The following is a 57671-nucleotide window of genomic DNA, read 5'->3' as shown; positions in this document are numbered from 1 at the left end:
CTACGGATTTGCCTATAAAAGATATAGCTAGGTGCTTTAACGAACTATTCCGTCAGTTCGCGGCGCTTTCATCACTCCGTCACCCCATCACAGCAATAAGAAGTACGGGAATATTAACCCGTTGGCCATCGACTGTCCCTTTCGGGTTCGCCTTAGGTCCAGACTAACCCACAGCTGATTAGCATAGCTGTGGAAACCTTAGTTTTTCGGTGTGCGGGTTTCTCGCCCGCATTATCGTTACTTATGCCTACATTTTCTTTTCTGACCGGTCCAGCACCCCTTACGGAATACCTTCTGCCCTGTCAGAATGCTCCCCTACCACTTGCAAATACATGCAAATCCATAGCTTCGGTAATATGCTTATGCCCGATTATTATCCATGCTCGTCCGCTCGACTAGTGAGCTGTTACGCACTCTTTAAATGAATGGCTGCTTCCAAGCCAACATCCTAGCTGTCTGGGCAGACAAACCTCGTTCTTTCAACTTAGCATATATTTGGGGACCTTAGCTGATGGTCTGGGTTCTTTCCCTCTCGGACTTGGACCTTAGCACCCAAGCCCTCACTGCATAGAAACATTATATAGCATTCGGAGTTTGTCAGGAATTGGTAGGCGGTGAAGCCCCCGCATCCAATCAGTAGCTCTACCTCTATATAACTTATTTATGCGCTGCACCTAAATGCATTTCGGGGAGTACGAGCTATTTCCGAGTTTGATTGGCCTTTCACCCCTACCCACAGGTCATCCGAAGACTTTTCAACGTCAACCGGTTCGGTCCTCCACTGTGTGTTACCACAGCTTCAACCTGCCCATGGGTAGATCACACGGTTTCGCGTCTAACACTACTGACTAAAGCGCCCTATTCAGACTCGCTTTCGCTGCGGATCCATGGCTTAACCACTTATCCTTGCCAGCAGCGTTAACTCGTAGGCTCATTATGCAAAAGGCACGCCGTCACCCCACTAAAGGGCTCCGACCGCTTGTAGGCGCATGGTTTCAGGATCTATTTCACTCCGTTATTCACGGTTCTTTTCACCTTTCCCTCACGGTACTGGTTCACTATCGGTCTCTCAGGAGTATTTAGCCTTAGCGGATGGTCCCGCCGAATTCAGACAGGGTTTCACGTGCCCCGCCCTACTCAGGATACCGCTATCCATTACATTTGTTGCCCGTACGGGGCTGTCACCCTCTATGGCGCTCCTTTCCAGAAGCTTCCGGTTCCTTATGCATGAAATATCGCGGTCCTACAACCCCACAACTGCCGTAACAGCTCTGGTTTGGGCTAATCCGCGTTCGCTCGCCACTACTTACGGAATCACTTTTGTTTTCTTCTCCTCCGCCTACTTAGATGTTTCAGTTCAGCGGGTTTGCCCACCTATCGGTGTGCTATATCTTCAATATAGCGGGTTGCCCCATTCGGGTATCTGCGGATCAGTCGGTGTGTGCCCGTCCCCGCAGCTTTTCGCAGCTTATCACGCCCTTCATCGCCTCTGAGAGCCTAGGCATTCCCCATGCGCCCTTATTTTGCTTATTGCACCAATCATAAAATCATTTATGACCGTTTTTCTTTGTTTTTATTATCGCTAATAAAAACGCTTTCTACTTTCTTATTATTTTCTTATCCCAATATGTCAATGAACTTTCTTATGCTTTAGGCTTAAAGCAGTATGCTTTAGGCTTTCTCAGCTTACGGCCTACAGCTTATAGCTTATAGCCCTTGGTGGAGAATAACGGAGTCGAACCGTTGACCTCCTGCGTGCAAGGCAGGCGCTCTAGCCAGCTGAGCTAATCCCCCATTTTCAATTTTAGATTTTTGAATTCAGATTTTAGATTTCTTATTCTTCTCTAATTTCTTTTGGCGAATCCCAGCATCCAGAATTTCCTTCTCTTTAAGCTTTAAAAAGTAGTCCCGGGCAGACTCGAACTGCCGACCCCTACATTATCAGTGTAGTACTCTAACCAGCTGAGCTACGAGACTCTGTTTTTTTTTTACTTAAAAGTTTATTTCTTTAAATTAACAGCAAGAGTAATGCAATTTCAAGATCCAAAACCTACAGTCTTGGCATCTCATTTCCCAAACGTGCCTTTCGGCTAACATTTCAGGCTCTAGAAAGGAGGTGTTCCAGCCGCACCTTCCGGTACGGCTACCTTGTTACGACTTAGCCCTAGTTACCAGTTTTACCCTAGGCAGCTCCTTGCGGTCACCGACTTCAGGCACCCCCAGCTTCCATGGCTTGACGGGCGGTGTGTACAAGGCCCGGGAACGTATTCACCGGATCATGGCTGATATCCGATTACTAGCGATTCCAGCTTCACGGAGTCGAGTTGCAGACTCCGATCCGAACTGTGACCGGCTTTATAGATTCGCTCCCCCTCGCGAGGTGGCTGCTCTCTGTACCGGCCATTGTAGCACGTGTGTAGCCCAAGGCGTAAGGGCCGTGATGATTTGACGTCATCCCCACCTTCCTCACAGTTTGCACTGGCAGTCTTGTTAGAGTTCCCGACATCACTCGCTGGCAACTAACAACAGGGGTTGCGCTCGTTATAGGACTTAACCTGACACCTCACGGCACGAGCTGACGACAACCATGCAGCACCTTGTAAACTGTCTTGCGAAAGATCTGTTTCCAAATCGGTCAGTCTGCATTTAAGCCTTGGTAAGGTTCCTCGCGTATCATCGAATTAAACCACATGCTCCACCGCTTGTGCGGGCCCCCGTCAATTCCTTTGAGTTTCAAACTTGCGTTCGTACTCCCCAGGTGGGATACTTATCACTTTCGCTTAGCCACTGATGTTGCCACCAACAGCTAGTATCCATCGTTTACGGCGTGGACTACCAGGGTATCTAATCCTGTTCGCTACCCACGCTTTCGTCCATCAGCGTCAATCCACCGGTAGTAACCTGCCTTCGCAATTGGTATTCCATGTAATCTCTAAGCATTTCACCGCTACACTACATATTCTAGTTACTTCCCAGTAATTCAAGTCCAGCAGTATCAATGGCCGTTCCACCGTTGAGCGATGGGCTTTCACCACTGACTTACAAGACCGCCTACAGACCCTTTAAACCCAATGATTCCGGATAACGCTTGGATCCTCCGTATTACCGCGGCTGCTGGCACGGAGTTAGCCGATCCTTATTCTTACGGTACCGTCAAGCTCCTACACGTAGGAGTGTTTCTTCCCGTACAAAAGCAGTTTACAATCCATAGGACCGTCATCCTGCACGCGGCATGGCTGGTTCAGACTTGCGTCCATTGACCAATATTCCTCACTGCTGCCTCCCGTAGGAGTCTGGTCCGTGTCTCAGTACCAGTGTGGGGGATCTCCCTCTCAGGACCCCTACCCATCGTAGCCTTGGTAAGCCGTTACCTTACCAACTAGCTAATGGGACGCATGCTCATCTTCCACCGTTGTGACTTTAATCATATCCCGATGCCGGAACATGATGCTATGAGGTATTAATCCAAATTTCTCTGGGCTATCCCTCTGTGGAAGGCAGATTGCATACGCGTTACGCACCCGTGCGCCGGTCTCTGCCGATAAATCGGCATACCCCTCGACTTGCATGTGTTAAGCCTGCCGCTAGCGTTCATCCTGAGCCAGGATCAAACTCTTCATCGTATATTTTAATATTATATTATCGATGCCTCTTCTATCGGTTCTTTTCGAATCTCTCGATTCCATTACTCTTATTCTTTTGTTGTCTTATCTTTAAGATAAGACGGCTGTCAATTCAATATGTCTACGAACGTTGTTTCTTCTGTATTCCACTTGTGTTTCAAAGCGGGTGCAAAACTAAAAATTCTTTTTGTTTCCTGCAAGAAAAATTTAAAAAATTTTTGAAGCTTTTTTTCGCCTCACTTTTCCAATTCCCCTTCCGATCTTTCAATGGACTTTCCGCGTTTTGCGGGGTGCAAATGTAAAAAGCTTTTTCTTTTCCCGCAAGCTTTTTCCAATCTTTTTTTTCGAAAATTTCTTTTCGCTGATCTTCTGAAGCTGCCGGAATTTCTAAGAGCGTTTTTCGCTGTTGCGGGTGCAAAAGTAGCGCCTTTTTCCGCTTTTCCAACTCTTTTCAACGATTATTTTAAATCTTTTTTCCGCTTTTTTCCTAACCTTCTCATAACACGGAGTTTACACTCTGGATATTTTTCATAGCGCGTAAGGTTTTTCTTGGAATGGCTGGCATTTTCTTATTTTGCCATACTTCCCGGCATCAGTTTTTATCGGATTTTCAGCATTTGGCGCCTTTTTCAAAAGTTTTTTCATGATTTCGAAATCTTCCATTTCCCCAAACGCCTCTCCTGAAACCGCATTCTTAGCCCCGATAGGAGCGGAAATCCTTTTTGGGCCGGGGTTCGGCCCAAAAAGATTGCAGCGCATAGCGGGAAACAGCTCCTGAAAAAACCTAATTTCAAAAACTGCCCTTATATATGTCGAGCATAAGACGCACTGCAGTGCGTCTCTACAGAAAAACGGGAATTTGATTGCGAACATACCTATACAAATAAACCCGACAGGTTTTGAAAACCTGTCGGGTTGTAACCGAGATTTACTCTTATATATATAAGTATAACTTATAAACTATATTATATGTATTATTCATTCAAAGCGTCTATTACGTCTTTGGTAATTTGAATGCTTTTTAGTTTTGCTTGGTGATCGAAGATTGGACTTGTTACCATGAGCTCGTCGATTCGAGCATAGTCAACAAATTTTTTCAAATCGGTTACTAATTGTTCTTTATTGCCTGTAAAGGTTCCTGCTGTCATTTGGTTTACATGGAACCGTTCTGCTTCATTCATGATATCGTCTAAAGATTGAACTGGCGGCTGCAATCCTTTACGATCATTTCTAATTAGGTTTAAAAACATTTGATACAAACTTGTTGAAAGCAATTCTGCTTCTTCATTGGTGTCTGCGGCAATGATATTGACACAAGCCATTGTTTTTGGTTTGTCTAAATACTCTGATGGCTGGAAATTTTCTCTGTAAAATTCGAATGCCTGAATCATTAGTTTTGGCGCAAAGTGCCCGGCAAAAGAGTAAGGCAAGCCATAAGCTGCTGCCAAAGCTGCACTGTCCATACTTGAACCGAGAATCCAAATTGGGACATTTAACCCCTCAGCAGGGAATGCGCGCACTTTTCCTGTGGCGTTTTCTGATGAAAAGTATTCCTGAAGCTTACTTACGTTTTGCGGAAATCGCTGTGCTTGCTCAAAAAAATCTTTTCGAATCGCTTCTGCAGTTGGCTGATCTGTTCCTGGCGCTCTTCCTAAACCTAAATCAATTCGGTTAGGATAAAGAGTTTCTAGTGTTCCAAATTGTTCTGCCACTACTAGAGGCGAATGATTTGGAAGCATGATTCCCCCAGAACCTACACGTATATTTTCAGTTTGACTTGCCACATAACCAATTAAAACCACGGTTGCCGTACTTGCAACGTGTGCCATATTATGGTGTTCTGCCAACCAGATTCTCTTGTATCCTAGTTTATCGGCTAATTGTGCTATGTCTTTTGTTTTTTGAAATGTTTCTGTTGCATTACTATCTTGAGTGATAATTGCAAGCTCTAATATTGAGACTGAAATTGGGTTTTTCATATAAATAAAGGCTAAAATGCAAAATTAACTCATTTATGCGAATGCCTTTTGTTTTCTAATGTTAATAGAATTATAATATTCTCAGACTATTTAGAATAACTATTTTTCAATAATTAATTATTGTTTTACGATAATTAATTATACATTTGCAATATCAATCTAATTTTTCACTTGTATGAAGACCACTCATATTGTTTCGAGAATATTATTTTATTTCACACGATTCTTAGCTGTTGTTTATTTTTTCTTGGCTGCTTATTCGGTGTTTACCTTATTAACAGGTTTATTTTTGACTTTTAAAGATAATGGCAAGTATTTTCAGGTATGTTATCCTTTTACTTCGCATCCATTAATGTTGGGCGATTACAACCTGCCGTATATTCTTTTTGATTTTCTGGCTCCATTGAGTCTTTATGGGCTTTTCTTTTTGCTAAGCAGCAATGTCTTTAAGGTTTTCTTTCAGCCAAAATTATTTACACAAAATGGAGTCCTGCATTTAAAACGATTTTATTTATCCAATTTATTAATTCCGAGCATCGTGATATTTTTTGCATTCTTCTTTGTTCCTTTAGATAATGAAGTGGCACTTTTTATCATACTGCACGGAATGCTTGGCGCTTTTGCTTATTTTTTAGCTGCCATTTTTAAACAAGGTTTAAACCTTCAAAACGAACAAGACTTATTTATATAACTATGCCAATAATTGTAAATGTTGATGTAATGCTTGCCAAACGCAAGATGCAGAGTAAAGAATTGGCAGAGAAATTAGATATAACGCCTGCTAATTTATCAATTCTAAAAACTGGAAAGGCAAAAGGTATCCGATTTGATACTCTTGAAGCTATTTGCAAAATCCTAGACTGTCAGCCTGGTGATATTTTAGAATATGTAAGCGAGTAGCTTCTTTTAAATCAAATTTTCTGAATCTAAAAATCGGCTTTTGAGGCCGACAGGACTTTTATTGCCTAAAAAATTTCAAATCATCATTTATATAATCATCAAAAATCAATCAAAAAATGAACAGTTTATCAATCAAAAATCTCAGCAAAACGTATGAGAACGGCACACAGGCGATTACTAATTTATCGCTTGAAATTTCAAACGGAATGTTTGGATTATTGGGGCCGAATGGAGCGGGAAAATCAACATTAATGCGAACAATTGCCGCTTTGCAAGAACCAACGTCGGGAATTATCGAGTTTAACGGAACCAATATTCTCGAAAATCCAATGTTTATTAGGAAGAATCTAGGGTATCTTCCGCAGGAATTTGGTGTTTACCCGAAGATTTCAGCTTATCGCTTATTGGATCATTTGGCGATTCTAAAAGGAATTGTCAATAAAAAGGAACGACACGACCAGATTTTGCATTTGTTGCAGCAAACCAATTTATTACAGCACAAAGACAAGGCGGTTCATTCTTTTTCGGGCGGAATGCGTCAGCGCTTTGGGATTGCTCAGGCTTTGCTGGGAAATCCGAAAATTATTATTGTGGATGAACCTACTGCTGGACTTGATCCTGAAGAACGAAACCGATTCAATAATCTTTTAAGTGAAATTGGCGAGAGCATTATTGTGGTTCTATCAACGCATATTGTCGAAGATGTTCGCGATCTGTGCACCAAAATGGCAATTATTTCTAATGGCAAATTAATTCTGGAAGGAAATCCAAATGAAGCTGTAGATTCTTTGAAAGAAAAAATTTGGACAAAGACGATTCATAAAAATGAATTGAAAGAGCATCAGGAGCATTTTACTATTATTTCTTCTCATTTGAATTCAGGCAAAATCAATATTCATGTTTTCTCTGAACAGCAGCCTGATTCTGGTTTTGAATTGGCTTCTCCAGATTTAAATGATGTTTACTTTTCTATTCTATCTCAAAATCAATTAAAAAAATAACGTTATGCTTTCTAAATTAATTCAATTTGAATGGCATAACAATACCAGAAACTGGACTTTTTATGCCACTTTTATTATTTATCTGATTCTTGGCTTTTTTGTGAGCGCTTTTGCAAACTTTTCGTTTTCGGGAGCTTATAAAAACAGTCCGTTTGTCCTGACTTATGCCATTGGGCTTATTTCTTTGTTGACCATTTTTTCGACAACACTTCAAACGGCGCAGAGTTTTTTAAAAGAATATGAAACCAAGTTTGATGCAATACTCTTCTCTACTCCTCTTTCTAAGCTTCATTATTTGGGAAGTAAATTTATCGCGGCTTTTGCAATTGCTGCCTCTTCTTTTGGAATGTTTATTATCGGAATGATTATAGGGCATCAAATGTCATGGATTGCGAAAAGCGAAATTGGTCCTTTTGAAATTCTAAATTACTTGTGGCCGTATCTTGTCATCGTTGTTCCAAATATTTTTCTATGCCTTTCAATTCTTGCAACGCTGGCCTGGCTTACGCGAAGTAAACTTTTTATGTATGTTGGCGGTTTATTTATCTACATATTATATATAGCGGGTTCGATTTTTTCTAATTCGCCATTGTTTGCAAATGCTTCTCCGTCTTCCGCAAAAGCGATGTCTTTGGCCGCAAAGATCGATCCGTTTGGTTTGGCCGCTTTTTTGGAACAAACGAGATATTGGACGTCTATTGAAAAAAACACTCAGCTGATTTCTCTTTCAGGCAACTTTTTATTCAATCGAATCTTATGGATTTGCATTTCTTTCCTTCTCGTTTTTGTTTCGTACAAACTGTTTTCATTTCGAAAAACAAAAACTAAAAAAGTAAAGCCGATTAAAGCCAGTTCAAAAGAGGTAAAAGTGTTTTCTGCCAAAACTCCAGAACAGCAATTTAAAACCTCCAGACATAATTGGGCGGTTTTTAAAAGCAATTTGAAAATGGATATTTATTTGGTTTTAAAGGGAATTCCGTTTTTATTGATTGCAATTCTATTTTCGGGATTACTAATGATTGAGATTTCAGATGAAATTGATGGAGGAATCCGATTGGCAGAAAAAATTACGGATACCGCCTTGATGATTTCTACAATTATGGATCGTCTGCCTTTTATTTTAATTCTAATTGTTCTTTTTTATAGCAGTGAACTATTGAATCGAAGTCAAAATTCAAGATTTGAAATGCTCGAAAATACCGCGCCTTATTCTCAATTTACCGTTTTGATGTCAAAATTGACGACGCTTTTTATGATTCCTATAATATTAATTGGAATTAGCATTTTGATTGGAATTGGCTTTCAAATCGGACACGCAAATGCGCCTATTGAAACCAGTCTTTATATTTGGATGTTTTATTTTATTGGATTTCCATTATTGCTGATTTCGATTTTAGTGATTTCAATTCAAACTTTCATCAAAAATAAATATTTAGGTTTGGCCGTTTCGGCTTTTACGGCACTTCTTTTTTGTACAGGAATTGGAGAACAATTGGGAATTTCACATCCTTTATTTCGATTTGGAGATTCTTTTAAAAGAGAGTACTTTGATTTGAATGGCTTTGGAAGTTATACTTTTCCGTTTCATATCTCGATGCTATACAATCTTGGTCTGGCTTTGATACTGCTAACTTTGACTGAAATTTTATGGCAACGAAATGCCGCAATAGTAAAAACCTTTCGCAGAAATTCATTTCATGCTGCTCAAAAAATAACTTTTGGTTTTGAAATTATTCTTTTTATTGGTTTTGGAAGCTATATTTTTTATAAAACCAATATTGAATATCCTTATTTGACTAAAGACGGCCAGAACAATTGGAGCGAACAATATGAGCGCCATTTTAAAAAATACGCAGATCTTGCACAACCAACAATTATTTCAGTAAAAAGTAAAGTCGATTTGTTTCCCGAAGAGAATCGTTACGAAGTTAAAGGCACTTATGAATTAGTGAATAATGCTGAAAAACCAATTGATAGTTTACTCCTATATATAGATCGAAATTCGAAACTGACTTCTGTCGAAATTAAAAATGCCAAAAATCTCGATGATGCCTCTAAATTTCAGCATTATTGGTACCGATTAGAAAAACCTTTGCAACCTCATCAGAAGATAAAAATGAGTTTTTCTTTTAAATCGACTTGGTCGCCATTTAAAGGCCACACAGCCTTTAATTCTATTATTGACAATGGCTCGTTTATGCGAATAAGCCGTTATTACCCTCTTTTTGGCTATCAGGACTCTAATGAAATCAGTAGTGAAAAAGAGCGGGCAAAAAGACATCTGAAACCACAGCAACCGCTCAAAAAGCTTGAAGATAAATCGAAAATCACGAATGATTTTATTGACTATGAGGCTATAGTTTCTACTTCGAAAAACCAAACGGCAATTGGAATTGGAGATTTAATTGGAAATTGGAAAAAAAACGATCGCAATTATTTTCATTATAAATCTAACGGGAAGACCCCGTTTCGATTTGCTTTTTCATCTGCCAAATATCAAATTCAAAAAACAATTTATGAAGGCATTTCGATTGAGGTTTATTACGATAAAAAGCATTCTAGAAATGTTGCTAAATTGATTCAAAATGTTAAGAACACTTTGGATTACTGCCAAAACAATTTTGGAAAATATCCGTACAGCACCATTCGTTATGCCGAAGTTTCAGCTTTTGCAGATGGATTTGCGGCGACTTCATATCCGTCGACCGTTTTCATGAAAGAGAATTTTGGTTTTTACAGCAACCTAAACAATCGAGATAAAGAAGATATTATCAATCAGCTGACGGCTCATGAGTTGTCGCATGAATGGTGGGGTAATGCGCAAATCAGCCCTGAACAAAAAGAAGGAAGCTGGATTCTCACCGAGACTCTTGCACAATACACCGAATTAATGCTGTATGAAAAAGAACATGGCTTAGAAAAAGCTTTGGAAACGTTAAAAATTCATCTGGATTTGTATTTAAGCAGCCGAAGCTACGAACCTGAAACACCGCTATATAAAACGAATTACGAAACACCGCACTTGCCTTACGACAAGGGAATGCTGGTTATGCATCAATTGAGAATTTTAATTGGCGAAGAAAAAGTAAATCTGGCTTTGCATAATTTCTTGAGCCACTATAAATATCCTAATGCAATTCCAGATTCTGAAGATTTATTAAAAGAAATTTATTTGGTCGCTGATTCTAAACTTCACCCAAAACTGGATGAAATGTTTAAAAAAATTATCACCTATTCTTCTAAAATTTTAGAGGTTGAAAGCGCAAAAAAGAATGATTTTTACGAAGTTTCTTTTAAGGCTGATTCCAAAAAATATGCAGAAAATGCCACAGGAATTCGGAAACAAATTGATAATGACAAAACAATCGATATTGGAATTTATGATGAAGACGGAAAGCTGTTTCACCGTACGTTTCCAATCAAAAATAATAGGATTGAAGGCAAAATCAAAATCAAAAACAAACCTCAACGGGTTGTAATTGATCCATATTTAATGAATATTGACACTTTTATAAAGGATAATGAAAAGGAGATTGATTAGTTTTTTTGCCACTAATTCCACGAATTTCCACTAATTATTTTTGCCATAGATTAAAATGATTTTTTGCCTGTGTTAAAGTAAAACTCAAATTTAATCTGTGGCAATATTTTTTATTTTAATTGAATGAAAACCTGTTTATGAATTGTTTTCATCCAAATTTTAGCCGTTCTTGTGAAATTTAAAAATACATTTCTTTTCCAAAAAATATTATAAAGGGATTCTGTCCTCAAAAAAAATTTGTTCTGAATCCAAAAAGGGAACTGATTTTAAGCCTAAATTTGTACATCAAATACCAAACTCGGTTTTAGCTTATCTGCAAATGACACACAAAATTTTAATTATAGACGACGAAGAAAAACTGAGAAGTCTGTTGGCGCGCATTATAAAATCGGAAGGATTTGAAGTTTTTGAAGCCAAAGATTTAAAATCGGGTTTTAAGAAATTGGAACAAACCGAAATTGATGTCGTTTTCTGCGATGTGAAACTTCCTGACGGAAATGGTGTAGATTTTCTTCAAAACATAAAAAACAGTTTTCCTTTAACAGAAGTGATTTTGCTAACGGCTTTCGGAAATATTCCCGACGGCGTTCAAGCAATGAAAAATGGCGCTTTCGATTATATTGTAAAAGGCGATGATAATGATAAAATTATTCCGCTTCTTTATAAGGCTGTCGAAAAAGTTCATTTGCAGAAAAAAGTGCAGCAGCTTGAAAAGCGCATTAACGATAAATATTCTTTTAATACCATTATCGGAAAATCAAAAGGAATTGAACAGGTTATTGATCTTGCTCAAAAAGTAGCCAAAACCGACTCGACGGTTTTATTGACTGGCGAAACCGGAACGGGAAAAGAAGTTTTTGCGCAGGCGATTCACGAAAACAGCAATCGTGCAGGAAAATCTTTTGTGGCATTGAACTGCAGTACTTTTACGAAAGAAATTTTAGAAAGCGAACTTTTTGGTCATAAACAAGGCGCTTTTACGGGAGCTGTAAAAGATAAAAAGGGTTTTATTGAAGAAGCAAACGGCGGAACTCTATTCCTAGATGAAATTGGTGAAATGCCGATTGATCTTCAGGCGAAATTATTGCGTGTTTTAGAAACTTCAGAATATATTCCGGTTGGCGACACGACCCCTAAAAAATCAAATTTCAGATTAATTGCCGCTACAAATCGTGATTTAAAAACTGAAAGCGACAAACATCGTTTCCGTTCTGATTTATATTTCCGTTTGAATATTTTCGAAATTAAATTGCCTTCTTTACGAGAAAGGATTAAAGATATTCCGCTACTCGCTACTTATTATGTGAAGCAATTTTCAGAAAAAACGAATAAAAAAGCATTGCAGATTGCTGATGACTTTTTGCAAAAATTAGAAAATTATTCGTGGCCAGGAAATATTCGTGAGCTTAAAAATGTAATTGAAAGATCGGTTATTTTGAGCAATGGAGAGATTTTGACTTCGGATGTTTTGCCTTACGAACTACAGCATCAAACTGAAAATAATTCGAAACCAATGTCAGCTTTCTCGATGCAAAGCGTTGAAAAACTGCATATTCAAAAGGTCTTGAATTACACAAAAGGAAATAAGGCTGAAACGGCAAGATTATTAGAAATTGGGATTGCGACTTTGTACCGAAAAATCGAAGAATACAATATATAGTCATAATCCTGCAAGGTTTTGAAAACCTTGTAGGTTTAAATATTTTTGAAATACTTAAACTTTAATATAGAATACCTACAAGGTTTTGAAAACCTTGCAGGAAATGTAACAATCTTATCATTTCAATAAAAGCTTATCAAAATGATAGGCTTTTTTTATGCCTGCTTTTTGGCATAAAATTTCATTCCTTTTATTGATAGCACTTTAGACATAACTCTACTTTTTCGGAACATCTTTTGGCATAAAGAGGAAGAACATTAAAATTCATTCCAAATGAAAAATCAAGTCACCTCTATCTACAAACAAGCAGAACGTTTTGCTGAGATCACTAAAAAGAATATTATCTGCGGAAATATCGTGCGTGCTAAAAAGTGCCTCGCTCTTGCTGAACGTTTATTTATTAGCGGAAGCATCGAAACTAAAAATGCTATTTCTAACGTGTATGTTTTCTCCGTTTCGTCTTTTATGGAAATGCGCCACTGCAATATTTCACATCTTTTTCCACAAACGCTTAAAGCGGAATATATCAAACAGGTTAATGCGTCTGGCGTTTAACCAGTTAACTGTTTAACTATTTAATCGCTACACCAATCTAAAATCTATCCCGAAGCTTCGGGACTTAAATCTAAAATAAATCTTATGATTACTTTTCTTTTACTCGCATTGGCAGTTGTGCTGTTTGCGATTTGTTTTAAATCAGTTGAATTCTTTGAAAAAATATAAATCATGACTGCACTCTTTATTATTTCAATCGCCGTTTTCGTGTATTTGGTTTATGTATTAATCAGACCCGAAAAATTTTAAAAATGAAAAAGTCAAATTATAAAAATAAAAAGACATCGCTATTGTATGCGTGTGCTGTCTGGACATTGGCCTTTATTGTACTAATCCTGTTTTTATAAAATCTAAAAATTAAATAAATTCTAACAAATAAAATATGAACACAGAATTAATAGGTGTCATAGGCATTTTTATCCTTACCATTATTCTAGCTATTCCGGTAGGGAAATATATTGCTAAAGTTTTTACGGGAAATAAAACGCTTCTTGACCCGATTTTCAATCCAATTGAAAAACTTATTTTTAAAATCAGCGGTATCAATCCAGCTGAAGAAATGAACTGGAAACAACACTTAAAAGCTCTTTTAAGCGTAAACATGGTTTGGTTTTTTCTTTGCTTTTTTGTCTTATTATTTCAAGGTTCTTTATCCTTAAATCCAGACAACAACCCTTCTATGTCGCCTGATTTGGCTTTTAATACGGCCATTTCGTTTCTAGTCAATTGCGATTTACAGCATTATTCTGGCGAAAGCGGTGTTTCGTATTTATCGCAAATGGTTTTGATGTTTCTGCAATTCGTTTCGGCTGGTGTCGGAATCGCAGCCGCTGCAATGGTTTTTACCGCTATGCGCGAAAGAACCACAGACAAACTGGGAAATTTCTATAATTATTTCATAAAAAGCTGTACTCGTATTTTATTACCCCTATCGGCAATCGTTGCTATTGCATTAGTTTTCAGCGGAACTCCAATGACTTTTGAAGGAAAAGATGCCATTACAACTTTACAAGGCGATCATGTTGAAGTTTCACGAGGGCCGGCAGCTGCATTTATTGCGATTAAACATATTGGCACAAACGGAGGCGGATTCTTTGGAGCTAACTCAACTCATCCTTTAGAAAACCCAACGTATTTTACGAATGCAGTTGAGCTTTGGGCTCAAATGATTGTTCCGTTTTCGATGATTTTTGCTCTTGGATTTTTCCTTAACAAAATAAAATTCTCTTACATCATTTTTGGTGTCATGACCATTGGATTTTTACTTCTTGTAATTCCGACAATCTCCAGCGAAATCAACGGAAATCCTGCTATTGCAAAAATGGGAATCGCACAGACCACTGGAGCAATGGAAGGAAAAGAAGTTCGTTTTGGCCCTGCTATTTCAGGCTTCTGGAGTATTGCGACGACTGTAATTTCTACGGGTTCTGTAAACAGTATGCACGATAGCGCGATGCCAATTTCTGGTGCAATGCAATTACTCGCTATGATGGTTAATGCTTTTTATGGCGGATGTGGTGTAGGATACCTCAACTTCTACATTTTCATTATTCTGGCGGTTTTTATTTCTGGTTTAATGGTGGGGCGAACTCCTGAATTTTTAGGAAAGAAAATCGAAGCCCGCGAAGTAAAAATTGCTGCTTTTATTGCGATTCTTCACCCCTTATTGATTTTAGCGGGAACTGCTTTGGCTTCTTATTTTGCTGCACATGATACTGCAATGGGATACTGGTTCAGCGGAAACGCAACTGGCTGGTTAAATAATCCCGGCAATCACGGGTTCTCAGAAATGTTATACGAATATACTTCGAGCGCTGCCAACAACGGTTCTGGTTTTGAAGGTTTGGGAGATAATAATCCGTTTTGGAATATCACAACTGGAATTGTATTACTATTAAGCCGTTTTATTCCGATTATTGGTCCTTTAGCGATTGCAGGTTTGTTAGCCAATAAAAAATATATTCCGGAAAGTGCGGGAACCTTAAAAACCGACACGTCAATTTTTGGAATAATGATTTTTGCCGTGATTGCTATTATTGCTGCTTTATCTTTCTTTCCAGCATTGGCTTTAGGTCCGTTGGCGGAATTCTTTACACTAAAATAAAACTCATTTTTCAATGCTGAAAATATTTTAAACACATAGAAACATAGATTTTTCTTAACTAAAAAAGAAAATCAAAAGAAACTAGTTTCTAACACATAGCTATGTGTGTTGATCCAAGTGAAACGCCTTTACCACAAAGTAAAATCTATGTTTCTATGTGTTTAAAAAAGTCAACTAAATAATATAAAGAAATGACTACTACAAAATCCACATCATTGTTTGAAAGCAAACAGGTAAAAGAAGCCTTAGTGCAGTCTTTTGTGAAGCTGAATCCAAAAATGATGATCAAAAATCCGGTAATGTTTACCGTAGAAATAGGAACTGCCATTATGTTTGCTGTTTGTGTTTCCATATTAATGGGCGCAAGCGATCAGGGAAGTTTTATTTATAATTTCATTGTTTTTCTAATTTTGTTTGCAACACTTTTGTTTGCCAATTTCGCCGAAGCCATTGCCGAAGCCAGAGGAAAAGCGCAAGCCGACAGTTTAAGAAAAACACGCGAAGAAACTCCTGCAAGACAGATTCTGCCAAACGGAGAAATTAAAAATGTAAGTTCTTCGGCATTAAAAAGAGACGATATTTTCATTTGCGAAGCAGGCGATTTAATTGCTGCTGACGGAGAAATTATCGAAGGTCTGGCAACAATTGACGAAAGTGCCATTACCGGAGAAAGCGCTCCTGTGATTCGTGAAGCTGGCGGAGACAAATCTTCCGTTACAGGAGGGACAAAAGTATTATCTGATAAAATAAAAGTAAAGGTAACTTCTGAGCCTGGCGAAAGTTTCTTAGACAAAATGATTGCTTTGGTTGAAGGTGCAAGCCGTCAGAAAACACCAAACGAAATTGCTCTGACTATTTTGTTGGCTGCTTTTACTTTAATCTTCGTAATTGTGTGCGTTACGCTAAAACCATTTGCCGACTATGCCAACGCTCCTATTACAATTGCCGCTTTTATTGCGTTATTCGTTTGTTTGATTCCAACCACAATTGGAGGTTTGCTTTCTGCAATTGGTATTGCGGGAATGGACAGAGCGTTGCGTGCCAACGTGATTACAAAATCGGGGAAAGCGGTCGAAACTGCTGGAGATATTGACGTTTTACTTTTGGACAAAACGGGTACCATCACCATTGGAAATAGAAAAGCAACCAATTTTTATCCGACAAAAGGAATTTCTTTTGATGATTTTGTAAAATCGGCTGTTTTAAGTTCACTTGCAGATGATACTCCGGAAGGAAAAAGTATTCTCGAGTTGAGTGAAATAATAGATGTAAAAAGTGAGACGAAAGCCAGCTCTTTACAAACTACTTCTGACATCGCACACACCATCAAATTTACTGCTGAAACCAGAACTTCCGGAGTCGTATTAAAAGACGGAACTAACATTCGAAAAGGTGCACAAGATGCTGCAAGAAATATTGCAGAACAAGCCGGAAATGCTTTTCCTGAGGATACTGCTCAACAAGTCATCACGATTTCATCGAACGGAGGAACTCCTTTAGTAGTCATTAAAAACAATGAAATTCAAGGTGTAATCGAATTGCAAGATATCATCAAAACCGGAATGAAAGAACGTTTTGAGCGCTTGCGCAGAATGGGAATCAAAACGGTAATGGTTACAGGAGATAATCCGCTTACAGCTAAATTTATCGCTGAAAAAGCAGGTGTTGATGATTTTATTGCCGAAGCTAAGCCTGAGGATAAAATGAATTACATCAGAAAAGAACAGGCCGAAGGACGTTTGGTTGCCATGATGGGCGACGGAACAAATGACGCTCCTGCCCTTGCGCAAGCGAATGTTGGTGTTGCGATGAACAGCGGAACTCAAGCGGCGAAAGAAGCAGGAAACATGGTCGATCTTGATAATGACCCAACGAAACTAATCGAGATTGTCGAAATTGGAAAACAGCTTTTAATGACCCGCGGAACTTTGACGACTTTTTCAATTGCCAATGACGTTGCTAAATACTTTGCAATTGTTCCTGCGCTTTTTATTACTGCGATTCCAGCGTTGCAAGGTTTGAATATTATGCATTTGCACAGTCCTGAAAGTGCCATTTTATCGGCTGTAATTTTCAATGCGATTATCATTCCGATTTTGATTCCGCTTGCGCTGAAAGGAGTGGAATACCGCCCGATTGGAGCGAGCGCCATTTTAAAACGCAATCTTTTGATTTATGGCTTGGGCGGGCTGATTGTTCCTTTTATTGGAATTAAAGTAATTGATTTAGTTGTCGCACTTTTCATATAAAAATTAAACCTGACAGGTTTTTAAAACCTGTCAGGTTCACAAAAACTCAAATAAAAATATTGGTGATGACTTACTCACTTCTAAGAACAAAACTTAGAACCTCAGCATCTCAGAACCTTAGAACCTCAAACAAAAAAATGAAAACAATATTTTCTATACTAAAACTTACTGCGGTTACTTTAATCTTACTAGCAGTTATTTACCCTCTTGCGATTTACGGAATCGCACAAATTGCTCCTAATCAAGGAAAAGGAGAAACGATTTCGGTTAACGGAAAAGTAGTTGGTTATCAAAAAATTGGTCAGAAGTTCGACAAATCGAATTATTTCTGGGGAAGACCTTCAGCGGTTGATTATAATGCTGCCGGAAGTGCCGGAAGCAACAAAGGCCCAAGCAATGCTGAATATTTGGCTTTGGTTCAAAAAAGAATTGATACGCTTTTACTGGTTCACCCGTACTTGAAAAAATCTGATATTCCTGCTGATATGGTAACGGCTTCAGGAAGTGGTTTAGATCCGAATGTTTCTCCACAAGGCGCTTTGATTCAGGTGAAACGAATTGCCAAGGAAAGAAAATTAGCTGAAGCTAAAGTAAAAGCTTTGGTGGAGTCTAAAATTAATTCGGCTGTTGTTGGTCCTGAAACGGTTAATGTTTTGGAGTTGAATGTGGCTTTGGATCAATTAAAGTAGTACGTTTTTAAACCCGACAGGTTTTGAAAACCTGTCGGGTTTGGCAAAGGTTGACTTTGCAAATGTGGTTGCTTCGTTCCTCGCAATGACAAACTTTGGCGATAAAAACTAAACTTTAAAAATTAAATACCTAACAGGTTTTGAAAACCTGTTAGGATACTAAACGCCTTTTTTACCCCAAATGCCCTAGCCCCGATAGTAGTGGAAATCCTTTTGTGTCTCGTTTCTTTAACGAGACACAAAAGATTGAAACGGATAGCGGGAAATAGCTCCTAAAAAATCTACTTATAAATAATTTAATTAAGAGGACGATTGCTTCGTTCCTCGCAATGACATATGAAAAAAATAATACTTACTGCTTTAATCGCTTTTGGTTTTGGCAATTTACACGCACAGGAAGAATCTAAAAGTCCGTTTACGTTTTCTGGATATATAGACGCTTATTACAGTTATGATTTTGGGAAACCAGAGAATCATACAAAACCGGGCTTTTTTTATAATTATAATCGAAGCAATGAAGTAAACCTGAATTTAGGTTTGGCGAAAATGAATTATTCAAAAGGAAATGTCCGAGCGAATTTGGCACTGATGGCGGGAACTTATGCACAATATAATATGTCGGCTGAGCAGGATTTGCTGCAAAATGTTTATGAAGCCAATGTTGGCGTGAAGATTTCGCAAAAACACGATCTATGGATTGATGCGGGAATTATGCCTTCGCATATTGGTTTTGAAAGTGCAATCGGGAAAGATTGTGCCAATTTAACCCGAAGCATTTTGGCCGAGAATTCTCCTTATTACGAAGCGGGAGTTAAAATTGGCTATACAACTGATTCTGGAAAATGGTATTTGGCGGCAATGTATTTGAACGGCTGGCAGAGAATTCAGAAAATTGACGGCAATCAAACGCCTGCTTTTGGAACACAGGTTACCTACAAACCATCTGATCGGATTGTTTTGAACTGGAGCACTTATATTGGAAACGAACAGCCAGATATTGACAAAAAATGGCGTTACTTTAATAATTTCTACGGACAGTTTAAAGTGGCCGAAAAGGTAAATTTAACAACTGGATTTGATATTGGTTCGCAGCAATCGGCTAAAGGAAGTGAGAAATACGATGTTTGGTTCGCTCCTGTTCTGATTCTGCAGTACAAACCGACAGACAAAATTCAGCTTGCAGCGCGTGGTGAATATTATAGTGATGAAAAAGGGGTAATTATCGCAACTGAAACTCCAAACGGTTTCAAAACTTACGGATTTTCAGCTAACTTTGATTACTTAATCACTGATAATGTTATGTTTAGAATTGAAGCAAGAAACCTTTCGAGTAAAGATGAAATCTTCACAAGAAATAATCTGCCAACAGATACTAATACATTCGTCACAACTTCGTTGGCGATTTCTTTCTAAACATTAATTTTTTTTACCATTAAGAGATTAAGAGAATTAAGTTGTAGCACCTGACCTTAATCTAGAATAGAGAACATTAAGCTTAATGCTCTCTGGACAAAGAAAAACTTAACTTCCTAAATCTCTTAATGGTTAAACCAAAAAACATGGAAAACGAAAATAATAACGCACAGCATTTTCTGGATTTGATTCAGAAATCTCGGAAAGGGAAATTTAAAATCTACATTGGGATGAGCGCCGGTGTGGGCAAAACTTTTCGTATGCTTCAGGAAGCGCATTCGTTATTGAAAAACGGAATCGATGTCAAAATTGGCTACATCGAAACGCATATGCGGAAGGAAACCCATGAGTTATTGGCCGGTCTGCCGATTATTCCGAGGCGGACTATTTTTTATAAAGGAAAACAACTCGAAGAACTCGATGTTCAGGCAATCATCAACCTTAGACCAGAAGTGGTTATCGTTGATGAATTGGCGCATACCAATGTTGAAGGAAGCAAAAATGAAAAACGCTGGCAGGATGTTCTGGAGATTTTGGATGCTGGAATTAATGTGATTTCCGCAGTTAATATTCAGCATATTGAGAGTTTAAACGAAGATGTAAAACGGATTACCAATATTGATGTTCAGGAACGAATTCCCGACAACGTGCTGCGTCTGGCAGATGAAGTTGTCAATATCGATTTGACTTCGGAAGATTTGATTGCGCGTTTGAAGGAAGGAAAAATTTATACGGCAGATAAAATTCCGACCGCTTTGGCAAATTTCTTCAAATCAGAACAGATTCTTCAATTACGCGAATTGGCTTTGAAAGAAGTCGCCAGTCAGGTGGTTCGAAAAGTAGAAAGCGAAGTTCCAAACTTACACGCTTTACGGCACGAAAAATTGTTGGCTTGCATTAGCAGTAATGAAAAAACGGCCAAAATTATCATTAGAAAAGCGGCACGATTGGCAACTTATTACAACGGATCTTGGTATGTTTTGTATGTAGAAACACCAAAAGAAAGCAGTAATAGAATTGCACTCGACAAACAAAGACATTTAATTAATAACTTTAAACTCGCTGTGCAATTGGGAGCGGAAGTTATTAAAGTTGAAAATTCGAATATTACGGATGCTATTTTGAAAACGGTAGAAGAAAAACAAATTACAACTGTATGTATCGGGAAACCGCATTTTAATTTGTTTAAAGTAATTTTGTCTACAACAATTTTTAGACGTTTGCTGAACAAATTGTCTTTGTCAAACGTAGATCTTGTTATTCTGTCTTGAAAAATTTTTAAACCATATAAGTTATATAAGTTCATTTAAACGAGGCTGCTTAATTTAACCTCAAAGGGCGCAAGGATTTACGCAAAGTTCGCTGGAATTTTTGCACGCAAAGTCGCAAGGGCGCAAAGTTTTGTCTCTAATCTTTGTGTGCTTTGCGAAACCTTTGCACCCTTTGCGGTTAAACTCCACGTCCGCAATTTAAATGAACTTATATAACTTATATGGTTCCCAAAAAAGAAATTAAATGTTTTTAAAAAATGAGAATTAAAACCAAATTGAATCTGGGTGTTGGATTGTTATTTTTAATGATCATCATTCTCTCGTTAGTGAGTGCTTATTCGGTTTTTCTGATTAAGCAGGACACTGAGAATATCCTGAAATCCAATTATAATACCCTGGAATATTCGCGAAATATGATTTTGGCTTTGGACGGAATGAAATCTGGGTCAAAAAAAACGATTCAGGATTTTGAGGAAAATCTCGAAAAGCAGACCCGAAATATTACAGAACCAGGTGAAAAACAAGCCACCGAAAAGCTGAAAGCCAGTTTTGTCCTTTTAGCAAAAAATAATACCGATGAAGCTGTAAAAACGCAGATTCGTCAGGATATTTTTGCGATTATGAAACTCAATCTGGACGCCATCAAACAGAAAAGCGACATTGCCAAACATTCGGCTGAAACGGCTAATTTATCAATTGCCATTGTAGGCTCTTTGTGCTTTTTGATTGCTTTTAATTTATTGGTTAATCTTCCAAATAATATTGCCAATCCGATTAAGGAATTAACGCTGAGTATCAAGGAAATTGCGAATAAAAATTATTCCGAACGTGTTCATTTTACAAGCCACAGCGAATTTGGAGATCTTGCGAAATCATTCAATACAATGGCGCAAAAACTCGAAGAATATCATGACAGCAATGTCTATAAACTTCTTTTTGAGAAAAAACGACTGGAAACGCTCATTAACAATATGAACGATCCTATTATTGGCTTGGACCATGAAGGAATTGTTTTATTTGTGAATGATGAAGCGCTGAAAATTATCGGTATGAAATCTGAGGATATTATCGGGAAACCTGCATCTGAATTGGCGGTTTCTAATGATTTGATTCGTTCTTTGATCCTGAAAGAAACTGAAATTCCGAAAAAACAGCCTCTCAAAATTTTTGCTCACGGAAAAGAAAGTTATTTTGAAAAAGAAATTCACAATATTACCATAACACCAACGGGCGAAGAAAAAGAAATCAATATCGGAGATGTAATTATTTTGCGAAATATTACGCTTTTTAAAGAATTGGATTTTGCTAAAACGAATTTTATTGCCACCGTTTCGCACGAATTAAAAACGCCGATTGCATCTATAAAACTAAGTCTTCAATTGCTTGAAAATGAAAAAACTGGCGATATGAACGACGACCAGAAACAATTGGTTGAAAGTATAAAAGATGACAGTCAGCGTTTGCTGAAAATTACAGGCGAATTGCTGAATTTATCACAATTGGAAACGGGAAATATTCAGCTGAATATTGGCAAAAGCAATCCGCATGAAATTGTGAAATATGCTGTAGAAGCAGTAAAAATTCAGGCAGATCAAAAACAGATTCAGTTAGTTGTTGATGCCGATGAAAACCTGAAAAATGTAAAAGCCGATGCAGAAAAAACCGGCTGGGTTTTAATTAATTATTTATCGAATGCGATTCGGTATTCGTCTGAAAAAAGCACAATTCTCATTAAACTAAAACAAGAAAACAATCAAATGGTTTTTCAAGTTATTGACACTGGAAAAGGAATTGACACAAGATACAAAGACAGAGTTTTCGATAAATATTTTCAGGTTCCGGGAAGCCAAAAATCGGGAACAGGATTAGGTTTGGCGATCAGCAAAGAATTTATTGAGGCTCAAAACGGAAGCGTTGGCGTAGAAAGCAATCTGGGATTGGGGAGCACGTTTTGGTTTTCGTTGAAGGTCTAAAATTTTCATTCTGACTATCTAAAAAAAATAAAACAATTCTTATAAAATATCAAAAAATATAATATCTTTATAATTGAATTTTGTCATTAATTAATATTCACTTAAGGTTCAATTAAGTACAAAATACTGAGGTCCAACATTCGTTAATATTGCAAAATATAAAAACAACTGAAAATGTTTTACAAAGCGATTCTCCCCATATTTCTATTCGTTTTTTTTTCTGCGAATGCACAGCAAAATGATTCGATTACAAAAATTGACAGTACATCCAATCATTTAAAATTCAGTTACAAACAATTAATTATTCCGTCAGTTTTAATTGGCTATGGCGTTATTGGTCTAGAAAGTGATCAACTTCTGAGTTTCAACTCTCAAATTAAAAAAGAAGTGACTGAAGACATTGATGAGAAAATCACAATTGATGACTTTTCGCAATACGCGCCTGCAGTATCTGTTTATGCTTTGAATGCCTTTGGTGTTAAGGGTAAAAATAATATGCGCGATCGTTCAGTCATATTGGTTACTTCATACGCCATTATGGCGACAACGGTTTTGAGTTTAAAATCAATCGTACATGAAGAAAGGCCTGACGGAAGTTCGAATAACTCATTTCCTTCTGGACATACTGCAACGGCATTTATGGGTGCCGAATTTTTATATCAAGAATATAAAGACAAATCGATTTGGTACGGAATTGCAGGTTACGCCGTTGCAACCGGAACCGGACTTTTCAGAATTTACAACAACCGCCATTGGCTGACAGATGTTGCTGCTGGTGCTGGAATTGGGATTTTGAGTACCAAAATTGCGTATTGGATCAATCCGTATATCACTAAAAAGTTATTCAAGTCAGATTCTGAAAATAAATCGACTTCTATGATTATGCCTTTTTATAACGGCCAGCAATATGGTTTGGGATTTGCAAAAGTTTTTTAGATTTTTTTGCCATAGATTTCACAGATTAAAAAGATTTTTCTTTGTGGTAATTTATTCGCCACGAATTCACGAATTTTGATTTAAAATAATTCGTGAATTCGTGGCGGAAAAATTTTAGGCATTCGAAGTATTGTTCTTAATCTCTCTAACTTCCCTTTTCAGTTCTAAAAGCAAATCTTTCATTTCGCCAGTTTCCGTCGTTTCTTGTTTTTTATCAGATCGGCCAATGTTGCATTCATATTCCCAAATCTCCAGAATATCAGACGCTTTCACTTCATAATTCGGGTAAAAGCTGTTATCTGATTCTAAAACCAAAGCGTTCTTTTTATTTTTATTCAGGCGCTTATAAACCATTCCTTCATTTTTGGTAATCAGAATATAGGTTTTTCCGTCCATCACCTCTCCCAGCTTTTCTACATAACGGCCAATAATAATCGAACCGTCTTCGTGCGGAGGCATCGAATCTCCCTCAACAGGAAATCCGCGATGTTTTCCAGGGCCTAAAAACGGAAGGGTAATCTGCTGTAAACTTTCAATATATTCCGGATCAGCATATCCGTTGAGGTAACCTGCTTTTGCTTTTTGAGATACAATTTCGATATAATTTTCTCCAAAACTATCTACTTGAATGGGTAAAATAAGTCGGTTACCTTCCAGTTTTATCAAATTTTGCACATCAATTTTACGTATATCGACAGATAATATCAAGTCAATACTCATATGAAAATATAATGCAATTTTCTTTAAAATGTCATACGGCGCTTCCGAAGTTCCATCTTCGTATTTTACGTATCTACCTCTGGTAATGCTAAGGCTTTCAGCTAATTTCTCCTGCGATATTTTATGCTTAACCCTTAATGCTCTGATGTTGTCTGAAAATAAGGACATAATTAATTTGTTATAATTTGGAACAGCAAATATACCAAAAATGTTCTAATCTGTACTAATTTTGCTCTGTACAAAGAATTATTTTTTTGATGTGATTACGAAACTAAGCAATATAAATACCACTAAATCAATTGAACTATACTCTCCAGATATAAGTTCGGAAGTAAAACTGCCTTTTTTTGACGTTGGTATCAGCGCTGGTTTTCCTTCGCCTGCTGATGATTTTATTGAATTGTCTATTGATCTCAACAAAGAATTAATCAAGCATAAATACACCACTTATTTTGCCAGAGTAAAAGGATATTCTATGAAAAATGTGGGCATCAATGACGGTGATTTATTGATTATTGATAAAAGTCTAGAACCGCAGAATAATAGAATCGCTGTTTGTCAGATCGATGGGGAATTTACCGTAAAACGCATCAGAATAGAGAAAGAGATTATCTGGCTTATTGCCGAAAATGAAGATTATCAACCTATAAAAGTGACTTCAGAAAATAATTTTGTGATCTGGGGAATTGTAACGCATAGTATCAAAACTTTTTGAATTTAATGTCACGCTGAGCAAAGTCGAAGCGCTTTATAGCATACATGGTCTTCGACTTTACTCAGACTGACAAAATAGAACAAAAAATACATTTAGAAATGTTTGCTTTAGTCGATTGTAATAATTTTTATGCTTCTTGCCAAAGAGTATTTGAACCGCATTTAAGAGGAAAACCTATCGTTATCCTTTCTAACAATGATGGCTGTGTTATTTCACGTTCTGATGAAGCTAAAGCTCTGGGTATACCAATGGCAATTCCTGCCTTTAAATACGAATCTATTTTTAAGGAAAAGAATATTTTTGTTTATTCTTCAAATTATCCGCTCTATGGAGATATGAGTAATCGGGTAATGAATCTCCTGCGAACTTATACGCCTGAAATTGAAATTTACAGTATAGACGAAGCTTTTTTAAAATTCTCGGGTTACGATTTATTTGATCTGAATACACTTGGATTAAAAATACGCAAAGAGGTCACACAAGGAACAGGTATTCCCGTAAGTGTAGGTTTTGCACCTACCAAAGCCTTAGCCAAAATGGCGAATAAAATTGCTCGAAAATTTGCTGATCGCACACAAAATGTTTATTGCATCGATTCTGAAGAAAAAAGAATCAAAGCCTTAAAATGGGCTAAAATTGAAGATGTTTGGGGAATTGGGAGAAAACACGCGAAAAGACTTAAAGCAAAAAAAATTAATACAGCTTATGAATTTACCCAACTTCCAGATGCTTGGGTAAGAAAAGAAATGTCTGTAGTCGGGCTTAGATTAAAACATGAATTGGAAGGGAAACCGACTTTAGAATTAGAGGAAGCATCAGACCGAAAAATGATTGCTACAACTAGATCTTTCGAAAAAAGATATACTACTTATGAAGAAATATCAGAGCGAATTAGCACATTTACAGCTTCTTGTGCCGAAAAATTAAGGAGACAAAATTGTCATTGCAATATGGTAACCGTTTTTATACAGACTAGTTTTATAAAAAACGAAGAATCTCATTATTCAAGAAGCATTACAATTACAACAGATTTTCCAACCAATTCTACGATAGAACTTAATGCAGCAGCTCAAAAAGGGTTTAAAGCTATTTTTAAAAAAGGTTATCGCTATAAAAAAGCAGGTGTAATTGTAATGGGCTTAACACCAAATAACGAAACACAGCTTAATTTATTTAACACTTCAAACCCTAAACATGAGCCTTTAATGAAAGTAATTGATGAAATGAATCGGAGCTATGGCAACAATAAAATTAAATTCGGCGTACAGTCTTTAGGCCGACAATGGAAAATGAAACAGGACAGATTATCTCCCAAATTCTCTACTCTCCTTAAAGATATTATCACAGTCAAAACTTAATTGAACAACAGAAATAGAACATTTTACGTTATATAAAGATGAAAAATACGGAATATGCTATAGTCGATATTGAAACCACAGGCGGAAATGCCAGCGGTAGCCGCATTACAGAAATTGCGATCATTATTCATGATGGCAAAAATGTGCTGGATCGTTATGAAACACTTGTTAATCCTCAACAGGACATCCCTCCTTCTATTTTTGGATTAACAGGCATTAATAACGAAATGGTAGCCAATGCGCCAATCTTTGATGATATTTCAGAAAAAGTTCTCGAAATGCTTACAGACCGTATTTTCGTGGCGCACAATGTCAATTTCGATTATTCATTCGTTCATCATCAACTGGAACAATCTGGTTTTAAATGGTCTGCTAAAAAATTGTGCACCGTTCGCGCAGCCAGAAAAATCAAGCCGGGATTGGGTTCTTATAGTTTAGGCAATCTTTGCAATTCTTTAAATATCAATTTAGAAAACAGACACCGCGCGGGCGGAGATGCAGATGCTACTGCACTGTTGTTTTCTCTTTTGCTGGAATGGGACGATGCTGGAGAAATCGAGAAAATGATCAAAAAAACGGCTCAAGATCAGCGCTTGCCACCTAACCTTCCGCCAGATGATTTTAATAATCTGCCAGACAAACCAGGCGTTTATTACTTTTATAATCAGGCAAAAAAAGTGATTTATGTTGGAAAAGCAATTAATTTAAAAAAACGCGTAACATCACATTTTACAGGTAATAATATCAATCCGCAAAGGCAGCATTTTTTAAGGGATATTCACGGAATTTCTTTTGAAGTCTGCGCTACAGAATTAATGGCGCTTCTTTTGGAGTGTACAGAAATCAAAAAGCTCTGGCCGACTTATAACAGGGCTTTAAAACGCTTTGAAGCAAAGTTTGGCATTTACCAATACGAGGCTAGAAACGGGTACAAATATTTAGCTATTGGAAAAGTAAGTAAGTTTCAGGTATGCATTCATGAATTTAGCAGTTTGCATGAAGGCATCAATTTACTTCGAAGTCTGGCTGAACGCTTTGAAATCGATCATCGTTTCTGCAAATATTCAAAATCAGAAGAGGGAGATTTTTTTTATAATAATAACGTGCAGAGTCTGCCCGATACTATAATGCATAACGCGCAAGTCGATAACGCTATTGATTATCTGTTAAACAACAGGCCAACTTTTGCTATTATCGATAAGGGAAAATCAAAAGAGGAACGCAGCTGCATATGGATTGAAAACGGACATTTTTATGGTATGGGATATCTTCCTTCGGATGTTTCGATTCATGAGCCTTCAGAAGTAAAAAATTATGTTACGCCTTATAAAAGCAACCAATATATAGAGCAATTGATTTTTTCTTACGCAGAAAAACATCCAAGAAAAGTGTTTTTTAAAAAGCATTTCTTAGTCTAAAATCGAATTAGAGAAAAATAGAGCTGTAAAAAATCAAAATTATGACACTATTTACCGACACCGAATTATTTACCACTGGGCACGGAGGTAAAAAAATATTTGATCTTCCGGATTGCGAACTAATTCTGATTGAAAATTTCTTCAGTAAAGAAGAATCAGATTCTTTTTATGAAAGAATACTTCGTAAAACGAAATGGAGAGAATATGAAATGGAAATTTATGACAAAACCTACACTGTACCCAGAATGATTGCCTGGTATGAGGATAAAGATAATGCAGGAGCCGATCCAAACGGACCTGACTGGACGTATGAATTGTTAAAAATTAGAAGCCGTGTTGAAAAAGAAACCCAGCTTGATTTTAACAGCCTTCTGTTAAATTTATACCGAAACGGAAAAGATGGCGTTGGCTGGCACAGCGATCGTGAAGACAATTCTGGCAAAGATCCAATTATAGCATCTGTCACTTTTGGAGAAACCCGAATGTTTAAACTTCGCCACAAATTTAGAAAAGATATTCCGCTGGTCGAAATACCGCTTCATCATGGCTCTTTCCTACTAATGGCGGGAACTACCAATAGTTTTTGGCAGCATCACGTACCCAAAACAGCGCGCAAAGTTTTGCCCCGAATAAATTTAACTTTTAGGCAAACGCAACGTAATGCGTAATGCATTCAGAACTAAAAACTAGCTGATTTATTAGCTCAATATTGACGAGGAAAATTCTGTCGAAAAAAGTTAAAATACTGATTGTATGAACGTTTTATTAGGCTGAACCTTCCTTTTTTACTATTTTTGCAACCTTTTAAAAAAATATAATACCGTAATGGCTTATTCAAACAACGATTTAGCGCGCTTCTTAGATGCGCAGAACAAACTTTATCTTACTGCTCTTTCTGAAATCGGAAAAGGGAAAAAAGAAACGCATTGGATGTGGTTTATTTTTCCTCAAATTAAAGGATTGGGTAAAAGCGATACTGCAAATCTATATGCCATTAACGATCTAAAAGAAGCAGCAGATTATTTGGAGCATCCTATTTTAGGAAAACATTTAATTGAAATTTCAGAATTATTATTAACTTTTAAAATGAAATCGGCAGATGGAATTTTTGGCGATTTAGATGCCCGAAAATTGCGTTCTTGCATGACTTTATTTTCTTTGGTAGAGAATGCAAATCCAATATTTCAGGAAATTCTGGAGGCTTTCTTTTCTGGAGAAACCGATCCGCTTACTTTGTCTATTATTAATTCAACTATAAAATCTGTTGATGAACCGGTTGAAATATAACCTGAGTTTACAGCGATTATCATTTAAAAGGCACTATTGATTAGTGTCTTTTTTTTGTTTATGATGCTACCCATTTGATAAAATTAAAACCATAAATTACTTATTTAAAAACAATTAGTATTAACTTGCATACTCTCAACCTCAAATCTAAACCAAATTATGACTGAAAAAATCAAAACTTTACAAATCATCCATCTTGGTGTTTGTGCAGGAACAATTATTGCGTATTTCATTATAGGAGACATTTCGTTAGAAACATTAAATATTCCTTCTATAGATTCAAATTCAATACTATATCTTATTATTCCAGTTCTTGCCTTTGTTACAAGCAGTATATTATTTAAAGCGCAATTAAAACAGATCGATCCGAAGCTAAAACTCGAAGACAAACTTCCAGTTTACCAAACGGCTTCTATTATGCGATGGGCAGTTCTTGAAGGCGCAGCTTTTTTAATATTAATCTTAAAGCCTGAATTCATCATATTCGGATTGCTTCTCATTGTATATCTCATTTTTTTAAGGCCAACAGAAGAAAGAATTACGAATGATTTATCCGACTATTAAACAATAAAAAAGCATCTTGAAAATCAAGATGCTTTTTTATTATGCTTCAACTGAAACTAAAATGTTACTCGCTTGGTTTGGTTAAATAATAAACTGGAATTCCAGTCAGCATAATTAATACTCCCCATCCACAAGTTGAAAATTTTGTAATTAATAGCGAAACACAAATTGCCGACGCCACGACAATATACAGCATTGGCAAAAATGGATAGCCAAATGCTTTATAGGGTCTTTCTGCATCTGGCATCTTTTTTCTCAGGATAAAAATTCCATAAATCGTCAAAATGTAAAAAATCAAAACAATGATAATTACAAAATCCAGCAAATCTCCATATTTTCCTGTCAGACACAAAGCCGAAGCCCAAATACATTGCGCCCAAAGTGCCCACGCAGGTACACTCGAACTATTTAAAACGGCCGCTTTTTTGAAAAACAATCCGTCTTTTGCCATCGTATAATATACCCTCGCACCCGCCATAATCAATCCGTTGTTGCAGGCAAAAGTCGAAATCATGATCATAATTGCAATAATTAGCGCTCCGATATTTCCAAAAATATAATCTGAAGCCACCACGGCAACACGGTCAAATTTTGCTGTTGCAATTTCGTCAAACGGAACTACAGCCAAATACATTAGATTTGTCACAACATAAAGAGAGGTCACTATAAAAGTTCCTAGAAACAAACTAAGGCCTACATTTCGTTTAGGGTTTTTAATTTCTCCTGCGATAAAAGTTACGCCATTCCAAGCATCACTAGAAAATAATGATCCTACCATTGCTGCCGAAATTCCAGAAATCAGAGCAGTTCCACTAATTGGCAGCCATGATCCGCTTTCTTTGTCAAATGTTCTTGTGCTCCAGCCATCTGCCCAGTTTGCATCCCAAATTGAAGCTTTCGCGGCAAGCGTTAATCCAAAAACAACTAATCCTAGCAGCGATAAAATTTTAATTATTGTTAAAACGGTTTGCAGAATTTTTCCATTTTTCACACCACGGCTATTAATGAAAGTCAGAATGATAATGGTTAAAATCGAAACCAGCTGAGCTGCATTCAGTTTAAAAGCCCCTAGTTCGTAAAGAATGTTTTCATCGCTTAACGGTTCATACAAATAAGCCGCAAATTTTGAAAAGGCTACCCCTACTGCCGCAATAGTTCCAGTTTGAATAACTGCAAAAAAACTCCAGCCGTATAAAAAGGCAATCAGCTTGTTGTAAGCTTCCTTCAGATAGACATATTGTCCTCCCGCTTTAGGAAACATTGCACTCAGTTCGCCGTAGCTAACTGCTGCGACAACAGTAATAAATCCAGACAAAAGCCAGATTAAGGTAAGCCACCCTGCCGAACCTACTTGTCTGGCAATATCGGCACTTACAATAAATATCCCGGATCCAATCATAGAGCCAACCACAAGCATGGTTCCGTCTAAGAGTCCGAGTTCTCTTTTAAAATGTTCTTGGTCGTTTTCTTGCATTTTTATTGGTTTAGGTTGGCTAAAGATATACTTTTTTTGGAAATCTTAATCTTTAAATTATAAATTCTATAAATTCTTAAAAAAGACCATATTTATCAAGATTTAGCCTAATTCTTTATTAAAAATCTTTTGGGCGTATCCCGCCGAAAAAGGCGGGTCGGGCTATCCACTCTATCTTTTATGGTGAACACCACCATAAAAGGATGCCGTTGCTATCCCTTACGCAAACAAGAAATGTTTTCAAAATAAATGAAAATGGCTTATATCATGATTTTGCAACCTTAGAATTTTTCCTTATTTTTAAGATAAAAACAATATTTATGACTTGGGATCCTAAAAAATACAACGAATTTAAAGAAGAACGCTCTAAACCTTTTGACGATCTAACAAGCCTTATTGTTGACCAACCAAATCTAAAAGTCATAGACCTCGGATGCGGAACAGGCGAGCTTACTCAAAAATTACATCAAAAACTGACGAATTCCTTTGTGCTTGGCATTGACAATTCTGCTGAAATGTTGGCAAAGGCTCCAACACAAGAAAAGCTTGAGTTTAAAGAAAAGACCATTTTAGAACAGATTGACGATGAAACCAAATGGGATTTAATTTTTTCAAACGCCGCACTGCAATGGATCGATAATCATAACGAACTTTTTCCAAAAATCATTTCCCGCTTAAATCCAGACGGACAATTGGCTGTTCAGATGCCGCAGCAAAATGAAAATATCCTTAATAAAATACTTTTTCAGTTGGTGCAGGAAGAGCCTTTTGCATCATATCTCAAAAATTGGACACGCCCTTCTCCAGTATTAACTTTGGATGAGTATGCTAAAATACTTTTTGAAAACGGAGGTAAAGATTTGGTTCTCTATGAAAAAGTTTATCCTTTGATTTCTAACAATAAAGATGATTTTTTCGATTTCATTTCCGGCTCTGCACTAACGGTTTATCAGGAAAGGCTGGAAGAAAAAGAATTTAAAGCATTAACAGCCGAATTTAAAAAAAGAATAAATGCTTATTTCCCTTCGGTACCATCTATTTATGCGTTTAGAAGATTGATTATTTATGCCAAATTTTAATCAATAAAATTGACCAAACTTAAAAAAAACACATCACTTTATTAAGAACAAAAAATTAAACAAAAATAATCTAAAGGGGAAATATTTTTGCACTTAAATTATTTTTATATAAAAATCATAAGATAAATTTTATTATATTTGAGAGAAGCATTTTAAAAAGTATTTGCAAAAGCAAAATCCATTAACAAGTGTTTAATGTTTTACGAAATTAATTTCCTTCATAATTATTTTCATCATACATTTAAACACGCAAAAGACACTTTATTATTAACCTACTAATTTTAAGATTATGTCTAAATTGCAAGCTTTAAAAAATTTTCGCTTCCCAAATGTCTTCATCCTTATTTTGATTGTTTTTATTTCGTGCGCATTGTTAATCTGCATCAATTTTTTTACTATCAAAATTTTATCTGCCAACAGAGCTTATGTAAATGGGGAATCACATTATTCAAAAGGACAAAAAGATGCATCCAGACATTTAATCACTTACTTATTTACAAAGAGTCCTGCGCAATGGAAATTGTATTTGGAAGAATTAAAAGTGCCACAAGGAGACGGCATTGCAAGAATCACCCTTTTAAAAGCTGGAGATAATCAAATTGCCAGAAAAGGATTTCTTACGGGCAGAAATAACGAAGACGATCTAGATGACATCATCTGGCTATTTGAAAATTTCAAAAACGTAAGCTTTTTATCTAAAGCGATAAATGAATGGGGACAAGGAGATAAATTAATTTTTGATCTCTTTGTTATTGGACAGCAGATTAATGCAAAAATTGAACACAATATATTAACTGCAAAAGATCAGGAAAAATATTTAAAAGATATTAGCGCAATTAGTGACCGATTAACGATTAATGAGCGGAATTTTTCAAATACATTAGGAGAAGGAACTCGAAAAATAAAGGATTTGCTAATTATCACAAACATTTTTTTCATTCTAGTTATCATCTGCAGCGTCTGCCTTTATTATTCTATAATGGTAAAAAGATTATTAGTATCAAAAAAAGAGATTGAGGTGAAAAATGAAAATCTCATTATCGTAAATCACGAATTGGATCGCTTTGTTTACAGCGCATCACACGATTTGAGATCACCTATCACCTCACTAAAAGGCCTCATCGAAATAACAGCACTGGAAGATGATGTGGAGCAGGTTCGAAATTATTTGCAGATGATGCATCAAAGCCTTGCCAGACAAGATCAGTTTATAAGCGATATTATTGATTATTCTAAAAACAAAAGAAAAGAAATAATCATGGAGCCCGTGAGTCTGAAAGAACTGTGCAATGAAGCCATTCTTCAATTAATGCATATTGAAAATGCAAACAGAATTAAATTTACGCAAGAGCTTTTGGTTGACCATATTGAAAGCGACGGTCTTCGTTTGAAAATCATCATCAACAACCTGCTTTCTAATGCCATAAAATATGCAGACTGCGCCAAACCAGAAATGTTTATTACAATAAAAACCTATTTTAGCGAGGGCGTAAATAAAATAGAGGTCGCAGATAATGGAATTGGAATTCATGACGATTATAAAGCCAATATTTTTGATATGTATTTTGGAACAAATAAAAACAAAGGCTCTGGACTAGGCTTATATATCGTAAAAGAAGCTGTTGAAAATATTAGAGGAGACATTTCTGTTTTTTCAGAAAGCAATGTTGGAAGTAAATTTATAGTAACAATACCAAATTCGTATGTCATATAAATCTCAATTTATAATTATAGAAGACAACTTGATTGATCAATTTGTCACTAAAAAGCTGTTGAAAAAAGGACTTGATATTAATCCTGTCTGTATAGCCAATAACGGAAAAGAAGGAATGAACTGGATTCTAAAAAACCAGCTTCAAAATCCATTGATCATTCTTTTGGATATTCAAATGCCTATTATGAATGGTTTTGAATTTCTAGAAGAGTTTGATAGATTGCCGGAAAATGTAAAAGAAAAAATTGAAATTTTTGTACTTTCTTCGACCTTAGATAGCGATGAAATCCAAAAAGTTAAAGAAAACAAATATGTATCTGACTTCTGGAATAAACCTTTCAGATTAGAAACATTAAAAAACGCTTTTCTTCAAGTTTAATTTAAAACACGATTTACTTGAGAGAAAGCTCTTGTGTAGTACGGCTCTTTTGTAGAAGAAATCATTACACCGCCATGAGTAGACGAATGTACAAATTTAATCTCTCCGTCAATATTCTCAACAACCATACCCACATGGTTTATATGGCGTCTACCGTTGGTTCTAAAGAAAATTAAATCGCCTTTTTGGGCCTCATCCGTAGCTACTTTTGTCCCAATTCGAGATTGTTCTATGGAACTCCTTGGCAGTTTAATATCAAAATTGCCAAAAGTACAAAACATTAATCCTGAACAGTCAAAACCTGCTTTTGTAGTTCCGCCCGATCTATATCTAGTTCCAATATTACCTACTGCGCTTGCTATAAGCTGATCTATTAACTCAGAATAGTTTCCTGTTCTCACAACAGTCGAATCTCTTTTTATTTCTGGAGTCGTTTCTGCTAATTGACTAGAAGCAGCATTCAGATCTCCTTGTATATTAGTTTCTTGTGAAGTTTTTACAGCCTGAATTGCATCTGCTTTTTCTTTTGGAACACGAATTTTCAATAAATATCCAACTGGCATTTTCTTTTTAACTGATGGATTCTGACGTTCTAACTCTGCTACTGTAATGCCGTATTCTTTAGAAATTCCATATTTTGTCTCTTTAGACTTAACTTCTCTTATAAGTTCCACATCTGTTGAAGCTATTTCTGAATTGACTGGAATTTCATTTTGCGAACTAATATTCGAGGCTACGTCATTTGAAGGAATATTTATTTGCTGTCCTATTTTTAAGCCTTCGGTCTCCAGCGATGGATTTGCCTTTTTTAATTCATCAACAGAAACATTATATTTTTTAGAAATTCCCCAAAGCGTTTCTTTCGAAGCTACTTCATGAGTACCAGAAGCAGCAATAGAAGGAGTATCATTTGCCGCAACCTCAATATTTTTAGTCTTTGCTTTAGCAGTATTTTTATTCTTGTTAGGAATTAAAAGTGTAGAATTAAGTTTCAATATTTTAGGAGCATTCGGATTTGCATCTGCAATATCTTTTACTTTCACTCCATATTTCTTAGCAATAACAGAAAGGTTTTCTCCTTGCGAAATTTTGTGCTTAATAAAATTATCCTGCGCAAAAGCTCCTACACTGAAAAAAAACAATACTATTATTAACCGATAAACCATACTCTATTATTAAAGTTTTGACACTTTTTTTACATTACACATTTATTTCAACTCAAAAAAGACAAATATATTGCCTAAAAAGCGAATTTAACTTTTTAAAGTAAAAAAACCTGTATTTTTAACAATTATTTTACCTCAATTTAACAGCCTCGGCATAAAAATTGAGCCAACTTTTTGAAAAGCAGTTTTTTACATATTGATCTATTTTTTAAAAGTTTTTTTAATTCTAAAACCAAAGAAATGACAAAAAAAATACTCGTAATTTTCATCCTACTTTTTCCATTGCTTTCTATTTCGCAAAACATAAAGGGCCTGGTATTATCAGCAAACGGCGAACCCATTAAAGACGCCAATGTATTTGCAACGTTAAATAAGATTGGAACTAAAACAAATCAAAATGGAGAATTTGTCTTAAACTTAAAAAAGAAATTAGAAAATGAAGAAGTATTAGAATTTTCACATATAGGCTATACCACATTGAGGTTATCTGTAACGTATTTTACTAGGCAAAATTTCAAAGTCCAACTAGAGGAAAGCATTGAAAATCTGTCCCCAGTAGTGGTGATTTCTACATTAAAATTAAAACCAAAACTAGCTTTCAATGTTTTAAAACCTCTAAAATATCCCGTTTTCGGATTCGGATCTTTCATAAAGGATGAAAAGATTTATGTGATGGGAGGAAATCCTTTTCCTGAAATAAACTGGCTGGAAAAACTTAGATCAGAAAAAGCCGATTTTACCCTAACAGATTACCTTGCCCAATCTCAATATACGCTAGACAAACCTCACTACAAAAGAAATCTCTCTATTTATGACATTACAACCAATACTTGGACGACTCCAATTTCAAAATTAAAATCACAAGGAAGAGCATATCATAATATGCATTATTATAATAACTCCATTTATATTTTAGGCGGAAAAAAAATGTATATCAATACAATAAGCGCCTGGGAATACCTGCAAGATCAAATAGAGGTTGTGGATATTGACAGCCTTACCAGCAAAATCGATTTTGCTAACCCGCATCAAGCTGTTAATTTTGCGTCGTTCACTTATAAGGACAATATTATTGTTTTAGGAGGTTCAGTACGATCAACAGAGGAAGGAAAAAAAGATTTCACCAGCAAAATGCATCTCTACGACATTACTACTGGCTATTGGCACGAACTAGGCGATATGCCGACTGCAAAAGAAACTACAGGAATTTTAGTCAATGATAAAATCTATCTAATTGGCGGCGATAACGGCAAACTATTATCCGAAATCGAGACTTTCGATTTGACAACCGGAAAATGGCAAATAGAAGGTCAAGCCTTTACAGAATTAGAAAGACCTGCTGTTGCGTATCATGATAATATGATCTATTTTTTTGAGGATAGAAAAATGTACACTTATGACTTAAAAAGCACCGTGCTAAAAGAATATGAAATAGACATCGAACTGAAGTTTTCTGCCATGCACTACTATAACAACAAACTTTATCTCTTTGGCGGGCTTTTTGAAAATAGTTATTCTAAAATACCCTCATCGAGACTATTCAGCATTGATTTAGAAGAATTTAAAAAGACAAAACCAAACAAAGCTAAAATCTTGTCGCAAGGCGCAACTGTTGCGAAAGCGAACTAAACTTGCAATAAAATAATTTAATAGATAATAAAAAACGCTCTATTTTCATAGAGCGTTTTTTATTTGATATAATTGACTAAAATATTAAGCTTTTCCAGCTGCAATCAAATTCAATGCAGAACCAGCTACAAACCAGCCAATCTGACCTTCGTTGTAAGTATGGTTTGCTAAGATAATATCTTTTGTGCCATCTGCATGAACAAATTCTAATGTCAATGGTTTGCCTGGCGCAAATTCTGTTAAATCTAAGAAGTTAATAGTATCATCTTCTTGGATTTTGTCATAGTCTGCTTCATTTGCAAATGTCAATCCTAAAAGACCTTGTTTTTTAAGATTTGTTTCGTGAATACGAGCGAAAGATTTCACTAATACTGCTTTAACTCCTAAGAAACGAGGCTCCATAGCAGCGTGCTCACGAGAAGAACCTTCTCCGTAATTATGATCTCCAACCACAATAGATGGAACTCCTGCCGCTTTGTATGCGCGGGCAACTGCAGGAACAGCATCGTATTCGCCAGTCAATTGATTTTTTACAGAGTTTGTTTTTTGATTGTAAGCATTTACAGCTCCAATAAGCATATTGTTAGAAATATTATCTAAGTGCCCACGGAAACGCAACCAAGGTCCAGCCATAGAAATATGGTCTGTAGTACATTTTCCGAATGCTTTGATTAATAATTTAGCACCTGTAATATTTTTCCCGTCCCAAGCATTAAAAGGAGCTAATAACTGTAAGCGCTCTGAGGTCGGATTAACAACTACCTGAACATTTGAGCCGTCTTCTGCCGGAGCCTGAAAACCTGGGTCTTCAGCATAGAAACCTTTAGCAGGAAGTTCGGCTCCAGTAGGCTCATCAAGCATTACTTCTTCGCCATCTTCATTGATTAATTTATCTGTTAATGGATTAAATCCTAAATCTCCTGCAATTGCCAAAGCTGTTACCAATTCTGGAGAACCTACGAATGCCAAAGTGTTTGGGTTACCGTCTGCACGTTTAGAGAAATTTCTATTGAAAGAATGCACAATAGTGTTTCTTTCTTCTTTTTCCGCCCCTTCTCTATCCCACATACCAATACATGGTCCGCAGGCATTTGCAAATACTGTTGCGTTGATTTTATTAAAAGTATCGATAAATCCGTCTCTTTCTATTGTAGAACGCACGACTTCAGAACCTGGAGTGATTGTAAATTTCGCTTTCGTTTTTAAATTTTTCGCAGCCACTTGTTTTGCTAAAGATGCAGCGCGAGAAATATCTTCGTAAGATGAGTTTGTACAAGAGCCAATCAAACCATACTGAACCTGTAACGGCCAATTGTTTTTGATAGCTTCTTCTTTCATTTTAGAAATCGGAGTAGCTAAATCTGGCGTAAAAGGACCGTTTAAGTGCGGTTCTAACGTAGATAAGTTGATTTCGATAACTTGATCGAAATATTTTTCAGGGTTAGCATATACTTCTGGATCTCCTGTTAAATAAGAAGCGATTTTATCTGCAGCATCAGCCACATCTGCTCTATTTGTAGAACGCAAATAACGGCTCATAGAATCATCGTAGCCAAAAGTTGAGGTTGTAGCTCCAATCTCAGCTCCCATATTACAAATCGTTCCTTTACCAGTACAAGACATCGCTTTTGCGCCTTCTCCAAAATATTCTACGATAGCGCCAGTACCACCTTTTACGGTCAAAATACCCGCAACTTTAAGAATAACATCTTTTGGAGCTGTCCAGCCAGATAATTTACCCGTTAACTTCACTCCGATAAGTTTAGGAAATTTAAGCTCCCAAGCCATTCCAGACATGACATCTACAGCATCTGCCCCACCAACACCAATAGCAACCATTCCTAACCCGCCTGCATTTACAGTATGAGAATCGGTACCAATCATCATTCCGCCAGGGAAAGCATAATTTTCAAGCACTACCTGGTGAATAATTCCAGCTCCTGGTTTCCAGAAACCGATTCCGTATTTATTAGAAACAGAAGACAAGAAGTCAAAAACCTCATTACTTTGTGTTTTTGCTCTAGCCAAATCGGTTACAGCGTCTACTTTTGCCTGAATCAGGTGGTCGCAGTGAACCGTTGTAGGAACTGCCACTTTAGATTTACCGGCGTGCATAAACTGTAATAGCGCCATTTGTGCAGTTGCATCCTGACAAGCTACTCGGTCTGGTGCAAAATCAACGTAATCAACCCCTCTTCCAAACGCCTTAGTAGGATTTCCTTCCCAAAGGTGATTGTATAAAATTTTCTCCGTTAAAGTAAGTGGACGACCAACAATCTCACGCGCTTTATCAACGCGACTTGACATATTTTCGTACACTTTTTTAATCATTTCGATATCAAAAGCCATAGATTTTTTGTTTTTATTATTCTTTTTTGAACATCACAAGATACAAAAAATAGCGCAATTATTACAAAAAAAGCCCGAGTTTTACGACTCGGGCTCTTAAAAAATATGATTAGATAATCTCTTTAGACTACATTACCAATTGCTTGTTAGAAGGAGCAAACTTAGTTAAGTTAATACCATCAACCGCAGCAGTGTATTCTTCCATTGTTGGAGTTCTACCTAAAATTGTAGAAAGAACAACAACTGGCGTAGAAGAAAGCAATGATTCTCCTTTTTTACCTTCTTTATCTTCTACAACTCTTCCTTGGAATAAACGAGTAGATGTTGCCATTACCGTATCTCCTTTAGCCGCTTTTTCTTGGTTACCCATACATAGGTTACATCCAGGGCGCTCTAAATACAACATATTTTCGTATTCTGTACGCGCCGCTGATTTTGGAGCATTATCATCAAACTCGAAACCTGAGTATTTCTGTAAAACTTCCCAGTCTCCTTCTGCTTTCAATTCATCTACGATGTTGTAAGTTGGAGGAGCCACTACAAGAGGAGCATTAAATTCAACTTTTCCATTTTGTGCCTCAACATTTTTCAACATTTGAGCCAAAATTTTCATATCTCCTTTGTGAACCATACAAGAACCAATAAATCCTAGATCTACTTTTTTCTCTCCACCATAGAAAGATAATGGTCTGATGGTATCGTGAGTATAACGTTTAGAAACATCTTTGTTATTTACATCTGGGTCAGCGATCATTGGCTCAGCAATTTGATCCAAATCAACTACAACTTCAGCATAGTATTTAGCATTTGCATCTGGAGTTAAAGCTGGTTTTTCGCCAGATTTAATTTCAGCAATTCTCTTATCAGCTTTGTTGATTAATCCTTGAAGAACTTGTCTGTCATTATCCATTCCTTTGTCGATCATGATTTGGATTCTGCCTTTAGCAATTTCCAATGATTCGATTAAAGTATCATCTTCTGAAATACAGATAGAAGCTTTAGCTTTCATCTCTGCAGTCCAGTCTGTAAATGTAAAGGCTTGGTCAGCAGTAAGAGTCCCGATGTGAACCTCGATAATTCTACCTTGGAATACGTTCTCTCCGTTGAATTTCTTAAGCATTTGAGCTTGTGTAGCGTGAACAACATCACGAAAATCCATATAACCTTTCATATCACCTACGAAAGTCACTTTTACAGATTCTGGGATTGGCATAGAAGCCTCACCAGTAGCAAGAGCAAGAGCAACAGTTCCTGAGTCAGCACCAAAAGCAACACCTTTAGACATTCTTGTATGAGAGTCACCACCAATAATGATTGCCCACTCGTCGATAGTAATGTCGTTAAGCACTTTATGGATTACGTCTGTCATTGAATGATAAACGCCTTTAGGGTCACGAGCTGTGATTAACCCGAAGTTGTTCATAAATTTCATCAATTTAGGAATGTTTGCCTGCGCTTTTTTGTCCCAAACTGAAGCTGTATGGCAACCTGACTGGTAAGCACCATCAACAATTGGAGAAATAACTGTAGCAGCCATAGACTCTAATTCCTGAGCTGTCATAAGACCTGTAGTATCTTGAGAACCAACAATATTAACCTCTACACGAACGTCTGATCCTGCGTGCAAAACTTTTCCTGGAGCAATACCAACAGCATTTTTGTTGAAGATTTTCTCTACCGCTGTTAAACCTTGCCCTTCATTAGAAATTTCTTTTGATGGAGCAAATACAGCAGGAGCTTCAATATCTAAAACTTTCGCTGCGAAAGTTTGAAGTTTTTTACCAAATACAATTGCATAAGATCCTCCAGCTCTAATGAATTCTTTCTTTTGAGGCGTGAATGATCTAGAAATATCAATTAATTCCTGATCCCCATTGTATAATTTTTTTGTTTGAGTATTAATCGTCAAAACAGTTCCTGTAGCAACAGAATATGCTTGCTCAAGAATTGGCTCATTATTTTCATTCAATACTGGCTTTCCATCTGCATCAACTTTTTTAACCCAGTTTTTAAGGTCAATTCCGATACCTCCCGTTACGTCTACTGTAGTAAGAAAAATTGGAGAAATACCATTTGTTCCTCCAACAATTGGAGCGATATTTACAAATGGAACGTATGGGCTTGCCTGTTTCCCTGTCCAAAGCGCAACGTTGTTTACTCCCGACATACGAGAAGAACCAACTCCCATTGTTCCTTTTTCAGCAATTAGCATCACACTTGCATCTGGGTGCTTAGCTTGTAACGCCTGAATTTCAGCTTGTGCCTCAGGCGTAATCATACATTTCCCGTGAAGCTCACGATCTGAACGTGAGTGAGCTTGGTTTCCTGGAGACAATAAATCTGTTGAGATATCACCTTCTCCAGCAATATAAGTAACAACCTTAATCTCTTCATCAACTTCTGGAAGTTTCGTGAAGAATTCAGCTTGCGCATAACTTTCAATAATTTCTCTAGCGATTGCATTACCACTTTTGAACGCTTCTTTCAAACGATCTGTATCTGCATCGTAAAGGAAAACTTGTGTTTTAAGAACATCAGCAGCCTGTTTAGCAATTGCAGCATCATTTCCTAAAGCCAAATCCAATAACACTTCAATTGAAGGCCCGCCCTTCATGTGTGATAACAATTCAAAAGCAAAAGCAGGCGTAATCTCTTTAACTACAGATTGACCTAAAATAATTTCTTTTAAAAACTTTGCTTTTTCACCAGCAGCACTTGTAGTACCCGGTAAAGTATTGTAAATAAAAAACTTAAGAGAATCTTCGCGGTATGCGTTATCAACATCTTTAATTTGAGCAATGATTTCGCTTAACAATTCAGCTCCATCGATTGGTTTAGGGTGTAACCCTTGATTTTTTCTTTCTTCAATTTCTTGAAGGTAATCCTGATAAATATTCATAATAAAAGCGGATTTATTTTTTTGAGGCAAATTTAAGCATTAAAGACGAAAATTAAAAAAAATATAATAGAACAAGCCTTTTCAAAAATTATTATTGCTAAAAAACGATTTTCACTGCTTGTTTTTGCCAAAAAATCAATTTTAAATTAAAATAATGAATTATTAATATTTAAAAATCTTTTCTTTAACAAAGTCGAAATTCGATGTTATAAAGTAAGTAGGTTTTTACCCCTATTTTCGCAAAGAATCTTTCTAAATAAACAATTATAACGTTATAGTTGATCTTTTTGACCTCTTTTGAATGTCATAGATCGATTTTTATAATCTAGACAAAAACAAAAAATCCCGATAAAAATTTATCGGGATTTAGTAAATATATTTTGCAGAAATTACATCAGCTTTTTAATGATTGTTTCTTCTGTAATTCCTTCAGCATCTGCTTTATAATTTTTAATAATTCTATGGCGAAGAATTCCTGTTGCCACCGCTTGGACATCTTCAATGTCTGGTGAAAATTTTCCGTTAAACGCGGCGTGTGCTTTTGCAGCTAAAATTAAATTTTGCGAAGCTCTTGGCCCTGCTCCCCAGTCCAAATAATTTTTCACAAAATCATTGGTCAAAGAATTATCTGGGCGTGTTTTGCTTACCAGCGTTACTGCATATTCTATAACATTATCTGCAACTGGAATTCTACGGATTAAGTGCTGAAAATCGATAATTTCCTGCGCATTAAACAACGGGTTTATTTCTGTTCTAACATCAGAAGTCGTTCGTTTTACTACCTGAACTTCTTCTTCAAAAGTTGGATATTCTAATTTAATAGCAAACATAAAACGGTCTAATTGCGCTTCTGGCAACGGATAAGTTCCTTCTTGCTCAATTGGGTTTTGAGTTGCTAAAACAAAATATGGCAAATCTAATTTATGGTGCTGACCCGCAATAGTTACTGATCTCTCCTGCATAGCTTCTAACAGTGCTGCCTGAGTTTTTGGAGGTGTTCTATTAATCTCATCAGCCAAAATTATATTAGAAAAAATTGGCCCTTTGATGAATTTAAAATTTCTATTTTCATCCAAAATTTCACTCCCTAAAATATCCGAAGGCATTAAATCTGGCGTAAACTGAATTCTTTTAAAATCTAACCCTAAAGCCTGAGACAAAGTATTTATCATTAAGGTTTTAGCCAAACCCGGAACTCCAATTAAAAGCGCGTGTCCTCCAGAAAATATACAAAGTAAAATTTGATCTACAACGGCGTCTTGCCCTACAATGATTTTCGCTATTTCTTTTTTTAATTCGTTTCTTTTTTGAACTAAATTGTGAATTGCTGTTACGTCAGACATTTATGAGTGTATTTAAAATTAAAAAGAGTTAATTCTATGAAATCATAAAACTAACTCTTTTTATTTATTTATTAAAACTTATTTTTTCAACCAGTTGTTCGCAAAAGTACAGTCTTTATACTCTCCAATGATTTTGATGTAAGTGTCTTTAATTTTAGTATCAAACCATTTTGCAATTGCGTTAATCTGCTTTTCTTTTAATGCTAATTCTTTAATTTTAGTATAATCTTTAGCATAGTCAGCAGTATGCTCATCAATTCTGTTTGTAACGGTAATCAGCTTATAGGTTTTCTTGCCTTTATCATCTGTATTTAAAAGTGGCTGAGAAACTTCATCTCCTTTTAAATTTGAAACTTGGCTATATAAGGTTGGATCCATTTTTGTCAACTCAAATCGAGTGTCTTGAGTTGTTGGGTTCACCAATGTCCCTCCATTTGTTCTAGTTTCTTTTTCGTCTGATTCTGTCCTAGCCGCTTCAGCAAAAGTAATTTCCTTATTAACAATTTTATTTCTAATATTGGTAATTCTCTCTTTTGCTTCTTTTAAAGCAGCTTCTGAAACGGTTGGAGCGATCAAAATATGACGCAATTCAACTTCTTGCCCTTTAATTTTTTCTACCATAATAATATGATAACCAAAAGTTGTCTCAAATGGCTCTGAAATTTCTCCAGCCTGCAAACTAAAAGCAACATCTTTAAATTCTTTTACAAAAGGCGTTTTTCTTGTCATTTTGTAATATCCTCCGTTTGGAGAAGAACCAGGATCCTGAGAATACAAAACTGCTTTGGTTGCAAAACTAGATCCCTCAAGAACATCTTTTCTTATAGCATTTAATCTATCAATTACTTTTTGCTTATCTTCTTTAGAAATTTTAGGTTCTACGACAATTTGCGCAACTTCCATTTCTGCTCCAAAAGTTGGCAATTCATCTTTTGGGATTTTCTTAAAGAAATTACGAACTTCTTCTGGAGTAATCTCAACATCTTTTACAATCTTATCTCTCATCTCAGAAGCCAGCTTTTGCTCCTTTAAGATGTCTGCAAAATAAGTTTTAAATTCTTCAACAGAGCTTTTTTTATAGTATTCAACTACTTTATTAATGTCACCTACTTGTTGCGTCATGTAGTTAAGACGCTCTTCCATCATGCTTCGAACTTCGGCATCACTCACAATAATACTATCCTGAATAGCTTGGTGAGCGTATAGTTTGTCTTCTAAAAGTTTACCAAGCATCTGGCATCTAGTAATGTCTTTTATAGATCCGCCTTGCGCAGTAATTTCTAAAAATCCTTTATCGATATCAGAGTCTAAAACAATATAATCTCCTACTGTAGCAATAATTCCATCTATTTTCAATTTTCCGCCAGAAGGAGTTTCAACTGGCTTTTGAGCAACAACATCAGGAATAATTTCTTGCGCTGTGATAATTGGAGTTAAAAAAAGAAAAAAACAAATTGTTAGTGCAAACTTGTAATCAATTGTTTTTAGCTGTAATTTTTTTAATAACATTATTTTAATTTTTATTTGAATGTAAAGTCTATTTTTAGATAATCCCTCTAAAATTAAGTATGTTCAACTTAAACATAAATAATTAAAGTATAGTTCTTTCGTAACTTATAACGAACAAAAATAACAATTCAATTACATAATCCAACTATCCAATATACTATTAACAAAAAATTATATTCCAACCCTCAAAATCTTCTGTTTAATTTTTCTAATACACGAAAGACAATTTTACAGCTGCTTTTAAAATTTGATTTTAAATGACAAATAAACATCTAATTACAAGCACTATAAAAAAAGTTCTCAACACTACAACGTTTTCGTGATAAACTATTTTCTTACAAATTAAAATTAAATCAAAAAACATTTACTTTAGATGCGTAATTATCAATTTAAGCTTTAAAAAATTACCAATAACACCTTTTTTTAGCTTAAAAACAATAATTACAAAACTCACTATTTAACTTAACCACAATCTACTATGAAAAAACCTATTTTAAAATTATGCCTTATAACGGCATTTACTGGACTGCTGTATTCTTGTTCTCAAAATGAAATCAGTGAATCTGATTCAAAAGCTGAAAGCCAAAATTTTAAAATTATTGATGTTACGCATCATGATGGAAAACCATTTAGCACAGGCACTTCAAGCTCTTCTCCAACTGGAAAATATGTTGACAATCCAGGCGGAGGCGTTATGATGCAAGCTTTTTATTGGGATGTTCCTTCGGGAGGAAATTGGTGGAACACCATAAGTAGCAAAGTTACTGCTTGGGGTAACGCTGGAATTGGCTCTATATGGCTTCCACCTGCATCAAAAGCACAAAACGGAGCTTTTTCGATGGGGTATGATCCAACAGATTACTTTGATTTTGGAGATTACAATCAGAATGGAAGTGTAGAAACCAGATTTGGATCAAAAACTGAATTGGTAAATTTAATTACAGCTGCTCACAACGAAAACATCAAAGTTTATGCAGATATCGTAATCAACCATAATAGCGGCGGACAGTCTGAGGCAAATCCTTTTACAGGAACAAATACGTGGACAAATTTTACAGGAGTTGCTTCTGGTAAATTCCCTCGCAACTATAATGATTTTTATAAAAACAGTTACGGAAATAATGACGAAGGCTCTTTTGGAGGTTTTCCTGATTTATGTCACACTGCGCCAAATGTTCAGAACTGGCTGTGGCTGCGTGCGGATGGTGTCGGGAAATATTATAAAAATACAATGAAATTTGATGGCTGGAGATTCGACTACGTAAAAGGTTTTGGCGCATGGGTTGTTAATGCATGGAATGCGAATGTTGGCGGGTTTTCTGTTGGAGAATTATGGGATTCGAATGTAAATGTCTTAAATGACTGGGCAAACAATGCAAACAGTTCTGTATTTGACTTTGCTTGCTACTACAAAATGAATGATGCTTTTGATGGTAACAATTTGGCTCTTTTGAATGATGACATGATGTGGAAACGCAATCCGTACAAAGCAGTAACTTTTGTAACCAATCATGATACCGATGAAATCTGGAACAAAATGTTGGCTTACTCCTATATATTAACTCATGAAGGCTATCCAACAATTTTCTACAGAGATTATGAAGAATGGCTAGACAAAAACAAATTGAACAATCTAATCTGGATTCACAATAATAAAGCGACTGGAACAACTTCTATCTTATATTCTGACAATGACGAATACGTGGCGAGAAGAAACGGTTACAACGGAAATCCTGGACTAGTAGTTTACATCAACAACTCAGATGTTTGGCAGGAAAGATGGATTCAGACCAATTGGGCCAATACTCAAATTAAAGATTTTACAGGAAACTCATCTTGGTATCCGACAACTCAAGCCGATAAATGGGTAAAAATACAATGTCCTCCAAAAGGATATTCAATTTGGTCAATTAATCAGTAATTTTAAAAATGACTATTTAAGGCTGTTGCAAAACAGCCTTATTTTTTTCTTTAAAATCCATTTAGAAATAAAGACTTCCAAATTTACGAACTGAATATTTTTATAAAGCCGTATTTAATAGTACTTTTGCAACCTATTTATACGAAATATGAGCTTTTTAAAAGAAATACAACGCAGAAGAACATTTGGAATCATCTCGCACCCCGATGCCGGTAAAACAACTTTAACTGAAAAATTACTGTTGTTTGGAGGGGCTATTCAGGAAGCAGGAGCTGTAAAAAACAACAAAATTAAAAAAGGAGCAACGAGTGACTTTATGGAAATCGAGCGTCAGAGAGGTATCTCGGTTTCGACTTCTGTGCTTGCTTTTAACTATAAAGATAAAAAAATCAATATCCTGGACACTCCTGGACACAAGGATTTTGCTGAGGATACCTTTAGAACTTTAACCGCTGTTGACAGTGTTATTGTTGTAATTGACGTTGCAAAAGGGGTTGAGGAACAAACAGAAAAATTAGTAGCTGTTTGTAGAATGCGTAACATTCCTATGATCGTTTTCATCAATAAATTAGACCGTGAGGGTAAAGATGCTTTCGATTTGATGGATGAAGTAGAACAAAAATTAGGCCTTAAAGTTACACCATTAAGTTTTCCTATCGGAATGGGTTATGATTTCCAAGGAATTTACAATCTATGGGAAGAAAATATTAATCTTTTTAGTGGGGACAGCCGTAAAAATATTGAAGAAACAATTGCTTTTTCTGATGTGCAAAACAATCCGGAATTAGATAAAATTGTGGGAGAAAAAGCGGCTAATAAACTTCGTGAAGAATTAGAATTGATCGATGAGGTTTACCCAAAATTTGAGCGTCAGGATTATTTGGATGGAAAAATCCAGCCAGTATTCTTTGGATCTGCTTTAAATAACTTTGGAGTTCGCGAATTGTTAGATTGCTTCATTACAATCGCACCATCTCCAAGAGCAAAAGATTCTGAAACACGAACAGTTGAACCTACAGAAGAAAAAATGTCGGGATTTGTTTTCAAAATCCACGCAAATATGGATCCTAAACACCGTGACCGTTTAGCTTTCATCAAAATTGTATCTGGAACTTTCGAAAGAAACAAACCATATTACCACGTTCGCCAAAAGAAAAATTTAAAATTCTCTAGTCCGAATGCCTTTTTTGCAGAAAAAAAAGAAATCGTTGATATTTCTTACCCTGGTGATATTGTTGGTTTACACGATACCGGAAACTTTAAAATTGGAGATACTTTAACCGAAGGCGAAATCATGAGCTTTAAAGGGATTCCGAGTTTCTCTCCAGAGCACTTTAGATACATTAACAACGCTGATCCAATGAAAGCAAAACAATTGGAAAAAGGTGTTGACCAGCTAATGGATGAAGGTGTTGCTCAGTTGTTTACTTTAGAAATGAACAATCGTAAAGTTATCGGAACTGTTGGAGCGCTTCAATACGAGGTAATTCAATACCGTTTAGAGCACGAATACGGAGCAAAATGTACTTATGAAAACTTCCCGGTGCATAAAGCTTGTTGGGTTAAGCCTGATGACGCTAAAAATGAAGAGTTTAAAGAATTTAAGCGTATCAAACAAAAATTCTTGGCTCATGATAAATACGGTCAATTGGTATTCTTAGCCGATTCTGATTTCACTATTCAAATGACGCAGAGTAAATACCCAAGTGTGAAATTATACTTTACATCTGAGTTTGATTAATAATCCACTCTCAATTCAAAACATAAAAAGGCTGTCAATTTATTTTAGACAGCCTTTTTCATTTACATTCCCCAATATGCAAATTTGATTATTATCGTGTATAATTAATCCCTAATCCACCTGCGATATAGATTCTAGCAAGTTCATCAGCTGAAATGACTATGTTTTGTTGCAATACATTATCTTTCACTAAACTCATATTAAAAGGAATAGTTTTCGAAAGATAATAATCATTGGCGGTGATCGTTACTTCAAATGCTTTAGAATCCTTCGCAATTAATACCGGAATTAAAAACTCCCCTGTTTTTGAACTCATTTTTATATTGCTCTTTGAACCATTAATAGTAATAGCCAGATTTTGATATATTTTTTTATCGAAAGGTCTATTTGTTTTGGCATCAAGTAATTTTCCTTTTACAAAAATTGATTGTTCTTCTGTATTTTCAACGTAAACAACTTTTCCAACTGTATAATGCATTGGTACTGGAACTCTAATCTCAGTTTCTTCAGCATTTTTTTCCTGTGCCGTTACATTTGATGCTAACAAAATTGACGCCGCCACGGCTGCATATTTTAAGTTATTGATTTTTGATGATTCATTAAACTGAAATTCTTCTTTCAGCTGAGTTGTTTTTAATCTGGCACAAATGTTTGCATTTTTATTTTCTGAAATGAATTTTGCAACTTCAGAATTCGTTTTTTTACTCAAATCAATTACATTTTTCATGCAAGAATTACAAAATGAACCGCTTTCATTCGGAATCATTTTATCAAAATTTTCAGAACATGGACTCGCTATCTCTAAAGTGAACTTCTTTTTCATACTGTAATCATTTAAGTTAAAAATCATGAATAGATCATTATACTTAAATAGAGTATGTTTTTCGGCAAAAGGTTGGGAAGCCAAGAGAATATTTTTAATTATAGCCATAAAAAAAACGCTAAACAAGTAGCGCTTTTTTATAATTTGAATTAAATCAACCTTACTAAGTCATTATATTTCAAAATTTTAATCTTTTTTAGGTTACACCAAATTAAAATAATATTCTGCTCAAAAGAAAATTAGTCGACCAAAGTAAATTAAATCCGATAAACTGCATTTTTCATAACATCCAAAAAAAAGCCCCTTTTTCAAGGGGCTTTAAAATTTATGCTTGTCCAGTTGGACCAAAATTAAGCGGTATTGGCGCTTGTTCCGTTTCTTTGATTTCGCCATGAGCTGCCTCAAATCTATGGATATTTTCACCTATAGCTCTCAATAATCTTTTAGCATGTTGTGGTGTCAAGACAATTCTTGATTTTACCTTGGCTTTAGGAATACCTGGCATAATGCTCACAAAATCTAAAACAAACTCCGATGATGAGTGATTGATAATCGCAAGATTAGAATAAATTCCTTCTGCTATGCTTTCGTCTAACTCAATGTTAATTTGCTCTTGTTGTTGTTTCGGATTACTCATAGTTTCCCTAATTAATAGATATATTCTTCTTTATTAGCCATCATTTCGTTGTAATCGTCTTTAGATCCTACGATAGTGTTATCGTACTCTCTCATACCTGTTCCTGCAGGAATTCTGTGTCCAACGATTACGTTTTCTTTTAATCCTTCTAAATCATCTACTTTACCAGCTACTGCAGCTTCGTTAAGTACTTTCGTTGTCTCCTGGAATGAAGCCGCAGAAATGAACGATTTAGTTTGTAACGAAGCTCTTGTAATACCTTGTAAAACTGGCGTTGCAGTTGCAGTAATTACGTCTCTTGCTACAACAAGATTTTTATCTGTACGTTTCAATAATGAATTTTCATCACGCAATTCACGAGGTGTAATGATCTGACCTGGTTTCAATACTGAAGAATCTCCAGCATCTTCAACCACTTTCATTCCGTATAATTTATCATTTTGAAGGATAAAGTCTTTAGTGTGGATCAATTGATCTTCTAAGAATAAAGTATCTCCTGGATCTTCAACTTTAACTTTACGCATCATCTGACGAATTACAACCTCAAAGTGCTTATCATTAATTTTTACCCCTTGTAAACGGTAAACCTCTTGAATTTCATTTACCAAGTACTGTTGAACAGCAGCTGGCCCTTGAATTCTTAAGATATCATCTGGTGTAATAGCACCATCAGACAAAGGAACTCCCGCTCTTACGAAGTCATTCTCTTGTACTAAAATTTGGCTAGAAAGTTTCACTAGGTACTTTTTAATCTCACCAAATTTAGACTCGATAACGATCTCACGGTTACCTCTCTTAATTTTACCGAAAGATACAACACCATCAATTTCAGATACAACTGCTGGGTTTGAAGGGTTACGAGCCTCAAGAAGCTCAGTAATTCTTGGTAAACCTCCCGTAATATCGCCTGCTTTAGAAGAACGGCGAGGGATTTTTACTAATACTTTACCTGCTTTAATTTTCTCACCATTTTCAACCATTAAGTGTGCACCTACTGGTAAGTTGTATGAACGAATCAATTCACCTTCTTTACCATAAACTAATAAAGTTGGAATTAATTTTTTGTTTCTAGCCTCAGAAATTACTTTTTCTTGGAAACCAGTCTGCTCATCGATTTCAACCATATATGATTGTCCTTGCTCTAAATCTTCGTAAGCAATCTTACCAGTAAATTCAGAAACAATTACACCGTTATATGGATCCCATTTACAGATTACAGTTCCTTTAGTAACCACATCACCATCATTTACAAAAATACTAGATCCGTAAGGAATGTTATGTGTGTTTAAAACGATTCCAGTTCCTTCGTCAATTAATTTCAACTCAGTAGAACGTGATACAACGATATCAACTTCGTTACCTTCACTATCTTCACCTTTAACTGTTTTTAAATCTTCAATCTCAAGACGTCCGTTGAATCTTGTAATAATACTAGACTCTTCAGAGATACCTCCAGCAACCCCTCCAACGTGGAACGTACGAAGTGTCAACTGTGTACCTGGCTCTCCAATAGACTGAGCTGCAATAACTCCGACAGCTTCACCTCTTTGTGTCATTTTACCAGTAGCTAAGTTTCTACCGTAACATTTAGCACAGATACCTTTTAAAGCCTCACAAGTTAATGGAGATCTAACTTCAACTTTCTCAATTGGAGACGCTTCGATAGTCTTAACAATTGATTCAGTAATTTGTTCTCCAGATCTAACCATGATCTCATTAGTAAGAGGATTGATAACGTCTTGTAATGCAACACGTCCTAAAATTCTCTCACCTAATGACTCAACGATTTCCTCATTTTTCTTCAAGGCAGCAACTTCAACACCTCTTAAAGTTCCACAATCCTCAATGTTAACAATAACATCTTGAGAAACGTCATGAAGCCTTCTTGTCAAGTAACCTGCATCGGCCGTTTTAAGAGCCGTATCCGCAAGACCTTTACGAGCACCGTGAGTAGAAATGAAGTACTCAAGAATCGAAAGACCTTCCTTAAAGTTAGAAAGAATCGGGTTTTCAATAATCTCACCACCGCCAGCAGTAGATTTTTTAGGCTTAGCCATCAAACCACGCATACCAGTTAACTGACGAATCTGCTCCTTAGAACCCCTCGCCCCAGAGTCAAGCATCATATATACAGAGTTGAAACCTTGCTGGTCTTCTCTAATATTTTTCATTGCTAATTCTGTCAACTGAGCATTTGCTGAAGTCCATACGTCAATAACTTGGTTGTAACGCTCGTTATTTGTGATAAGACCCATGTTATAGTTAGTTGAGATACCTTCAACTTGCTCTCTAGCATCTGCAATCAACTTCGTTTTTTGTTCTGGAATTCTAATATCACCTAAAGAAAATGATAAACCTCCTCTAAATGCAAATTTATACCCCATATCTTTCATATTATCCAAGAAAGCTGCCGTTGTAGGTACATCAGTCACACTTAAAATATGTCCGATAATATCTCTAAGGTTTTTCTTAGTCAATACGTCATTGATATATCCAGCTGCTTCAGGTACTACTTCATTAAATAATACACGTCCTGCAGTTGTCTGGATGATTTTGTACACTAATTCTCCGTTTTCATTAAAATCTTTTGCTCTAATTTTCACACGAGCATTCAATTCTAATCTTCCTTCGTTTAATGCAATATTTACTTCTTCAGCAGAATAGAAAGTTAAATCCTGACCAATAATTTTATGATCTTCAGTAGAAATACGCTCTTTGGTCATATAGTATAGACCCAAGACCATGTCCTGAGAAGGTACAGTAATAGGTGCACCATTTGCAGGGTTCAAGATATTGTGCGAAGCCAACATTAATAATTGAGCCTCTAAAATAGCTTCTGGCCCTAATGGTAAGTGAACCGCCATCTGGTCACCATCGAAATCGGCGTTGAATGCCGTACATACTAATGGGTGTAACTGGATCGCTTTTCCTTCAATTAATTTTGGTTGAAATGCCTGAATACCAAGTCTGTGCAAAGTAGGAGCACGGTTAAGTAATACTGGGTGACCTTTAATTACGTTTTCAAGGATATCCCAAACTACAGGCTCTTTCTTATCAATAATTTTCTTAGCAGATTTTACTGTTTTTACAATACCTCTTTCAATCAATTTACGGATAACAAAAGGTTTGTATAACTCAGAAGCCATATCTTTTGGCAATCCGCACTCATATAATTTTAACTCTGGCCCAACGACAATTACCGAACGAGCAGAATAATCCACACGTTTTCCAAGTAAGTTTTGACGGAAACGTCCTTGCTTACCTTTTAATGAGTCAGATAATGATTTTAATGGTCTGTTTGATTCTGTTTTAACAGCAGAAGCTTTACGTGTGTTATCAAATAATGAATCTACAGATTCTTGCAACATACGTTTCTCGTTTCTTAAGATAACTTCTGGAGCTTTAATCTCCATTAATCTTTTCAAACGGTTGTTACGAATGATTACACGACGATATAAATCGTTCAAATCTGAAGTTGCAAAACGACCTCCATCAAGCGGTACAAGTGGACGCAATTCTGGTGGGATAACTGGAACCACTTTCATAATCATCCATTCTGGACGGTTTTCGCGGTTTTCGTTAGACTCACGGAAAGACTCAACAACTTGTAATCTTTTTAAAGCCTCAGTTTTTCTTTGTTTAGAAGTCTCATTGTTAGCGCTATGTCTCAATTCATAAGATAAAGCATCTAGGTCAATACGAGCCAATAAATCCATAATACACTCTGCTCCCATTTTGGCAACAAATTTATTTGGATCTAAATCATCTAAATATTGGTTTTCTTGCGGAAGAGTATCTAAAATGTTTAAGTATTCTTCTTCAGTTAAGAAATCTAATCTTTGTAAAGATTCTCCATCTGCATTTTTAGCAATACCTGGCTGAATTACTACGTATCTTTCGTAGTAAATGATCATATCTAATTTTTTAGATGGAAGACCAAGGATATAACCAATTTTGTTTGGAAGAGAACGGAAGTACCAGATGTGAGCAATTGGCACAACAAGGTTGATGTGTCCTACTCTATCACGACGTACTTTTTTCTCAGTAACTTCAACACCACAACGGTCGCAGATGATACCTTTGTAACGAATTCTTTTGTACTTACCACAAGCACATTCGAAATCTTTTACTGGTCCGAAGATTCTTTCGCAGAAAAGTCCGTCACGCTCTGGTTTGTGAGTTCTATAGTTGATTGTTTCTGGCTTTAAAACCTCTCCTCTTGATTCTTTCAAGATAGATTCTGGCGAAGCCAATCCAATAGAGATTTTGTTAAATCTTTTTACTGGATTTTTATCTTTATTGTTTCTGTTATTCATCATAGTTTTTACTATTGATTTATTTTGCAATTAAAAAATTGAATTTAGATTTATAATCTACTCTTTAAAAAATCAAAGAGTTAATCATTCAGCTACTACCTCGGGTTACTTCTCTAAACCTCAAATTCTTATTTGAAGTGCTAGTTATAAAATGCCTCGCATTATTATAAAAAATCGGAACGGGTTACGGGTATAAATCTTTAAAAACTTATTATAAATACTAATATAGAGACGTGATTAATCACGCCTCTACATTTTTTATTATTCTTCCAAACGAAGATCTAATCCTAGACCTTTCAATTCGTGCATTAATACATTGAATGATTCTGGTAAACCTGGTTCTGGCATAGTTTCACCCTTAACGATAGCTTCGTAAGTTTTAGCTCTACCAATAACGTCATCAGACTTAACAGTTAAGATTTCACGTAGTGTACTAGAAGCTCCATAAGCCTCAAGTGCCCAAACCTCCATCTCTCCAAAACGCTGACCTCCAAATTGAGCCTTACCTCCAAGTGGCTGTTGCGTAATCAATGAGTATGGTCCGATAGAACGTGCGTGCATCTTATCATCAACCATGTGCCCTAATTTAAGCATGTAAATTACTCCCACAGTTGCTTTTTGCGCAAAACGCTCTCCAGTTCCACCATCAAATAGGTAAGTATGTCCAAAACGTGGTACGTTAGCCTCATCAGTCAAAGCATTGATCTCATCAAGAGATGCTCCGTCAAAGATTGGAGTAGCAAATTTTCTACCCAAGTTCATACCAGCCCATCCAAGAACAGTCTCGTAAATCTGACCAATGTTCATACGTGAAGGTACCCCAAGTGGATTCAATACGATATCTACCGGTGTTCCATCTTCTAAGAAAGGCATATCTTCATGACGAACGATTCTAGCAACAATACCTTTGTTACCGTGACGACCCGCCATTTTATCACCCACTTTTAACTTACGTTTTTTAGCGATATAAATTTTAGCCAATTTCAAGATTCCAGATGGTAATTCATCTCCAACTGTAATAGTGAATTTTTCTCTTCTTAAAGCTCCTTGTAAGTCGTTCAGCTTAATTTTATAGTTATGAATTAAATCATTAACCATTTTATTTGTAGCGTCATCAGCAACCCACTGACCTTTGCTTAAGTGAGCAAAATCCTCTACTGCGTAAAGCATTTTTTGAGTATATTTTTTACCTTTTGGTAAAACTTCTTCACCCAAATCATTCATTACACCCTGAGATGTTTTTCCGTTAACAATCAGGAATAATTTCTCAACTAATCTGTCTTTTAATTCAACAAATTTAGTTTCGAACTCCATTTCTAAAGCGCCTAAAGCATCTTTATCCTGAGTACGTTTACGTTTATCTTTTACGGCTCTTGCAAATAGTTTTTTGTCAAGAACTACACCATGTAAAGATGGAGACGCTTTTAATGAAGCATCTTTTACGTCACCAGCTTTATCTCCGAAGATTGCACGAAGCAATTTCTCCTCTGGAGTTGGATCTGATTCCCCTTTTGGTGTAATTTTTCCGATCAAAATGTCGCCAGGTTTAACCTCTGCTCCAATTCTGATCATACCGTTTTCATCTAAGTCTTTAGTAGCTTCTTCAGAAACGTTAGGAATATCGTTTGTTAACTCTTCGTTTCCTAACTTAGTATCTCTAACCTCTAATGAATAATCATCAACGTGGATAGATGTAAAAATATCATCACGAACTACTTTCTCAGAAATTACAATCGCATCCTCGAAGTTGTACCCTTTCCATGGCATGAACGCAACTTTTAAGTTTCTACCTAAAGCTAATTCTCCATTTTGAGTAGCATACCCTTCAGACAATACTTGGCCAGGAACAACTCTATCACCTCTTCTTACGATTGGTTTCAAGTTGATACTTGTACCTTGATTGGTTTTTCTAAATTTAATTAAGTTATACGTTTTCTCATCAGCATCAAAACTAACCATTCTCTCGTCTTCTGTACGATCGTATTTAATAGTAATGATATTAGCATCCACGTATTCAACGGTACCATGCCCTTCAGCATTAATTAATACTCTTGAATCTGAAGCTACCTGACGCTCTAAACCTGTACCAACAATCGGTGCTTCAGGACGGATCAAAGGAACTGCCTGACGCATCATGTTTGATCCCATCAGCGCACGGTTCGCATCATCATGCTCCAAGAAAGGAATCAAAGATGCAGAAATCGATGCAATCTGGTTAGGAGCAACGTCTGTATAATGAACTACTGATGGCTCAACAACTGGGAAGTCACCTTCCTCACGAGCAATAACATTGCTAGCTGTAATTTTACCTGTAGCGTCCATTTCAATGTTTGCCTGAGCAATCATTTTACCTTCTTCTTCTTCAGCACTTAAGTAAACTGGAGTACTCTCTAAATCAACTACACCATTAGTTACTTTACGGTATGGAGTTTCGATGAATCCCATTCCGTTAACTTTTGCATAAACACCAAGAGATGAAATCAAACCAATGTTTGGTCCCTCAGGAGTTTCAATCGGACATAAACGACCATAGTGAGTATAGTGAACGTCACGAACCTCGAAACCAGCTCTCTCTCTCGAAAGTCCACCTGGTCCAAGTGCAGAAAGTCTTCTTTTGTGTGTAATCTCAGCTAATGGGTTCGTTTGATCCATAAATTGAGATAACTGGTTAGTGCCAAAGAAAGAGTTGATAACTGATGATAATGTTTTAGCATTGATCAAATCAATTGGTGTAAA

Annotated in this window: 40 protein-coding genes, 2 tRNA genes and 2 rRNA genes (2 of these 44 running past the window's edge); 26 read left to right on the top strand and 18 right to left on the bottom strand. The window is 36.2% G+C overall.

From position 1 onward, the window contains the following. The 6 genes from N4T20_RS10170 to N4T20_RS10145 form a co-directional block, all read right to left on the bottom strand. Nucleotides 1-1534 (bottom strand): 23S ribosomal RNA (locus N4T20_RS10170); it reaches 1349 nt to the left of the window's first position. Between the two features lie 183 nt (nucleotides 1535-1717). Next, nucleotides 1718-1794, bottom strand: a tRNA-Ala gene (locus tag N4T20_RS10165). Between the two features lie 109 nt (nucleotides 1795-1903). Next, nucleotides 1904-1977 (bottom strand) — tRNA-Ile (locus tag N4T20_RS10160). A gap of 132 nt (nucleotides 1978-2109) precedes the next feature. Beyond that, nucleotides 2110-3623: ribosomal RNA gene (locus tag N4T20_RS10155) — 16S ribosomal RNA — on the bottom strand. The 16S and 23S rRNA genes sit together here with 2 tRNA genes alongside, the layout of an rRNA operon. Before the next feature lie 528 nt (nucleotides 3624-4151). Further along, the gene (locus N4T20_RS10150) at nucleotides 4152-4496 is read right to left on the bottom strand and encodes a hypothetical protein (RefSeq protein WP_260672889.1); all 345 of its coding nucleotides are present in this window, start codon (nucleotides 4494-4496) and stop codon (nucleotides 4152-4154) included. A gap of 101 nt (nucleotides 4497-4597) precedes the next feature. Continuing rightward, nucleotides 4598-5602 (bottom strand): LLM class flavin-dependent oxidoreductase, encoded by a 1005-nt coding sequence (locus N4T20_RS10145; RefSeq protein WP_260672888.1) that lies wholly within the window; start codon nucleotides 5600-5602, stop codon nucleotides 4598-4600. A 175-nt stretch (nucleotides 5603-5777) separates the two neighbouring features. On the opposite strand from N4T20_RS10145, the gene N4T20_RS10140 reads away from it, so the two are divergent. From N4T20_RS10140 to N4T20_RS10115, 6 genes are all read left to right on the top strand, one after another. After that, entirely contained in the window at nucleotides 5778-6293 is a 516-nt protein-coding gene (locus N4T20_RS10140; RefSeq protein WP_260672887.1) for a DUF2975 domain-containing protein, read from the top strand. A 2-nt stretch (nucleotides 6294-6295) separates the two neighbouring features. Then, on the top strand, nucleotides 6296-6502 hold the full coding sequence (locus N4T20_RS10135) for a helix-turn-helix domain-containing protein (protein WP_008466864.1): 207 nt from the start codon (nucleotides 6296-6298) through the stop codon (nucleotides 6500-6502). Between the two features lie 116 nt (nucleotides 6503-6618). Continuing rightward, the gene (locus N4T20_RS10130; RefSeq protein WP_260672886.1) at nucleotides 6619-7503 is read left to right on the top strand and encodes an ABC transporter ATP-binding protein; all 885 of its coding nucleotides are present in this window, start codon (nucleotides 6619-6621) and stop codon (nucleotides 7501-7503) included. A 4-nt stretch (nucleotides 7504-7507) separates the two neighbouring features. Continuing rightward, nucleotides 7508-11044: an ABC transporter permease/M1 family aminopeptidase gene (locus tag N4T20_RS10125; RefSeq protein WP_260672885.1), complete on the top strand. Its 3537-nt coding sequence runs from the start codon at nucleotides 7508-7510 to the stop codon at nucleotides 11042-11044. A 319-nt stretch (nucleotides 11045-11363) separates the two neighbouring features. Beyond that, the gene (locus N4T20_RS10120) at nucleotides 11364-12704 is read left to right on the top strand and encodes a sigma-54-dependent transcriptional regulator (protein WP_260672884.1); all 1341 of its coding nucleotides are present in this window, start codon (nucleotides 11364-11366) and stop codon (nucleotides 12702-12704) included. Between the two features lie 273 nt (nucleotides 12705-12977). After that, nucleotides 12978-13259, top strand: coding sequence for a hypothetical protein (locus tag N4T20_RS10115; RefSeq protein WP_260672883.1), 282 nt, complete (start codon nucleotides 12978-12980; stop codon nucleotides 13257-13259). 44 nt (nucleotides 13260-13303) lie between these two features. Here the strand turns inward: N4T20_RS10115 and N4T20_RS10110 are convergent, their stop codons facing one another. Next, nucleotides 13304-13432 carry a hypothetical protein gene (locus tag N4T20_RS10110; RefSeq protein ID WP_260672882.1) on the bottom strand — a complete coding sequence of 43 codons (129 nt, stop codon included), beginning with the start codon at nucleotides 13430-13432 and terminating at the stop codon, nucleotides 13304-13306. Here N4T20_RS10110 and kdpF point away from each other — a divergent pair. The 8 genes from kdpF to N4T20_RS10070 all read left to right on the top strand — a co-directional run bounded on the left by kdpF (nucleotide 13431) and on the right by N4T20_RS10070 (nucleotide 23894). Further along, nucleotides 13431-13508 carry a K(+)-transporting ATPase subunit F gene (kdpF, locus tag N4T20_RS10105; protein WP_260673107.1) on the top strand — a complete coding sequence of 26 codons (78 nt, stop codon included), beginning with the start codon at nucleotides 13431-13433 and terminating at the stop codon, nucleotides 13506-13508. The genes N4T20_RS10110 and kdpF overlap by 2 nt on opposite strands. A 133-nt stretch (nucleotides 13509-13641) precedes the next feature. After that, entirely contained in the window at nucleotides 13642-15363 is a 1722-nt protein-coding gene (kdpA, locus tag N4T20_RS10100; protein ID WP_260672881.1) for a potassium-transporting ATPase subunit KdpA, read from the top strand. Between the two features lie 191 nt (nucleotides 15364-15554). Then, a complete protein-coding gene (gene kdpB, locus N4T20_RS10095) occupies nucleotides 15555-17612 on the top strand; it encodes a potassium-transporting ATPase subunit KdpB (protein WP_260672880.1) in 2058 nt (685 codons plus the stop codon). A 137-nt stretch (nucleotides 17613-17749) separates the two neighbouring features. After that, on the top strand, nucleotides 17750-18301 hold the full coding sequence (locus N4T20_RS10090; protein ID WP_260672879.1) for a K(+)-transporting ATPase subunit C: 552 nt from the start codon (nucleotides 17750-17752) through the stop codon (nucleotides 18299-18301). A gap of 336 nt (nucleotides 18302-18637) precedes the next feature. Further along, a complete protein-coding gene (locus tag N4T20_RS10085; protein WP_260672878.1) occupies nucleotides 18638-19714 on the top strand; it encodes a porin in 1077 nt (358 codons plus the stop codon). 146 nt (nucleotides 19715-19860) lie between these two features. Next, on the top strand, nucleotides 19861-20985 hold the full coding sequence (locus N4T20_RS10080; RefSeq protein ID WP_260672877.1) for a sensor protein KdpD: 1125 nt from the start codon (nucleotides 19861-19863) through the stop codon (nucleotides 20983-20985). 257 nt (nucleotides 20986-21242) lie between these two features. Then, the gene (locus N4T20_RS10075) at nucleotides 21243-22958 is read left to right on the top strand and encodes an ATP-binding protein (protein WP_260672876.1); all 1716 of its coding nucleotides are present in this window, start codon (nucleotides 21243-21245) and stop codon (nucleotides 22956-22958) included. A 174-nt stretch (nucleotides 22959-23132) separates the two neighbouring features. Further along, entirely contained in the window at nucleotides 23133-23894 is a 762-nt protein-coding gene (locus N4T20_RS10070) for a phosphatase PAP2 family protein (protein WP_260672875.1), read from the top strand. 114 nt (nucleotides 23895-24008) lie between these two features. Here N4T20_RS10070 and N4T20_RS10065 read toward each other — a convergent pair whose 3' ends face one another. Next, nucleotides 24009-24782, bottom strand: a complete 774-nt coding sequence (locus tag N4T20_RS10065; RefSeq protein WP_260672874.1) for an XRE family transcriptional regulator — start codon at nucleotides 24780-24782, stop codon at nucleotides 24009-24011. A gap of 91 nt (nucleotides 24783-24873) precedes the next feature. Here N4T20_RS10065 and N4T20_RS10060 point away from each other — a divergent pair, with 91 nt between their 5' ends. The 6 genes from N4T20_RS10060 to N4T20_RS10035 all read left to right on the top strand — a co-directional run bounded on the left by N4T20_RS10060 (nucleotide 24874) and on the right by N4T20_RS10035 (nucleotide 29956). Further along, a complete protein-coding gene (locus N4T20_RS10060) occupies nucleotides 24874-25329 on the top strand; it encodes a LexA family protein (RefSeq protein WP_260672873.1) in 456 nt (151 codons plus the stop codon). Between the two features lie 98 nt (nucleotides 25330-25427). Beyond that, nucleotides 25428-26687 (top strand): Y-family DNA polymerase, encoded by a 1260-nt coding sequence (locus N4T20_RS10055; protein WP_260672872.1) that lies wholly within the window; start codon nucleotides 25428-25430, stop codon nucleotides 26685-26687. A 38-nt stretch (nucleotides 26688-26725) separates the two neighbouring features. After that, nucleotides 26726-28105, top strand: coding sequence for an exonuclease domain-containing protein (locus tag N4T20_RS10050; RefSeq protein WP_260672871.1), 1380 nt, complete (start codon nucleotides 26726-26728; stop codon nucleotides 28103-28105). Between the two features lie 41 nt (nucleotides 28106-28146). Then, on the top strand, nucleotides 28147-28773 hold the full coding sequence (locus N4T20_RS10045; RefSeq protein ID WP_260672870.1) for an alpha-ketoglutarate-dependent dioxygenase AlkB family protein: 627 nt from the start codon (nucleotides 28147-28149) through the stop codon (nucleotides 28771-28773). A gap of 157 nt (nucleotides 28774-28930) precedes the next feature. Next, entirely contained in the window at nucleotides 28931-29392 is a 462-nt protein-coding gene (locus N4T20_RS10040) for a DUF1810 domain-containing protein (protein WP_260672869.1), read from the top strand. A gap of 159 nt (nucleotides 29393-29551) precedes the next feature. Next, a complete protein-coding gene (locus N4T20_RS10035) occupies nucleotides 29552-29956 on the top strand; it encodes an MFS transporter (protein ID WP_260672868.1) in 405 nt (134 codons plus the stop codon). Between the two features lie 64 nt (nucleotides 29957-30020). Here N4T20_RS10035 and N4T20_RS10030 read toward each other — a convergent pair whose 3' ends face one another. Then, a complete protein-coding gene (locus N4T20_RS10030) occupies nucleotides 30021-31430 on the bottom strand; it encodes an APC family permease (RefSeq protein WP_260672867.1) in 1410 nt (469 codons plus the stop codon). 320 nt (nucleotides 31431-31750) lie between these two features. Between N4T20_RS10030 and N4T20_RS10025 the strand changes: the two genes are divergently transcribed. The 3 genes from N4T20_RS10025 to N4T20_RS10015 all read left to right on the top strand — a co-directional run bounded on the left by N4T20_RS10025 (nucleotide 31751) and on the right by N4T20_RS10015 (nucleotide 34602). Further along, on the top strand, nucleotides 31751-32509 hold the full coding sequence (locus tag N4T20_RS10025) for a methyltransferase domain-containing protein (RefSeq protein ID WP_260672866.1): 759 nt from the start codon (nucleotides 31751-31753) through the stop codon (nucleotides 32507-32509). 289 nt (nucleotides 32510-32798) lie between these two features. Further along, complete coding sequence (locus tag N4T20_RS10020) at nucleotides 32799-34223, top strand: sensor histidine kinase (protein ID WP_260672865.1); 1425 nt, start codon at nucleotides 32799-32801, stop codon at nucleotides 34221-34223. After that, a complete protein-coding gene (locus N4T20_RS10015; RefSeq protein WP_260672864.1) occupies nucleotides 34213-34602 on the top strand; it encodes a response regulator in 390 nt (129 codons plus the stop codon). The genes N4T20_RS10020 and N4T20_RS10015 overlap by 11 nt, the downstream gene beginning before the upstream one ends. On the opposite strand, the gene N4T20_RS10010 is transcribed toward N4T20_RS10015, so the two are convergent. Continuing rightward, entirely contained in the window at nucleotides 34599-35768 is a 1170-nt protein-coding gene (locus N4T20_RS10010) for a C40 family peptidase (RefSeq protein ID WP_260672863.1), read from the bottom strand. The genes N4T20_RS10015 and N4T20_RS10010 overlap by 4 nt on opposite strands. A gap of 240 nt (nucleotides 35769-36008) precedes the next feature. Between N4T20_RS10010 and N4T20_RS10005 the strand changes: the two genes are divergently transcribed. Then, nucleotides 36009-37397 carry a kelch repeat-containing protein gene (locus tag N4T20_RS10005; RefSeq protein ID WP_260672862.1) on the top strand — a complete coding sequence of 463 codons (1389 nt, stop codon included), beginning with the start codon at nucleotides 36009-36011 and terminating at the stop codon, nucleotides 37395-37397. Between the two features lie 84 nt (nucleotides 37398-37481). Here the strand turns inward: N4T20_RS10005 and N4T20_RS10000 are convergent, their stop codons facing one another. From N4T20_RS10000 to N4T20_RS09985, 4 genes are all read right to left on the bottom strand, one after another. Continuing rightward, nucleotides 37482-39746, bottom strand: coding sequence for an aconitate hydratase (locus N4T20_RS10000; RefSeq protein ID WP_260672861.1), 2265 nt, complete (start codon nucleotides 39744-39746; stop codon nucleotides 37482-37484). A gap of 127 nt (nucleotides 39747-39873) precedes the next feature. Beyond that, nucleotides 39874-42645, bottom strand: coding sequence for a bifunctional aconitate hydratase 2/2-methylisocitrate dehydratase (locus N4T20_RS09995; RefSeq protein WP_260672860.1), 2772 nt, complete (start codon nucleotides 42643-42645; stop codon nucleotides 39874-39876). 389 nt (nucleotides 42646-43034) lie between these two features. Then, nucleotides 43035-43988, bottom strand: a complete 954-nt coding sequence (locus N4T20_RS09990; RefSeq protein ID WP_260672859.1) for a MoxR family ATPase — start codon at nucleotides 43986-43988, stop codon at nucleotides 43035-43037. Nucleotides 43989-44066: 78 nt separating this feature from the next. After that, entirely contained in the window at nucleotides 44067-45497 is a 1431-nt protein-coding gene (locus tag N4T20_RS09985; protein ID WP_260672858.1) for a peptidylprolyl isomerase, read from the bottom strand. Between the two features lie 478 nt (nucleotides 45498-45975). On the opposite strand from N4T20_RS09985, the gene N4T20_RS09980 reads away from it, so the two are divergent. Beyond that, on the top strand, nucleotides 45976-47418 hold the full coding sequence (locus N4T20_RS09980; protein ID WP_260672857.1) for an alpha-amylase: 1443 nt from the start codon (nucleotides 45976-45978) through the stop codon (nucleotides 47416-47418). Between the two features lie 148 nt (nucleotides 47419-47566). Further along, the gene (locus N4T20_RS09975) at nucleotides 47567-49159 is read left to right on the top strand and encodes a peptide chain release factor 3 (RefSeq protein ID WP_132989548.1); all 1593 of its coding nucleotides are present in this window, start codon (nucleotides 47567-47569) and stop codon (nucleotides 49157-49159) included. 91 nt (nucleotides 49160-49250) lie between these two features. Here the strand turns inward: N4T20_RS09975 and N4T20_RS09970 are convergent, their stop codons facing one another. From N4T20_RS09970 to rpoB, 4 genes are all read right to left on the bottom strand, one after another. After that, nucleotides 49251-49982 (bottom strand): hypothetical protein, encoded by a 732-nt coding sequence (locus N4T20_RS09970; protein WP_260672856.1) that lies wholly within the window; start codon nucleotides 49980-49982, stop codon nucleotides 49251-49253. 325 nt (nucleotides 49983-50307) lie between these two features. Beyond that, nucleotides 50308-50619, bottom strand: a complete 312-nt coding sequence (locus N4T20_RS09965) for a DUF3467 domain-containing protein (RefSeq protein WP_201998146.1) — start codon at nucleotides 50617-50619, stop codon at nucleotides 50308-50310. Nucleotides 50620-50630: 11 nt separating this feature from the next. After that, nucleotides 50631-54938 carry a DNA-directed RNA polymerase subunit beta' gene (rpoC, locus tag N4T20_RS09960; RefSeq protein ID WP_260672855.1) on the bottom strand — a complete coding sequence of 1436 codons (4308 nt, stop codon included), beginning with the start codon at nucleotides 54936-54938 and terminating at the stop codon, nucleotides 50631-50633. A gap of 258 nt (nucleotides 54939-55196) precedes the next feature. Beyond that, nucleotides 55197-57671: the 3' portion of a DNA-directed RNA polymerase subunit beta gene (gene rpoB, locus N4T20_RS09955; RefSeq protein ID WP_260672854.1), read on the bottom strand. The gene runs 1338 nt beyond the window's last position; the window shows 2475 of its 3813 coding nt (coding positions 1339-3813); its start codon lies off the right edge, out of view; its stop codon occupies nucleotides 55197-55199.

The sequence above is a fragment of the Flavobacterium sp. TR2 genome (assembly GCF_025252405.1).
In the GTDB taxonomy this organism is placed as follows: Bacteria; Bacteroidota; Bacteroidia; order Flavobacteriales; family Flavobacteriaceae; genus Flavobacterium.
This window is presented reverse-complemented; position numbering and strand designations above follow the sequence as displayed.

What these genes read in the sequence shown, in the direction of transcription:
- N4T20_RS10150 (WP_260672889.1), bottom strand. Translation starts at nt 4,496, where the DNA reads ATGTTCGCAATCAAATTCCCGTTTTTCTGTAGAGACGCACTGCAGTGC.
- N4T20_RS10145 (WP_260672888.1), bottom strand. Translation starts at nt 5,602, where the DNA reads ATGAAAAACCCAATTTCAGTCTCAATATTAGAGCTTGCAATTATCACT.
- N4T20_RS10140 (WP_260672887.1), top strand. Translation starts at nt 5,778, where the DNA reads ATGAAGACCACTCATATTGTTTCGAGAATATTATTTTATTTCACACGA.
- N4T20_RS10135 (WP_008466864.1), top strand. Translation starts at nt 6,296, where the DNA reads ATGCCAATAATTGTAAATGTTGATGTAATGCTTGCCAAACGCAAGATG.
- N4T20_RS10130 (WP_260672886.1), top strand. Translation starts at nt 6,619, where the DNA reads ATGAACAGTTTATCAATCAAAAATCTCAGCAAAACGTATGAGAACGGC.
- N4T20_RS10125 (WP_260672885.1), top strand. Translation starts at nt 7,508, where the DNA reads ATGCTTTCTAAATTAATTCAATTTGAATGGCATAACAATACCAGAAAC.
- N4T20_RS10120 (WP_260672884.1), top strand. Translation starts at nt 11,364, where the DNA reads ATGACACACAAAATTTTAATTATAGACGACGAAGAAAAACTGAGAAGT.
- N4T20_RS10115 (WP_260672883.1), top strand. Translation starts at nt 12,978, where the DNA reads ATGAAAAATCAAGTCACCTCTATCTACAAACAAGCAGAACGTTTTGCT.
- kdpF (WP_260673107.1), top strand. Translation starts at nt 13,431, where the DNA reads ATGACTGCACTCTTTATTATTTCAATCGCCGTTTTCGTGTATTTGGTT.
- N4T20_RS10110 (WP_260672882.1), bottom strand. Translation starts at nt 13,432, where the DNA reads ATGATTTATATTTTTTCAAAGAATTCAACTGATTTAAAACAAATCGCA.
- kdpA (WP_260672881.1), top strand. Translation starts at nt 13,642, where the DNA reads ATGAACACAGAATTAATAGGTGTCATAGGCATTTTTATCCTTACCATT.
- kdpB (WP_260672880.1), top strand. Translation starts at nt 15,555, where the DNA reads ATGACTACTACAAAATCCACATCATTGTTTGAAAGCAAACAGGTAAAA.
- N4T20_RS10090 (WP_260672879.1), top strand. Translation starts at nt 17,750, where the DNA reads ATGAAAACAATATTTTCTATACTAAAACTTACTGCGGTTACTTTAATC.
- N4T20_RS10085 (WP_260672878.1), top strand. Translation starts at nt 18,638, where the DNA reads ATGAAAAAAATAATACTTACTGCTTTAATCGCTTTTGGTTTTGGCAAT.
- N4T20_RS10080 (WP_260672877.1), top strand. Translation starts at nt 19,861, where the DNA reads ATGGAAAACGAAAATAATAACGCACAGCATTTTCTGGATTTGATTCAG.
- N4T20_RS10075 (WP_260672876.1), top strand. Translation starts at nt 21,243, where the DNA reads ATGAGAATTAAAACCAAATTGAATCTGGGTGTTGGATTGTTATTTTTA.
- N4T20_RS10070 (WP_260672875.1), top strand. Translation starts at nt 23,133, where the DNA reads ATGTTTTACAAAGCGATTCTCCCCATATTTCTATTCGTTTTTTTTTCT.
- N4T20_RS10065 (WP_260672874.1), bottom strand. Translation starts at nt 24,782, where the DNA reads ATGTCCTTATTTTCAGACAACATCAGAGCATTAAGGGTTAAGCATAAA.
- N4T20_RS10055 (WP_260672872.1), top strand. Translation starts at nt 25,428, where the DNA reads ATGTTTGCTTTAGTCGATTGTAATAATTTTTATGCTTCTTGCCAAAGA.
- N4T20_RS10050 (WP_260672871.1), top strand. Translation starts at nt 26,726, where the DNA reads ATGAAAAATACGGAATATGCTATAGTCGATATTGAAACCACAGGCGGA.
- N4T20_RS10045 (WP_260672870.1), top strand. Translation starts at nt 28,147, where the DNA reads ATGACACTATTTACCGACACCGAATTATTTACCACTGGGCACGGAGGT.
- N4T20_RS10040 (WP_260672869.1), top strand. Translation starts at nt 28,931, where the DNA reads ATGGCTTATTCAAACAACGATTTAGCGCGCTTCTTAGATGCGCAGAAC.
- N4T20_RS10035 (WP_260672868.1), top strand. Translation starts at nt 29,552, where the DNA reads ATGACTGAAAAAATCAAAACTTTACAAATCATCCATCTTGGTGTTTGT.
- N4T20_RS10030 (WP_260672867.1), bottom strand. Translation starts at nt 31,430, where the DNA reads ATGCAAGAAAACGACCAAGAACATTTTAAAAGAGAACTCGGACTCTTA.
- N4T20_RS10025 (WP_260672866.1), top strand. Translation starts at nt 31,751, where the DNA reads ATGACTTGGGATCCTAAAAAATACAACGAATTTAAAGAAGAACGCTCT.
- N4T20_RS10020 (WP_260672865.1), top strand. Translation starts at nt 32,799, where the DNA reads ATGTCTAAATTGCAAGCTTTAAAAAATTTTCGCTTCCCAAATGTCTTC.
- N4T20_RS10015 (WP_260672864.1), top strand. Translation starts at nt 34,213, where the DNA reads ATGTCATATAAATCTCAATTTATAATTATAGAAGACAACTTGATTGAT.
- N4T20_RS10010 (WP_260672863.1), bottom strand. Translation starts at nt 35,768, where the DNA reads ATGGTTTATCGGTTAATAATAGTATTGTTTTTTTTCAGTGTAGGAGCT.
- N4T20_RS10005 (WP_260672862.1), top strand. Translation starts at nt 36,009, where the DNA reads ATGACAAAAAAAATACTCGTAATTTTCATCCTACTTTTTCCATTGCTT.
- N4T20_RS10000 (WP_260672861.1), bottom strand. Translation starts at nt 39,746, where the DNA reads ATGGCTTTTGATATCGAAATGATTAAAAAAGTGTACGAAAATATGTCA.
- N4T20_RS09995 (WP_260672860.1), bottom strand. Translation starts at nt 42,645, where the DNA reads ATGAATATTTATCAGGATTACCTTCAAGAAATTGAAGAAAGAAAAAAT.
- N4T20_RS09990 (WP_260672859.1), bottom strand. Translation starts at nt 43,988, where the DNA reads ATGTCTGACGTAACAGCAATTCACAATTTAGTTCAAAAAAGAAACGAA.
- N4T20_RS09985 (WP_260672858.1), bottom strand. Translation starts at nt 45,497, where the DNA reads ATGTTATTAAAAAAATTACAGCTAAAAACAATTGATTACAAGTTTGCA.
- N4T20_RS09980 (WP_260672857.1), top strand. Translation starts at nt 45,976, where the DNA reads ATGAAAAAACCTATTTTAAAATTATGCCTTATAACGGCATTTACTGGA.
- N4T20_RS09975 (WP_132989548.1), top strand. Translation starts at nt 47,567, where the DNA reads ATGAGCTTTTTAAAAGAAATACAACGCAGAAGAACATTTGGAATCATC.
- N4T20_RS09970 (WP_260672856.1), bottom strand. Translation starts at nt 49,982, where the DNA reads ATGAAAAAGAAGTTCACTTTAGAGATAGCGAGTCCATGTTCTGAAAAT.
- N4T20_RS09965 (WP_201998146.1), bottom strand. Translation starts at nt 50,619, where the DNA reads ATGAGTAATCCGAAACAACAACAAGAGCAAATTAACATTGAGTTAGAC.
- rpoC (WP_260672855.1), bottom strand. Translation starts at nt 54,938, where the DNA reads ATGATGAATAACAGAAACAATAAAGATAAAAATCCAGTAAAAAGATTT.